The following is a 55,457-nucleotide window of genomic DNA, read 5'->3' as shown; positions in this document are numbered from 1 at the left end:
CGAAGTGCCCATCCCTACCGATGTGGTGACCGCCAAGACCTTTGCCGCCGACGCACCCGCCACCGTGAAGAAGGCCTCCGAAGTCGAAGACGACGACATGATTCTCGACATCGGCCCCGAAACCGCAGCCAAGCTGGCGGCCCAGCTCAAGCAGGCCGGCACCATCGTCTGGAACGGCCCCGTAGGCGTTTTCGAGTTCGACCAGTTCGCGGGCGGCACCAGGACCATTGCGGCCGCCATTGCCGAATCGCCAGCCTTCAGCATCGCCGGCGGCGGCGACACTCTGGCCGCCATCGCCAAGTACGGCATTGAAGACAAGGTTGGTTACATCTCCACGGGCGGCGGTGCTTTCCTCGAAGTGCTGGAAGGCAAGACCCTGCCGGCCTTTGAGATTCTGCAGCAGCGCGCCAACGGCTGATTTGGTCACATCCGCGTTTGCCTTTATCTGGCAAACGTAGTTAGCTATCAAAAAAGGATCGGTTCGCCGATCCTTTTTTATTCCCGGTTGGAGCCGGCCCACGGTATTTTTCCTGCAGAGGCGCTGCCGCGGGCCGCGCAGATGATTGGCGAGACGCTCGGAGTCGCTTAGCATGCTGCGTCGCAGCGATGCGTATCGCTGACCTCTGTTCTTCAAATGTTCGGCCTGCAGGGCTGGGACTCCGACAGATTCGGTGCCCCAGACCGCGGCTGCGTCTCTTTAGCTGCTTATGTCTGCTTCAACACCTCAGGATTTGTCGGCGCTGATCCAGGCGATGACCTCGTCCGTTGCCTCCGATACCGCGCAAAACGTGCTTTCCGCCGCTCAGTGGGAGCTGCTCGCGCCTTATCTGGTGCAGGTCAATCTGGCCAGCAGCGAGGTGCTGTTTGCCGAAGGTGCGCTGGACCGCAATCTGTACATGGTCGAGACCGGTTCCTTGAGCGTGCATTATCAGGATGCCAAGGAACGCATCCGTCTGGCGCTGGTGGGGCCTGGCTCCATCGTGGGCGAAGGGGCTTTCTTTGCCCACCGCCCGCGCCGGGCCACGGTACAGGCGGCCGCTTCCAGCCGCCTCTGGTGCCTGACCGCGCTGCGTTTTTCGGAGCTGGCCAATCGCCAGCCCGCTCTGGGCCTGGCCCTGGTCACCATGGCCGGACAGGTGCTGGCGCGCCGCTCCAGCGACAGCCGCCGCCGCGTCGCCAGCACCTGAGGTGTTGTAACACGGGGCAAAACATGTGGTGTTTTTGCTCACATTTGCCTTTGCTATCTGCCCTGGGAGCGGCGATTTTTTTGGCAAAACCGGCGCGGCGCGTCGGTTGAAGGGCAGAATGTGTCGTGTTGTAAATTTCGCTTAACAGAGTGTGTCCATGTCCCTGCTCCGATGGTTTTCTCGCTCACCGCGTCACAACGGCGGTCCGGAAACGACAGGAAGTCACCGGAATGCCCGTCACGAGGAAGATGCAGGCACTGCACGCCAGTCGCTGCGTGAGCAGCGCTCGGGTCGGCGTGAGCAGCTCTACGCCATCGTGCGGGAAATCATGGTCCGGGTCGGCATTCTGTCGGCTGGCTACAAGTTCAAGGTGCTGTCGCTGGACAGCAGCGGCCAGCGCTTTGTCGTGATGGTGGACCTGGCGCCGGCCTATGCGGCAGATGCCGCACAGCAAAGAAATATAGAAGCGCTGATCGCCGAGCTGGCGCGTGCACGCATGGGTGCCGCGGTCCATGCGGTGTACTGGCGCGTCAACGGGCAGATCCATGCGGCAGCGGCCGTGCCCGCCCAGGCCTTTGTGGCACCGGCCGCCGTGGCCCATCCTCAGGCCCGGCCCACGGCGCCCGGCGGCAAGGAGTTTGAGCCCATAGACGCTCTGGAAATGGATGCTTTCAAGCAGGCCGTGGCTGCCGCGGCGCATGGCGGGAGTGCGGCTCAGGGGGCGGTCCGGACCGGCAAAGGCCCGCTGCTGGGCCCGGGTTCCGGCACCGAGGAAAGTGGCGATTTCGCAGTTTCGGGCCTGGGCTCGCTGGGCGTGACCCAGTATGGCGAGCTGCGTTAGGCCGCTCGCCATCTTGCGGGCTTAATGCCCGGCAAAGTCCACCAGGGTGAACAGGGGCAGGCCGCTGTCCTTGAGATGCTTGGAGCCGCCCAGTTCGGGCAGGTCCACGATGGCGGCGCCTTCCACCACGGTGGCGCCCAGCTTTTCCAGCAGCTTTTTGCCCGCCATCATGGTGCCACCGGTGGCTATCAGGTCATCGATCAGCAGCACGCGGTCGCCGGGTTTGACGGCATCGGTGTGCAGCTCCACCGTGGCGCTGCCGTATTCGAGTTCATAGGTTTCCTCCACCGTGGTGAAGGGGAGCTTGCCTTTTTTGCGGATCGGTACAAATCCGATGTTCAGTTCGTGGGCGATCACGGCGCCCAGAATGAAGCCGCGCGCATCTAGGCCGGCGACCACATCGGGGCGCAGATCACGGCCCATATAGCGGTGGACAAACGCGTCGGTCATCACGCGAAAGACCTTTGGGTCCTGCAGCAGCGGAGTGATGTCCCGAAACTGCACGCCGGGCGCGGGCCAGTCGGGCACGGTGCGGATATGAGCGCGCAGATAGTCATTGACGCTGGTGGTGCTGTGCATGTGTGGGGCTTGAATCTCGGGATGGAGTCTCAGTGTATTAGCTCGCACCGGATATGGGGGCAAAAGGGATGTTGCCCGCGAGGCGGCAAGCGCGGGCTGGCTAAAATCAGGGAATGAATTCTGATGCCGCCATTTCGCCCTCGATAGACGCAAACCGGGCCTTGCGCCTGGCCCGTGAGGCCCTGGATATCGAGGCAGATGCCTTGCGCTCCATGTCTGGGCGGCTCAATGGCGCGTTTACCGAGGTCGTGGGGCGCATTCTGCAGCTGCCGGGGCGCGTGGTGGTGATGGGCATGGGCAAAAGCGGGCATGTGGGGCGCAAGGTGGCGGCCACGCTGGCATCGACCGGCACCCCCGCATTTTTTGTGCATCCGGCCGAGGCCAGCCATGGGGACTTGGGCATGCTTACGGCCAATGATCTGGTGCTGGCCTTGTCCAACAGCGGCGAAACGGATGAGCTCACGGGCGTGCTGCCGGCGATCAAGCGCATGGGCGTGCCCCTGGTGGCCGTGACGGGCGGTCTGCAATCCACGCTGGCCAAGCATGCGGACTGGGTGCTGGACACCCGCGTGGACAAGGAAGCCTGCCCGCTGAACCTGGCACCGACGGCCAGCACCACGGCCCAGCTGGCCATGGGCGATGCGCTGGCCGTGGCGCTGCTGGATGCGCGCGGGTTCGGTGCCGAGGACTTCGCGCGTTCCCACCCTGGCGGCGCCCTGGGGCGCCGGCTGCTGACCCATGTGAGGGACGTGATGCGCCGCGGCGCCGATGTGCCGCAGGTGGCGCAGGAGGTGAGCTGCGTGGACCTGATGCGCGAGATGAGCGCCAAGGGCCTGGGCTGCTCGGCGGTGGTCGATGCCTCCGGGGCCCTGGTGGGCATCTTTACCGATGGCGACCTGCGCCGCTGCGTGGAGGCCGGCGTGGATTTGCGTGAGCGCAGCGCGCAGGAGGTGATGCACAAGCGCCCGCTCACCATCAGGGCGGACCTGCTGGCCGTCGCGGCGGCACGCATGATGGAAGAACATGGCATTACTGCGGTGCTGGTGGCCGATGAGCAGCAGCATCTGCAAGGGGTGGTGCATATCCGCGACCTGATGCGCGCCAAGGTGATCTGATGGCTAGACCTGCTCTGACACCTAGCCAGCAATGGGATCCGCAGCTTTTGCTCAAGGCCCAGGGCGTGCGCGTGGTCTTCTTGGACGTGGATGGCGTGCTGACCGACGGCGGCCTGCTTTTTTCTGCCGATGGCGAGTCGCTCAAGCGCTTCAACACGCTGGATGGACACGGCCTGAAAATGCTGCAAAAAGCCGGTATCACGCCGGCCGTGGTCACGGGGCGCGATTCCGCGCCGCTGCGCTTGCGCCTGAAGCAGCTGGGCATAGAACATGCGCGCTATGGCACCGAGGACAAGGTACCGGCGGCCGAGGCCATCCTGGCGGAGCTGGGCCTGTCGTGGGCGCAGGCCGCGGCCATGGGCGACGACTGGCCAGATCTGCCCATGCTGCGCCGCAGCTGCTTTGCGGCCGCGCCGGCCAACGCGCACGAGGAAGTGCTGCAGGCAGCCGACTGGGTCAGCCGCAAATGTGGCGGCGAGGGTGCGGTGCGGCAGCTGTGCGACCTGCTGCTGGCCGCCAACGGCGCTTATGCGGCATTGCTTGCGGGGTATGGATCATGAGTGCGCAATGGCGTCGCATGGGTGACAAGGCTTCGCTGTATCTGCCCGTGCTGATCATGGGGCTGCTGGCCCTGGGCACCTGGTGGCTGGTGCGCAATGCGCCCAAGCCCATAGTTTCCGGGCCGCAAAAAGTGCTGCAGCATGATCCGGACTACTTCCTCAAGGACTTCGTGATCAAGAACTTTGAAGCCTCCGGCCGACTCAAGACCCGGTTGGCGGGCATCACGGGCCAGCATTTCCCCGATACGGATACGCTGGAAATCGACGAGCCGCGCATGCTTAGCATCACGCCCGATGGCCGCAGAACCGTGGGACATTCCCGGCGCGCCCTGAGCAATGCGGATGGCTCCGAGGTCCAGATGTTCGGCCAGGCGGTCATCACCCGCGAGCCGGTGGCGGCAAGCGCCAATCAGAAGGCTTTGCCGGCCATGCAGATCGAAAGCGAGTTTCTGCAGATCTGGCCCAACGATGAGCGGGTCAGTACCAACCAGCCGGTGGTCATGACGCGCGGCGATGACCGCTTTACCGGCGACAGCATGCAGTACCAGCATCTTGACCAGATCCTGCAAATGCAGGGGCGGGTCAAGGGGTTGATACAGCCGAGCAAGCCTCGCTAAGCCGTGGCCGAGCTTCGCGCAGCGTCCAAGGCGCCTCTGGTCTACATCACCGGAGCTTCCAGCGGCATAGGCCAGGCGATGGCCTGGCACTATTACCAGCAGGGCTGGTCGCTGGCCCTGGTGGCAAGGCGTACGCAGGTCATGGAGCAATGGGCGCAAGCGTTGCAGCTCGATGCGCAGCGCTATGCGGTATACGAGGCAGACGTGACCTCGATCGACAGCGCCTGCAATGCGGCCAGGGCCTGTATCGAGCGCCAGAGTCTGCCGGACGTCGTGATCGCCAATGCCGGCATCAGCTGGGGCGTGGATACCTCGCGGCGAGAAGACCTGGATGCCATGCAGCAGGTGCTGGCCAGCAACACCATGGGTCTGGCGGCCAGTTTTCAAGCCTTTATTGCCCCCATGAGCGCAAGGGGTTCGGGACGTTTGGTCGGTATATGCAGCGTGGCCGGTATTCGTGGCTTGCCTGGACATGCCGCATATTGCGCCAGCAAGGCCGGCGCGATTGCTTATTGCGAAAGTCTGCGCATTGAATTGCAGAACACCGGAGTGGCCGTGGTCAGTTTATTACCAGGTTATGTTGATACTCCGCTGACCCAAAATAATCCCTATGCCATGCCGTTTCTGCTAAGCGCAGATGAATTCGCGCGGCGTGCATATCGCGCGATTGAACGCAAGGCGCGCTATGCGATTATTCCGTGGCAGATGGCAATTGCCGGACGCCTTATGCGCGGCCTGCCCGGCTTTGTCTGGGATAGGCTGGTCGCGGGACGTACGAGAAAACCGCGGCATTTGGGGAAGGGCTGAATCTGCCGGCCATCCCAGGGATGGATTGGGATTCTGAACATATCAAGAAAATAAAGGCGCCTTGGGGCGCCTTTATTGACTGCGGCATCGAAGCCGAGGGAGCGGTTTATTCTCCGCGGTTATTGCCGCCGCCATAACCGCCACGGCCGCCATGGCGGGGGCCGGAGCCATAGGGGCTGCGAAAGCCGCCCTCGCCACGGCCATAGCCGCCACCGCTGCTTTCGCGATCATCACGGCCGTAACCGCCTTCGCGATTGCCGCCACCGTAGCCGCCTTCACTGCGGAAACCGCCGCCATAGCCGCCGGAGCGGGGCGGGCGGGGCTCCATGGGGCGTGCCTCATTCACCACCAGGCTGCGGCCTCCCAGGGGTTGGCCATTCATGCCCTCAATGGCGGCCTGGGCTTCGGCCTCGCTGGCCATTTCCACAAAGCCGAAACCCTTGGAACGGCCGGTATCGCGCTCCATCATGACGCGCGCACTGGCGACAGTGCCGAACTGACTGAATGCCTGTTCCAGATCGTTGTCACGCACACCGTAAGGAAGGTTGCCGACATACAGCTTATTGCCCATCAATAACTCCTAGCTCCTCAATGTTTTCAATATGGCGGCCGACTTCAGGCTGTCAGCAGCAAATCCCTTGCGCAATAACATGCACAAACCCCAAACACCTGTTAGCGGATGAACGGGAATGCCCGAATGCGGGATTATGAGGCAGATCAATGGAAAAAATAAATGCTCCAAAACCGGAGCTGACAACGTTTAGCAACAAAAAAAGGATCCGAAGATCCTTTTTTGCTATTAGTAATAACTAATTAATAGCTGTTGCGACGGCCATAGCCGCCGTCGCCGCCGCGGCCACCGCCGAAGCCACCTTCACGGCCGCCGCCGAAGCCGCCGCCAAAACCGCCGGAGCGGGGAGGGCGGGGCTCCATGGGGCGTGCTTCGTTGACCACGAGGTCGCGGCCACCGTGGTTTTTACCGTGCAGGCCTTGGATTGCGGCCTGGGCTTCGGCATCGCTGCCCATTTCCACAAAGCCGAAACCCTTGGAGCGGCCGGTGTCGCGCTCCATCATCACCTTGGCGCTGTTCACAGTGCCGAATTCGCTGAAGGCTTGCTCCAGATCGTTGTCACGGAAAGAGTACGGCAGATTGCCGACGTAAAGCTTGTTGCCCATGCTGGACTCCTGAAAAAACTTGAAAACGCGATGGAGCCCTAGGGAGTCAGCCTTGGATGACAACATTAGAGACGCAAACGCACTTGCCTCCGTTCGGGAATGACTTCCCAAACAAAGACTCAACCATTATGAGTCACAAGCGGCTTGTCCGTATTACGAAAACCTCAAATTTCGTGTTTGTAACAACATGGCCAGGATGGGAGTTACCCTGAAATGCAGCATTTGGAATATCCAAATATCCTTTTGTCTTACTGGGGTTAAATGCTAGAATGGCGGCCTACTGTCTTTGGGGAGTAGACCGTTCGGCAGCCAGCTGCCGGATGCATGCGTCAACAGACTTGGATCCTCGCGATCTATGGCGTATGCGGCCAGCGGTGCAATACCGCGGGACGACCGGTCGAGACCATTGACTGCGTACCGAGCAAACCTATGAACAGATAGGCCGGAGCGGTGCGTGGTCAATGCGTTCTGGCAACTCCGGCCTCTCCCTGCATCATGGAATCTTTTTTCATTTCCACCTCCATCGTCGCGCTGGCCGAGATGGGGGACAAAACCCAGCTCCTGTCCCTGGTCCTGGCGGCCAAGTTCCGCAAGCCCTGGCCCATCGTGGCCGGCATTTTTGCGGCCACGCTGGTCAACCACGCGCTCGCGGGTGCGGTGGGCAACTGGATCACCACGGTGCTGGGGCCGGATGTGCTGCGCTGGATTCTGGGCATCTCCTTCATCCTCATGGCCGGCTGGATGCTGATTCCCGACAAGCTCAATGAGGACGAGGCCGGCGCCGATGCCGGCCGCTGGGGCGTGCTCGGCACGACGCTGGTGCTGTTCTTCCTGGCCGAGATGGGCGACAAGACGCAGCTGGCCACCGTGGGTCTGGCGGCCAAGTATCCCCTGTCGTATTACTGGGTGGTGGCCGGCACCACGCTGGGCATGATGCTGGCCAATGCTCCCGTGGTGTGGTTCGGCGAGAAGATCACACAGAAGCTGCCCATCAAGACCATCCACCGCGTGTGCGCACTTGTTTTCCTGGTGCTGGGCATCGCGGCATTGCTGACCAAGGTCTGAGCTTTCAGGGCATGATTGCTTCACTGCCGTGGCTGGAGGTCGCGCGCAGTGGATGCAGTACACTGCACTTTTCAACGCGCCGATTTGCTTCTGCTTGCGGGCGCTTTATAAATCCAGCTAAAGACGAAACCAGAGAACCCGGCCTCGTTTTTAGCGATGCCGGGTTTTTTCGTATGTCCTTCATCGCCACACCGCAATCCATGCATTTCGATGAAGCGCTGCCCTTGCAGGGCGGTGGCTCCATCGCCGATTACGACCTTGCCTTCGAGACCTATGGCCAGCTCAATGCCGACAAGAGCAATGCCATCGTGGTCTGTCATGCGCTCAATGCCTCCCACCATGTGGCTGGCTGTTACGAGGGCCAGCCCAAAAGCGAGGGCTGGTGGGACAACATGATCGGTCCCGGCAAGCCCGTGGATACCAACAAGTTCTTCGTCATCGGCATCAACAATCTGGGCTCGTGCTTCGGCTCTACCGGCCCCATGCACACCAACTCTGCTACGGGCAAGCCCTATGGCGCGGATTTCCCCGTGGTGACGGTGGAAGACTGGGTGGATGCGCAGGCGCGGCTGCTCGATAGGCTGGGCATTCACAAGCTTGCCGCCGTGCTGGGCGGCAGCCTGGGCGGCATGCAGGCCCTGTCCTGGTCGCTGCGTTATCCGCAGCGCATGGGCCATGCCGTGGTGGTGGCCAGCGCCCCCAATCTGAACGCCGAAAACATTGCCTTCAACGAAGTGGCGCGCCGTGCCATCGTGACTGATCCGGACTTCAACGGCGGCCATTTCTACGAGCATGGCGTGGTGCCCGCGCGCGGCCTGCGCATCGCGCGCATGGTCGGCCACATCACCTATCTCTCCGATGATGTGATGAACCAGAAGTTCGGCCGCCAGCTGCGCGACGGCCTGGATCTCAAGTACAGCACGCAGGAGGTGGAGTTCCAGATCGAGAGCTATCTGCGTTATCAGGGCGAGAAGTTCAGCAGCTACTTCGATGCCAACACCTATCTGCTGATCACGCGCGCGCTAGACTACTTCGACCCGGCCCGCATGCATGGCGGTGATCTGACCCAGGCACTGGCCGGGGCCCAGGCCAAGTTTCTGCTGGTCAGCTTTACGACGGACTGGCGCTTTGCGCCGGCGCGCAGTCGCGAGATCGTCAAGTCGCTGCTGGAGAACAACCGCGACGTGAGCTACGCCGAGATCGATGCGCCCCATGGTCACGATGCGTTTTTGCTCGAAGACCCCCGCTATATGGGCGTGATGCGCTCCTATTTTGATGGCATTGCCGAAGAATTGACTGCAGAGAAGGAAGCCGCATGACCGAGCTGACCACCATGAAAGCCATTGCCCAACTGGTGCCCGAGGGCACGCGCGTGCTGGATCTGGGCTGCGGCGACGGCGCGCTGCTGGCGCACCTGATCCGCGAACGCGGCTGTACCGGCTATGGCGTGGAGCTGGACGACGCCAATGTGCTGGCCTGCACGCGCCGTGGCGTCAACGTGCTGCAGCTCAATCTGGAAGACGGTCTGGCCATCTTCGGCGACAACAGCTTCGACGTGGTGCTGCAGATAGACACCCTGCAGCATCTGCGCAATGCCGAGGTGATGCTGCGCGAGACCGCGCGCATCGGCCGCGCCGGCATCGTCGCCTTCCCCAATTTCGCGCACTGGCACAACCGCCTGTCCGTGTTGCGCGGGCGCATGCCGGTCACGCGCCGCCTGCCCTACCAGTGGTATGACACGCCCAATATCCGCGTTGGCACCTACAAGGATTTCGAGGTGCTGGCGACCAAGAACCGGCTGCGCATTCTGGACTCCTTCGGCCTGCAGGACGGAAAGGTGGTGCGCTCCCTGCCCAATCTGCTGGCGACGACGGCGGTGTTCCACTTTGAGCACGCCTGAGAAATGCTTCTAAAAGAGTAGCTGTCAGCGCAAGATTTGCATTGTCTTTGCGTTGAGATTTCGTCAAAGTCCAGGAATTGACAGCGCAAGCAGCTATGAAAACAGAGGCTCAATGGCGCAGCCCGCCGCGTGGCTTCCTCGGCACAGTCTACAAATTTGTAAGTGATTGATACATAATCAATCACTCCCTCTTGTTTGATCTGTATCAAAGGCGCGTGCCCTGCTGCATGCCGCTTCTTGCCCTCCCATGCGCTTTAGCTCTCGTCTGATTCTTTGCACGGCCGTGCCTGCAGTCTTGTTCGTGCTGGCCTTGCTCAGCAGCCAGTGGGGCCTCACGCGCACCCAGTCCGATTTCAACGACTACCTGAACAACAACCAGGCCGTAGTCACCCAGCTGCAGGAGCTGTATGCGCAGGGCCTGCAATCGGGCCAGGCGGTGCGCAACATCGTGCTCGACCCGGCGGACCAGCAGGCCGTGGAGAACCTGCACAAATCCCGGCAGGCCTTCGACGCCGCCTATGACAATGTGCGCCGGCGGGTGCAGGGCACGGCCATGGAGGCCGCGGTCAGCGGCATGCAGGGCTTGCGCCAGGCTCAGTCCGATGCGCAGGACAAGGTGGTGGCGCTGGCCAAGCAGGACCGCGACATGGCGGCCGCTGCGCTCAAGTCCCAGGAAATCCTGGCTTGGCGCAAGCTGCGTTCGGCCCTGCTCGATGAGCTGAAGGCCGCGCGCGAAGCCGCGGCGGCCTCGCACGAAGCCACGCGCCAGGCCGCCTGGCGCATGCAGCTCTGGGCCGCGGGCCTGGCCGTGCTGGCCGTGGTGGTCGCTGCGGCCCTGCTGTGGGTCATGGCGCGCACCATGCGCCGCGAGCTGGGCGGAGACCCCGCCGAGGCCCGCCAGGCCCTGCGCAGCGTGGCCGAAGGGGATCTCAGCGATGGCGCCGGGCCGCAGAACGCAGAGGGGCTGATGGCCGAGCTGCAACGCATGCGCCAGTCCCTGCGCGAACTGGTGCAGCGCGTGCAGGGCGCATCGGTGCAGATGCACCACGCGTCCAGCGAGATCGCCCATGGCAATGCCGATCTCTCCGCGCGCACGGAGAGCCAGGCTTCGGCGCTGGAGGAAACCGCGGCCAGCATGGAGCAACTCAACGCCACGGTACGCCAGAATGCCGACAACGCCCGGACCGCCAACCAGCTGGCGCAAAGCGCGTCCCAGGTGGCGCAGCAGGGCGGTGCGGTGGTGGCGCGCGTGGTGGAGACCATGCAGGGCATCAACGACAGCAGCCACCGCATTGCGGACATCATCGGCGTCATCGACTCCATCGCTTTCCAGACCAATATCCTCGCGCTGAATGCGGCCGTCGAGGCCGCGCGCGCCGGCGAGCAGGGCCGGGGCTTTGCCGTGGTGGCCAGCGAGGTGCGGGCCCTGGCCCAGCGCAGCGCCGATGCCGCCAAGGAAATCAAGAACCTGATCGGCGCCAGCGTGGAGCGCGTGGAAAGCGGCAGCGCTCTCGCCGACCAGGCCGGCAGCACCATGGCCGAAATCGTCGGCGCCATCCGCCGCGTGACGGACATCATGGGCGAGATCAGCGCCGCCAGCGGCGAGCAAAGCGCGGGCGTGGCACAGGTGGGCGAGGCTATCACCCAGATGGACCAGGCCACGCAGCAGAACGCAGCCCTGGTCGAAGAAAGCGCGGCCGCCGCCGAGGGCCTGCGGCAGCAGGCCCAGGGTCTGCTGGAGGCGGTCTCGCGCTTCCAGCTCGAGCGCGGTGCCGTCGCCCTGCGCTGATCGTTCGCCGCGCTCCATGCCAGCGCTTGCGGCATAGCCAATGGCCTTGGCGCAAAATGGCGGGCATGGCGGCGGCCCGATCCGCTGCCCAGCCATCAAGGAGCCGACCATGAACGCACGCCTTCCCGCACAGTCGCTGCAGCCGCAGGCCGCGCTGCAGCACATCAGCGCGCAGTGGGATAGCAGCATAGTCCCCGAGCTGACCCACTACATCACCATCCCCGCCAAATCGCCCATGTTTGCCCCCGACTGGGAGCAGCAAGGCCATATCGCCACCGTGCTGCGCAATGCCGCGGCCTGGGTGGAGGCGCAGAAAGTGGCCGGGCTCAGGCTGGAGGTGATCCAGCAGCCGGGCCGCACGCCGCTGATCTTTTTCGAGGTGGACGGCACGGCCGAGAAAGCCTCGACCAGCCCCACGGTGCTGATGTACGGCCACCTCGACAAGCAGCCCGAGTTCGAAGGCTGGCGCAGTGATCTCGGACCCTGGACGCCCAAGTACGAGGACGGCAAGCTCTATGGCCGCGGCGGTGCCGACGACGGCTATGCGGTCTATGCCAGCGTGGCGGCGATTCAGGAGCTCAAGCGCCAGAACGTGGCCCATCCGCGCATCGTGGGCCTTATCGAGACCTGCGAGGAAAGCGGCTCGGCCGACCTCCTGCCCTATGTGGACGCATTGCGATCGCGTCTGGGCGATGTGGGCCTGGTGATCTGCCTCGACAGCGGGGCCGGCAACTACGACCAGCTGTGGCTGACCACCAGCCTGCGCGGCATGGCCAGCGGCACGCTCAAGGTGCAGATACTGACCGAGGGCGTGCACTCGGGCGATGCCTCGGGCGTGGTGCCCTCGTCGTTCCGCATCCTGCGCCAGGTGCTCGATCGTCTCGAGGACAGCAAGAGCGGCCGCCTGCTGCCCCAGAGCTTTCACTGCGAGGTACCGGCCGATCGTCTGGCGCAGATTCGCGCCACGGCCGGCATTCTGGGCGAGGATGCCTATGCGCGCTTCCCCTGGGCGCACTACGACTGCGGCGGCTCGGCCAGGGTCTCGCTGCCGACCACGACCGACCCGGTCGAGGCGCTGGTGCGCCGCACCTGGGAACCCACGCTCAGCGTGACCGGCGTGGACGGCATGCCCAGCCTGCAGAACGCCGGCAATGTGCTGCGGCCCTATACGGCCTTCAAGCTCAGCCTGCGCCTGCCGCCGCTGGTGGATGCGGCCGCCTGCGTGCAGGAAATGAAGGCGCTGTTGGAAGACAACGCACCCTACGAAGCCAAGGTGACCTGGGAGGGGCTGTCGAGCTCCAGCGGCTGGAATGCGCCGGGCATGGAGAGCTGGTTTGAGAAGGCGCTCAATGGCGCGAGCCAGGCCCACTTCGGCGCGTCCTGCGGCTATATCGGCCAGGGCGGCACGATTCCGCTGATGAATATGCTCAGCAAGGGCTTCCCCAAGGCCCAGATGATGGTCTGCGGCGTGCTCGGCCCCAAGAGCAATGCCCACGGCCCCAACGAGTTCCTCCATGTGCCCTATGCGAAGAAGCTCACGGCCTCGGTGGCCGAGGTGATTGCGTCCATGGCGCGCGCACAGGCCGAGGCAGAGTCGGCCTGAGGCCGCATGAAACCGCTGCCGGCGTTGTCAATGGCGTCCAGCTCCGGTTGACGGACCAGGCCCCTAGCCTGCATGCTCGGGCGGCAACAGGAGTCGCCTATGAATGCTGCCGCTCAGGCCGAAATGCAGATCAGTCACCTCGCCGCCCCGGACGGCGTGTCGCTGTGCGTGCGCGACTGGCCCGTGCCCTCGGGATACCGGGCCCGGGGCATGGTGCTGATCGTCCATGGTCTGGGCGAGCATGGCGGGCGCTACGAGATGCTGGCGCGCCGGCTCAATGCCTGGGGCTTTGCCGTGCGGGCCTATGATCATTACGGCCATGGCCTGTCGGGCGGTCCGCGCGGCGGTTTGAGCAGCGATACAAGACTGCTGGACGATCTGGCCACCGTGCTGGACGCTACCTATGCGGCCCAGTCGAGATCGCAGCCTCTGGTCTTGCTCGGGCACAGCCTGGGGGGGCTGGTGGCGGCCGACTTTGTGGCCGCGGGTTTGCGGCATGTGGACGGACTGGTGCTGTCCTCGCCGGCGCTGGCCCTGTATCTGTCGGGGTTGCAGAAAGCCTTGCTGGGCAGCCTGCCCAGATTGCTGCCCAATCTGCGCGTGCCCAACGGCGTGCGCTCCAGCGATCTCTCGCATGACGCGGCCGTGGCCAAGGCCTATGACGCCGATGTGCTCAACCATGGCCACATCAGCGTGCGGCTGGCGCGCTACATGCTCGACGCGGGCCCGCGTGTGCAGGCCAAGGCGCGCAACTGGTGCGTGCCCACGCTGCTGCTATGGGGCGGCCAGGACAAGCTGGTGGACCCGGCGGGCAGCCGGATGCTGGCCGACCATGCGCCGCAGGCCGTGCTGCAGGCCCAGGCCTTCGATACGGCCTATCACGAAATCTTCAATGAAAGCCCCGAACTGGCGGCGCCGGTGTTCGCCTGCCTGCAGCAATGGCTGGGCCGGCAGTTCCCGGCGCGCTGACACTCAGAACAGCGGCGGAGGTTGCTTGCGGCCTTTTTCCACCGGGTTGGCGCGCAGCTTTTCCGCGGGATAGGGGCGCAGAAACTCCTTGGCCTTGTTGACCTTGGCATTGAGCCAGGCGTCATATGCGCCTTCGTTGAGGATGGCGGGCATGGCCTTGTCGTTGCCGGCATGGCCGTAGCGGTTCATCAGCGCATGGGCATTGGCATTGATGGTGATGAGGGCATAGCTGATGATGACTTCGCCATCCTCGCCAACCCAGCGCGCCCAGACGCCGGCCGCGCCCATGGGCTGGTTGTCCACGCGGGTGATGCGCGTGGGCAGGGGCTTGCCGGGGCGCAGATCATCGACCTGGAAGGACTGCATGGGGATGATGCAGCGCTGGCCATTGAGCCAGGCATCGCGAAACGCCGTGCCCGTGGTCAGATTGTCGATCTTGGCATTGACCAGCTTGAGCGCGCGCAGCCGGCCGTCCGAGGCGGACTTGACCCAGTGCGGCACCAGGCCGAACTGGGCCGGCACCAGCACACGCTCCACGGGAGGCTGGGCTGCTCCTTCTTCGGAAGCGGTAATCTCCCGCCCCAGAAGCGTTGCAGAGGATTCGGCGGCTGCATTGACGATGATGAGACCCATGCGCCTGGGGGTCAGCACGGCCTCGGGCAGAGACTCGGGGGCCTCCACGCGAAAGTTCTGCAGATAAAACTCGGGCTTGGCCAGAGAGAGGTGACAGCTGCTCATTGATTTACTCCAGGGCCAGCAGGGACAGGGCGGCAACAGATGCCGTTTCAGCGCGCAGCACGCGGGAGCCGAGGCTGGCAGGTTTCCAGCCCTGCTCCAGGGCACAGTCTTCTTCCTGGGCGGTCAGACCCCCTTCGGGGCCATGCAACACCCAGACTGCCTGGGCATCGCCGGCGGCGGTACGCAGCGGCTGATTGCCTTCGCGCAGCGACAGCACCAGACGCGCCGCATCGGCCGCTGCCGCCTGCTGGCTGCGCAGCCAGTCGGCCAGCGACTGGGGCGCGTGAATCACGGGCACCTGGTTGCGTCCGCATTGCTCGCAGGCCGAGACGGCAATCGACTGCCAGCGCTCGATTTTTTTGTCAGCACGCTCGCCCTTGAGCTTGAGCACGCTGCGCGCGGCCATCACGGGCTGGATGCTAGCCACGCCCAGCTCGGTGGCTTTTTCCACCAGCCAGTCCATGCGCTCGTTGGCGGGCATGCCGACCACCAGATGCACGGCACACGCCGCTTCGCGCTCCACGGCGCTATGGCTGTCGACGCGCACGCCCACATCGCTGCGGCCCATGCGGGTGATGGTGGCCTGGAACTCGCCGCCGGCAAAGCCGTTGCCGGTCTGGCCTTCGAACAGGGTGATGGTGTCGCCGGGCTGGTGGCGCAGCACTTGCACATGGCGGGCAGCACCTGCAGGCAGGTCCAGCTCGGCGCCGATATGCAGTGGAATGGGGCAGTGATAGCGCGGCATTTGAAATAGATAGCAATAGTCTTTAATGGGGCGTGGCTCAAGCCAGAAACACCGAGCAAGGGCCGCCCCGCCGCAAAGCGGCTCAGGGGGTGTTGCTCACATTCTTCCGTAGGCGTAGCCGACCTGGGCTTGAATGCCTTCGATCTGGTCGACGAGGCGCAGCATGGGCGCCAGCTCGCGGTAGCGGCTGCAGGTGGAGCGGATGTAGTGGATGAAGCGCGGCGTATCGGCCAGATATTTGGGTTTGCCGTCGCGCAGCGTCAGGCGCGCGAAGATGCCGGCCACCTTGAGGTGGCGCTGCAGACCCATCCACTCCACGCCGCGGTAGAACTCGCCGAAATCGTCGCCCCAGCCGCTGGCGCTCTTGGCACCCACCAGGCCCGCCTTGCGGGCCTTTTCCCAGTAGCGCACGGTGATGTCGATGACGAAGTCCTCCTCCCAGCTGATGAAGGCGTCACGCATCAGGCTGGCGATGTCGTAGGTGATGGGGCCGTAGACAGCATCCTGGAAGTCCAGCACGCCCAGCGGCGCTCCGGGCGTGACCGGCTGCATGAGGTTGCGCATCATGAAGTCGCGATGCACGTAGACGCTGGGCGCCTGCAGGTTGTGGGCCACGATCAGGTCGAAGGTCCTGGTCAGCACGGCCTGCTGCTTGTCGTCCAGCACCAGGTTGCGGTGCTTGGCGATATACCAGTCGGGGAACAGCTGCAGCTCGCGGCGCAGCAGGGCCTCGTTGTACGCGGGGAGTTCTCCCGCGTTGCCGGCCTTGGAGGCCAGTTGCCAGTCCAGCAGAACCTCTACCGCAGAGCGGTACCAGGCCTCTGCATCCTGGGGCTTTTCGGGGTGCAGTGCTTCGATCACGGTCTGGCTGCCCAGGTCGCTGAGCAGCATAAAGCCGTTGGCCCTGTCCCAGGCCAGGATTTGCGGCACGCACAGGCCGGCCTGCGCCATCAGGCCCTGTACCTTGGCAAAGGGTACGCAGTCTTCCTTGTCGGGCGGCGCGTCCATGACGATGAGGCTGGAGCCGTCGCTGCGGTCCAGGCGCAGATAGCGACGGAAACTGGCATCGGCCGAGGCGGGGCGCAGGGTGGCGGGAAGCAGCTGGTGCTGGCCGGCCAGCGGAGCCAGCCAGGCGTCAAAAGCGGCATGGCGGGCAGTATCTGCCCAGACAACGCCGACTGTGGGGGGGATAGAAGCGGTCATGGATAATCGGATTTTACAAACCGAAGCCGCCGCATCCGTGGACAGTGGTGCTAGGCTCTCGGTTTTCCTTGTTGACGTTGCCTGCGCACGCGCGCTTTTTGATCACCGTGCTATCTCCATCCCATCTGCGAGAACCTCACCCCGTCAGCTCTTCCCGTCCGGCGCGGGGGGGAAGTGGCCGGCCGGCGATTCGCCCTCTGGCATGGGCCGTGGCTCTGGCTTGGGCCGGGGCTGGCATGCATGCCCAGGCGCAGGAGGCTGTGTCTCAGGCTGCGGCCGAGCAGGCGGTCAAGACTGCGGATGAAAGCTTGCCCGGGCTACAGCTCAAGTCCAGCACCCTGCTGCAGGAGAGCTACCCGCAGGAAGTGCGCGACCAGCAGCCCATCTATATCAAGGGCGACAACCTGTCCGGTCAGCCGGACATCAAGGCCTCGGTCCATGGCGAGGCCGAGCTGCGCCGCGGCGACACCATGATCCGGGCCGACAAGCTGGATTACGCCGTGCCCGACGACAAGGTCCATGCCGTGGGCTCGGTCTATATCAACCAGGCCGGCAATGTGTACAAGGGCACGACGCTCGATCTGCAGCTCGACGCCTTTGTGGGGCAGTTTGACAACGCTAACTATCGCTTCCTGGCCAATGGTGCTTATGGCGATTCGTCGCGCGTCGATTTCATCGACAAGAAGCATGCCGTGGTCCACGATGCCACCTACACCACCTGCCAGCGCGATGACGAGGCCAGCTGGGAGCCGAGCTGGGTGCTCAAGGCCAAGACCATTCGTCTGGACATGGCCGAAGAGGTGGGTGTGGCCGAGGACGCCAAGCTGCAGTTCAAGGGCGTGACCGTGCTGCCCGTGCCCCGCATGAGCTTTCCGCTGTCGGACAAGCGCAAGTCGGGCTTGCTGCCGCCGATGTTCGGCATGGACAATCTGGGCGGTTTTGAATACACGCAGCCCTATTACTGGAATATCGCGCCCAACCGTGACATGACTCTGTGGCCGACCGTCATGACCAGGCGTGGAGTCAATCTGGGGACGCAGTTCCGTTATCTGGAGCCCCGTTATTCGGGCGAGGCCTATGCCAGCTATATGCCCAGCGATAAGTTGCGCGATCGCGAACGCTGGGGCTACTCCTGGCAGCACCGGAGCATCATCGATTCGCCCATTGGTGGGTTGGGACTGAACTTCAATCTGAACCGCGTCAGCGATGATGACTACTGGCGTGATTTCCGTCTGGCGCCCGTGGCGCTGCGTCAGCGCCTGCTGCCCAGCACGGTGAATCTGAGCTGGGCCAAGGGCGACGGGGTGCTTAGTCTGAATATGCTGCGCTACCAGACCTTGCAGGATCCGGCATCGCCGATCGCGCCGCCCTACAGCATCGTGCCGCAGCTGCAGTATCGCTATACGCCGCTGGATCTGCCGCATGGGCTGGACTTCACGGCGGTGGCCGACACCACGCGTTTTGAGCTGATCCGTCCCCTGGCAGGTCAGGTGGGCAACAATGGCCAGCGCAGCTATGTGCAGGCGCAGCTGAGCCGGCCATTTTTGTCGCCCGGCGCGTTCATCACGCCCAAGCTGATGCTGCACTCGGCCATGTATCAGACCGATCAGTTGATGAGCAATGGCAGCAAGAGCGCCAATCGCACCCTACCGACCTTCAGCCTGGACAGCGGTCTAGTCTTCGAGCGCGATACCTCCTGGTTTGGCAAAAATCTGTTGCAGACCTTCGAGCCGCGCGCCTTCTACACCTATACACCCTATCGCGACCAGAGCATGCTGCCGCTGTACGACACGGCGCGCAATGACTTCAATTTCGCCAGCATTTTTTCCGAGAATGACTACGGCGGTCAGGACCGTATTGCCGACAACAATCTGCTGACGCTGGGCGCGACCTCGCGCTTCATCGATCCCAGCACCGGAGCCGAAAAGCTCAAGCTGGCCATCGCCCAGCGCGTGCGTTTCTCGGACCAGAAGGTGCTGCTGCCGGGCGAAGTGCCTGCTACCAGCCGTTTTTCCGATGTCTTACTAGGGGCTGCCGTTAACTGGACCGACAAATGGTCCACAGAAGCCACGACCCAGTACAACCAGGATTTGAACCGTACGGTGCGTACCACGGCAACGGCCCGCTACAGCCCCGGCAACTATCGCACGTTCAACATCGGCTATCGCACCCAATACGACACGGTGGCTCGTACCGATGCCAGCAAGCTGGTCGACGTGGGTTGGCAATGGCCCATCAACGATCTTTGGGGTGACAAGGGTAAGGATCTCGGTCCGGGCCGTGGCCAGGGCGGTGGCCGCTGGTATGCGGTGGGGCGTCTGAACTACAGCATCAAGGATCGGCAGCTCGTCGATACCGTGATTGGTTTCGAATATGACGGCTGCTGCTGGATTGGCCGCGTGGTGCTGGAGCGTCTGCAAAGCTCGATCATCCAGTCCAATCTGCGCCTGTTGTTCCAGCTGGAGTTCGTGGGCTTCTCGCGGCTGAGCTTCGGTGCCGATCCCACCTCCAGCCTCAAGCAGAATGTACCCCGCTACCAATATTTGCGTGAGGCGGTGACTCCGCCCAGCCGCTTCACAAATTACGATTAATCAAGGCATTTTTCATGCGTTTTTTCTCCAAGACATCGAGTGCATGCGCCGTCGCCGTGACCCTGGCCTTGATGGCGGGTGCGCAGGCCCAGGGTCTGAAAACTCCGGACAAGGCCAAGGGTGGCAGCACTTCTTCCATTTCGCGTGCTCTGGATGCCACCGCGCAGCCCTCGGGGCGTCAGCCCACCGCTTCCGCCGCAGCCAGCGGACTGCGCTCGGCCGATTACATCGTGGCCCTGGTCAATTCCGAGCCCATCACCAATAACGAAGTGCTGGCACGCTTGGCTCGTGTGACCCAGAACGTGACCGAGCAGGGCGGTCAGCTGCCGCCCAAGGCCGAGCTGGCCCGCCAGGTGCTGGAGCGCTTGATTGTCGAGAAGGTACAACTGCAGGAAGCCCGGGATTCCGGCATCAACGTCGACGACCTGACCGTCAACCAAGCCATGGCCAATGTGGCGCGCCAGAACAATACGGACAAGGCCGGCCTGCTGGCACGGCTCAAGGCCGATGGCATTTCGGAAGACCAGTTCCGCGCCGAAATCCGCAGCCAGATGCTGATGCAGCGCGTGCGCGAGCGCGATGTCGATGGCAAGGTCAAGGTCACTGAGGCCGATATCGACCGCTATCTCAAGGAACAGAAGCGCCCCGGCGAGGCCGCGGCGGGCGCGATGGCCAATCTGGGCCATATCCTGATCATCGTGCCGGAAAACGCCAGTCCGGCGGTGGTCGCCGAACGCGAAGCCAAGGCCAAGCAGGCCGCCGAGGCGGCCCGCAACAATGCGGACTTCATCGCCGCGGTGCGCCAGTTCTCCGACGTGCCCAACGGCCGGGGCGGCGGCGCCATGGGCTTGCGTCCCATGAGCGAGTATCCAGAACTGTTTGTCAAAGAGGTGGGCTCGGCCGCGACCGGCTCCATCATCGGCCCCTTCCGCTCCGATGCAGGTTTCCACGTGCTCAAGGTGCTGGAAAAGACCCAGGCCGGCGCCGCACCGGCCTATATCACGCAAAACCACGGGCGTCATATTCTGCTCACCGTGGGCAGTGGTGTGACGGAAACCGAGGCCGCCAAGCGGCTGCAGGATTACAAGCGCCGCATTCAGGCCGGTCAGGCCACTTTCCAGCAGTTGGCCGAGGAATTCTCCAAGGACGGCAGCGCGCGCAATGGCGGCGATCTGGGCTGGTCCTCGCCGGGCCAGTTCGTGCCCGAGTTCGAGCGCGTGCTCGATGCGCTGCAGCCCGGCGAAATCAGCGATCCCGTGGTCTCGCGCTTTGGCGTGCACCTGATCCAGCTCATAGAGCGCCGCCAGGAAAAGCTCACCCCGCGCGAGCAGCGCGACATGGTGCGCAACATCGTGCGCGAACGCAAGGCCGAGCAGGACTATGAAACCTGGCTCAAGGAACTTCGCGGCAAGGCCTTTGTCGAGTATCGCGAGCCTCCGCAATAAGAGCCCTGCCTGGGCCTATGCCCATGCAGGCCGCTTGCCGCGCCCGGCAATGTCATGATCGGGCACCGGGCAGCCACCTTCCCATTTACAAGCGGTGCCGAGGCGCCGCTTTCGCATTCATGAAACATATTCCACGCAAGCGCTTCGGGCAGAATTTTCTGACCGACGGCGCCATCATCGACAACATCGTCCAGGCCATAGCTCCCCAGCCCGGTCAGCCCATGGTGGAGATCGGCCCGGGCCTCATGGCGCTGTCCCAGCCTCTGGTCGAGCGCCTGGGCAAGCTTACGGTGATCGAGCTGGACCGCGATCTGGCCGCGCGCTTGCGTCTGCGGGATGATTTGGACGTGGTCGAGTCCGACGTGCTCAAGGTGGACTTCCGTGCGCTTGCTGCGCGACTGGGCGTGGCCAAGCTGCGCGTGGTGGGCAACCTGCCCTACAACATTTCCAGCCCCATTCTTTTCCATCTGCTGGAACAGGTGGATGTGGTGGAAGACCAGCACTTCATGCTGCAAAAAGAGGTGATAGACCGCATGGTGGCCGAGCCCGCTACGGCCGCCTACGGGCGCCTGTCGGTGATGCTGCAGTGGCGCTATGCAATGGAGGATGTGCTGTTCGTTCCGCCCGAGAGCTTCAACCCGCCGCCCAAGGTGGACAGCGCCGTGGTGCGCATGGTTCCGCGCGAGACGCCGGCTGTCCTCAACCCCAAGCTGCTCGAAGAAATGGTGCAGGTGGCTTTCAGCCAGCGCCGCAAGATACTGCGCAACACCCTGGGCAAATGGCTGGACGAAAAAGGCTTTGCGGGTGAGTTCAACCTGCAGCGCCGTGCCGAGGAAGTGCCGGTGGCCGAGTACCAGGCCCTGGCGGCCCAGCTGTCCTGAATTACCGCAAAATCCGCGGCAAGCGCTTGATGGATCAGGATCAGCGCTTGCAGCTTGCTTCAGCAGCTCAATCCGTGGCCTGCAGCGCATCGCTCAGCGCATTGATCAGGCGTTCTATCTCGGCTTTTTCGCTGATGAAGGGCGGTGCCAGCTGAATCGTGTCGCCGCCGTAGCGCACATAAAAACCGGCATCCCAGCACTTCATGGCGATCTCGTAAGGGCGTTTGGCGGGCTCGCCGGGAAGAGGGTCTATGCTCAGCCCCGCGGCCAAGCCGATGTTGCGGATGTCGAGCACATGCTTGTGGCCCTTGAGGCTGTGCACGGCCTGCTCGAAGAAGGTCGCCATGGCCTTGACGCGGCCCGGGCCGTCTTCCCTCTCCAGCAGCTCCAGCGCGGCAATGCCGGCTGCGCAGGCCACGGGATGGGCCGAATAGGTATAGCCATGGGCAAACTCCAGCATGTATTCGGGCCCGCCGGCGGCCATGAAACTATTGTAGATCTCGGGCGTCACCACGCAGGCGCCCAGCGGCTGCGCGCCATTGGTGACCTGCTTGGCAATGTTCAGAATGTCGGGCGTCACGCCAAAGGCCTCGGCCGCCGTCATGGCGCCTAGACGGCCAAAGCCCGTGATGACTTCGTCGAAGATCAGCAGAATGCCGTGCTGGGTGCAGATCTCGCGCAGGCGCTGCAGATAGCCGGCTGGCGGAATCACCACCCCCCCCGAGCCCGACATGGGCTCGACGATCACGGCGGCGATATTGCTGGCATCGTGCAGCGCAATCAGGTCCAGCAGCTTGTCGGCCATGGCCTTTCCATCGGTCTGCGGCAGGCCTTTGCAGAACGAGCCCATGGGCGGCTGGGTATGGGGCATATGATCGGCCTCCACCCCCTGGCCAAAGGCCTTGCGGTTGCCGACCATGCCGCCGACCGAGATGCCGCCGAAGTTCACGCCGTGATAGCCTTTCTCGCGGCCGATCAGTCGCGTCTTCGTGCCCTGGCCCTTGGCGCGCCAGTAGGCGCGCGCCATCTTCAGCGAGGTATCCGCGGCTTCCGAGCCCGAGCCCGTGAAGAACACATGCGAGAGCCCCTCCGGCATCAGACCCACGATGCGATTGGCCAGCTCGAACGAGGCCGGATGGCCGAACTGGAAGGCCGGCGCGTAGTCCAGCTGCAGTGCGGCCCTGGCTATGGCCTCGGCAATCTCGCGCCGACCATGGCCCAGACCCGTGCACCACAGGCCGGAGAGTCCGTCAAAAATCCTGCGTCCATCGGCATCGGTGTAATACGCACCCTGCGCGGCGGTAATGATGCGGGGCCTGGCTTTGAAGTTGCGGTTGCCGGTAAACGGCATCCAGTGCGCTTGCAGCCATGGTTCGTCCTGGCGGGAGGCAAAGGCCTGAGGCTGCGTGTCGGCAAGCTGCATGGGAACTCCTGGCAAACAGAGTGAAGTTCCGTCCATTGTTTGCCGCACGCGGGGTTTGTGAAATAGCCGCAAACCCATGGGTGACGCTTTCAGCGCGTGGATATTGAACAAGCCGCAGATCAGCTATCCACGGATTAAGGCCGGGTTTTCTCTGGCTCCGGAGGAGATTTGAAATCACGCATGGGAATTGCATGGCCATCCATTTCTGGGCACAGAGTTATCAAATTCTTTTCATAAAACTTATGCACAGAATTTCAACAACTCATGCAAGGTGGCCGCCGCAATCTCCGAGGGATGCCAGCGAATCAAGCAGCCAGCGGGCGAAGCCATGGGCCCGGGATTCGTCCTGATTCCTCATGCGGTCACAGCCCCTGTCTCAGCCCGCGGCTCGCGCTTTTGCAGACGGCGCTCCCAGGCCTTTTCGTGAAAGAAAAAAGCGACGGCCTGAATCGTGGGTTCCAGCAGGCTCAGCGTCAGCGATGCCCACAGGTTTCCCGTGACCGCATAGGCCACGCAGGCGGCGACGCTGATGTGAATGCAGTAGTAACTGGCGGTCTTGGCCAGCGTAAGCCGGTTCTGGCGCAGGGTCTGGATCAAACGGGTCATGCAATCTCCTGAAGCGATGGGCCAATGGTAGGCAGGGACGGCACATCTTTCCAATTGAGAATCATTACCATCGCAATAGCGACAAAGTCCGCTGCGAACTCGCCGGTTTGCTAAGCTGGTCGCGCTGGACCTCCATTGACAGCAGGCTATCGCTTTTGTGAAGCAAGCGCAGGTTGCTATTGATTTAAGAGTATCTGATGTTCGAGTTGATGCAGATCGAGCTGCGCCCCTTGGGTGCGGCGGATGTGGATGCCGTGCTGCGCATACAGGAGCAGTGCTATGGCGCGGGCTTCGCGGAGCCGCGCGAGGTGTTTGTGCGCCGGCTGCAGACGGCGGGCCATTGCTCCTGGGCCGCAGTGCAGGGCGGGGAGCTGGTCGCCTATCTGGCTGCCTACTGGTCGCGGCCCGGCGCGATCACGCCGTTCAACGGCGATTTTGCGGACTATGCCGATGCCAGCGTGCTCTATCTGCACGATATGGCGGTCTCGCCGGCCGCGGCCGGCCGGGGGCTGGCGCGGCGCATGGTGGAACAGGTCAAGGCGCAGGCGCGCCAGCGCGGCATAGGGCGCACGGCCCTGGTGTCGGTCCAGGGTTCGCAGGCTTATTGGGAACGTCAAGGCTATGCGGTGGAAATTGTGAAAAATGCTGCACAGCAGCAACACTTGTCCACATATGGCCGAGGAGCCCTCTATATGGTGGGATTAATCTGACACTTTCGCAGGGCTAGGCAAGGATAATGCCGCTCATGCCAAATCGCTGGAAACCCAATGTGACTGTCTCGGCCATTATCGAGCGCGATGGCCGCTTTTTGCTGGTGGAAGAAAACACGGCGGATGGATTGCGTCTGAATACGCCTGCCGGCCACCTGGATCCCGCCGAAACGCCCATCGATGCCTGCATGCGCGAGGTCATGGAAGAGACCGCCTACAGCTTCACGCCCAAGGCTCTGGTCGGCATCTACATGAACCGCTTTGTGCGCACGCGCACGGGCTCGGACATCACCTATCTGCGCTTTGCCTTTACGGGCGATCTTGGCATGCACCATGCACAGCGCCATCTGGACCACGGCATCGTGCGCAGCGTCTGGCTGACGCTGGATGAGCTCCAGGCCACGGCCCATCTGCATCGCAGTCCCATCGTGCTGGAGTCGGTGAGCGACTATCTGGCGGGCCAGCGTTATGACCTGGGCATGCTGCACGCCGATGCCAGCATCTACAAGCGGCCCGTGTCGACCCAGCCGATTCCAGAGGAGGCCGGAGCCACGCTGGACGAGGTGTTGGCCCAGGTCGACTGAAGGGCCCGTGCTGCAGTTTTGATTGCAGCCGGTGCCGGGGTCTGGGCACAATCGTTGCAATGTCCATTGCCAGCCTCATCCGACTGATCTCCCTGGCCGCCCTGTGGGGCGGCAGTTTTTTGTTCATGCGCGTGGCCGTGCCGCAGCTGGGGGCCGTGCCCACGGCCGTGGGGCGCGGACTGCTCTCCTCGCTGGGGCTGGCCGTGGTTCTGGGCTGCATGGGCTATAGGCCGCGCCTGGGCCGCTATCTGTGGCCCTTGCTGTTGCTGGGCGTGATCAATTCCGGCATCCCTTTCCTCATGTACGCGCTGGCGGCCCAGGTCCTGCCTTCGGGCTATAGCGCCATCTTCAACGCCACCACGCCGCTGATGGCCGTCATCGTGGGTACGCTGGCCTTCGGCGAGGCCATCACGGCAGCGCGCATCGCGGGCGTGGTGCTGGGCATAGGCGGTGTTGCGGTGCTGGCGCAGGCCGGTCCGCTGGAGCTGACGCCTGCCGTGCTGGGCGGCATGGCCGCCTGCTTTACCGCCACGGTCTGCTACGCGTTCTCCAGCTTTTTGACCTTGAAGCTGGCCGGCGCCAAGTCGGCCGTGGATACGCGCGCTGCCGTGTTCATCAGCCAATTGGGGGCGCTGCTGGTACTGGTTCCCGGGCTGCTGTTGGCGCTGGTGCTGGAGCCCAAGTTGGTGCCGCAGGTCGTGCAGGCGCCCTGGCTGGCCTGGGGTAATGTGGTGCTGCTGGGTCTGCTGAGCACGGCCCTGGCCTATGTGCTCTATTTCCGCCTGATTGCCGATGAAGGTCCGCACAAGGCGCTGACCGTGACCTTCATCGTGCCCGTATTTGCCGTGCTCTGGGGCTGGGCCTTGCTCGACGAGCCGCTGAGCGCAGCGCATGCCATCGGCGGAGGACTGATTGCGCTGTCGCTATGGATAGTGCTGCGCCGCAAGGCGCATTGAACTTCGTTCACCACGCGGCGGGCAGGCGCAGCTGCAGCAGCTTCAGAAAGGACTGAGCCGCATGCGGCAGCGTGCGGCCGGCCAGGGTCTGTACCTCGATGTCGCGCAGATCCATGCCGCGGTCGCTGAGCGGCACGGCCACGAGAGCCCCTGTGGCCACCATGTCGCGTGCCGCGATTTCGCTGGCCACGGCGACCGCCGCGCCCTGGGCCGCAAAGTTCAGCAGCGTTTTGCCGTGATTGCTCTCCAGGGCCGGCGCCAGCATCAGCCCCTGGCGGCTGCAGGCTGCGTCCAGCAGCTGGCGCACGGCCGTGCTGGGCGGCGTCAGTGCCAGCGGGTAGCGCACCAGCCTGGCCAGCGCCACGCTGCGCTCCTGGGCCAGCTCATGGCCGGGCGCCACCAGCGCCAACACGGGCGCGGCCACGCGGCAGGCGACGGCAATGCCGGGCTCGGGCACCCGGCTGAAGCACAGGCCGATGTCGGCCGTGCCGGTGCGCACGGCATCGGAAACTTCGGGCGTGGGCAATACGTTCACTTCGAAGACGATGCCGGCGTGCTCGCGTTGGAAGGCCGCGCACAGGCGCGGCAGGAATTCGCTGGCGAAGGCATCGGAGCTGGCAATCCGTACCTTGCCGCTGCGCAGGCCTTGCAAGGCCTGGATCTCGTCCAGCGCGCGTTCGGCGTCCAGCCCCGCGCGGCGCGCGTGGTCGGCCAGGATCTCGCCCGCGGCATTGAGCACCATGCCGCGCGGGTGGCGCTCGAACAGCGGCGTGCCCAGCCGCGCCTCCAGCGCCGCAATCTGGCGGCTGATGGCCGAGGCCGCCACATGCAGCCGCGCCGAGGCTTCGGTCAGCGAGCCGCATTGCGCGACTTCGTGGAAGTAGCGCAGCGCAGTGTCTTGCAGCAGCAAATGGCGGGACTCGGGCATGGCAGTCGGTGAAAACAAATCGCCATTGTGCACGGTTTGCCGTTTTGGCAATGATGGCTTGCAAATTTGCCGATGGCGGCAAATGCCTCGGTTTTCTAAGATGGCCCGTTCGATGGTTGCCGGGCAGCGGCAGCCCATACCTACTTCACCGGGAGTTGCCATGCCGGCACGGTTTACTGTTTTAACTTCGCGCCGCCAATGGGTCCAGGCTGCCGCGGTTCTGGCCGGTGGCCTGCTGGTTCTGCCGGCATGGGCGCAGGGTGAAGCCACCTGGCCCAGCCGACCGGTGCGGGTGATCGTGCCGTTTCCGGCCAGCGGCGCAACCGATCTGGTGGCACGCGTGATCGCGCAGCGCGTATCGCAGGAGCTGGGCCAGCAACTGGTCATCGACAACCGGCCGGGCGCCGGCGGCACCATCGGCGCGGCCGAGGCCGCCAAGGCGGCGGCCGATGGCTACACCTTGCTGTTCACCACCAGCAGCACGCATGCGATTTCGCCGCATCTGATGCCCAGGCTGGCCTACAAGGCGGAAAAGGACTTCAGTCCCATTGCCCACACGGCCGACGCGGCCAGCGTGCTGCTGATCACGCCTTCGCTACCGGTCAAGAGCGTGCAGGAGCTGATCGCCTATGCCAAGGCCAACCCCGGCAAGCTCAACTACGCCACCAGCGGCAACGGCACCATCGTGCACCTGAACACCGCTGCCTTTGCTGCGCAGGCCGGCATACAGCTCACCCATGTGCCTTACAAGGGCACGGCGCAGTCGATCACCGATCTGGCGGCCGGCCAGGTGCATTTGCTGTTCGACTCCATCCCGACGGGCATGCCCCATGTGGCCAGCGGCCGCCTGCGCGCCCTGGCCGTCACCGGCGACAAGCGCAGCACGCTGGCTCCGAATCTGCCCACGGTGGCCGAATCGGGTCTGCCCGGTTATTCCTCGGTCACCTGGTTCGGCGTCTACGGTCCGGCCGGCATGAAGCCCGAGCTGGTCGGCAAGATCAACCAGGCTTTCAACCAGGCCCTGCAGAACCCGGAGGTGGTCGCCAGCCTGGCCAAGCAGGGCGTGGAGCCCGCCAAGGCGCAGACGCCCACCCAGTTCGCCGCCATGGTGCAGGCCGACAGCGCACGCTGGGCCAAGGTCATCAGGGACAACCGGATCACATTGGAATGAACATGACAGATACCATCAAGGACTGGACGCTTCCCTATGCCTCGCACCGCTCGCCGGTGCTGGGGCGCAACGTGGTCAGCACTTCGCAGCCGCTGGCCGCTCAGGCCGGCCTCTCCATGCTGCTGGCCGGCGGCAATGCCGTGGATGCGGCGCTGGCCGCGGCGATGACGCTCACGGTGGTCGAGCCCACGGGCTGCGGCATAGGCAGCGACGGCTTTGCCATCGTCTGGGACGGCAAGGAGCTGCACGGCCTCAACGCCTCGGGCCGCTCGCCCGCGGGCTGGACGCCCGAGTACTTTGCCCAGCTGGGCGGCATTCCGGAAAAGGGCTGGAATGCCGTGACCGTGCCCGGCGCCGTATCGGCCTGGGTGGCGCTGTCCAAGCGCTTCGGCAAGCTGCCCTTCGCGCAGCTGGCCCAGCCGGCGATCGACTACGCGCGCAACGGTTTCGCGGTTTCGCCCACCATTGCCACGCTGTGGGAGCTGGGCGGCAAGAAGCTGGGCGACCAGCCCGGCTTTGCCGAATGCTTTCTGCCCGGCGGCCGCGCTCCTCGGGCCGGTGAGGTGTTCAGGAGCGAAGCCCATGCGCGCACGCTGGAGGAGATTGCCGAGACCATGGGCGAGTCCTTCTACCGCGGCGCGCTGGCCAGGAAGATGGCCGAGCATTCGCGGGCCTGCGGCGGAGTGATGAGCGAGGAAGACCTGGCCGCGCACCAGGCCGACTGGGTGGGCACGGTATCGCAGAAGTTCGGCGATTCGGTGATCCACGAGATTCCGCCCAACGGCCAGGGCATTGCGGCGCTGATGGCGCTTGGCATGCTGGACGAGCTGGGTGCGGGTGGCGATCCGATCGGATCGCAGCCGCTGGACGGCGTGGACAGCGTGCATCTGCAGATCGAGGCCATGAAGCTGGCCTTTGCCGACCTGCACCAGTACAACGCCGACCTGGACCATATGCGCGTCACCCCCGCGCAGCTGCTGGACCGCGGCTATCTGCGCGAACGCGCCCAGCTCATCGACCGCGACAGGGCCAGCCTGCCCGACTACGGCGCGCCCCGGCCCGGCGGCACGGTCTACCTGGCGGCGGCCGATGCCAGCGGCATGATGGTCTCCTTCATCCAGTCCAACTACATGGGCTTCGGCTCGGGCGTGGTTGTGCCGGGCACGGGCATCAGCCTGCAGAACCGCGGCCACGGCTTTACCACCGAGGCCGGTCATGCCAACCAGGTCGGCCCGCGCAAGCGCCCCTCGCACACCATCATTCCGGCCTTTGCCATGCATGCCGACGGCACGCCCCAAATGGCGTTCGGCGTCATGGGTGGCCCGATGCAGAGCCAGGGCCATCTGCAGATGGCCCTGCGAGTGCTGCGCTACGGCCAGAACCCGCAGGCCGCGGCCGATGCGCCGCGCTGGCGCGTGACCGGCGGCAAGGGCGTGGCCGTTGAGCCGTCCTTCGATGCTGCCGTGGTCGAGCAGCTGCGCGCACGCGGCCATGAGGTCAGCATCGAGGCCGGCCATGGCGTGTTCGCCTTTGGCGGCGCCCAGCTGGTGCTGCGCAACGGCGAACACTACATTGCGGGTTCCGATCCGCGCAAGGATGGGTGCGCGGTGGGGTATTGATCCCCCTGAGCCGCTGCGCGGCTTCCCCCGAGGGGGACGACGGCCTCGCTGCGGGGCGGCCCTTGCTTGCCGTCCCTGGCTTGGGCTCTGCCTGTTTTGGCTGCGTTGTCACAAAAGCTGCGCGTTCTGCGTCTAAGGCTTAGGGCCTGTCACACTGGGTGGCTGGCCCCTGGCCTATTTGCAGGAGACATCACGTGAGCCCCACTTCCCACACTGCTCCGTCCGCCGATGCGGGACTGCAGGATTTCGAGCGCCATCGTCCGCGTCTGTTCGGGCTGGCCTATCGCATGCTGGGCCAGCGGGCCGAGGCCGAGGATCTGGTGCAGGATGTCTGGCTGCGCTGGCAGGGCATCGATCACGCCGCCGTGGCCCAGCCCGAGGCCTGGCTGGTGACCACGGCCACGCGGCTGGCCATTGACAGGCTGCGGCGCCTGCGTGTGGAGCGCGAGCATTACGCGGGCTTCTGGCTGCCCGAGCCCCTGATTCAGCCCTGGACCGAGGCGGAGCCCTCGGCCGAGGACTTGCTGGAGCGTGCCCACGACGTCTCCACCGCGTTGCTGTTCGTGCTCGAGCAGCTCACTCCCGAGGAGCGCGCGGCCTTTTTGCTGCGCGAGGTCTTTGATGCCGACTATGACGAGCTGGCCCAGGCGCTGGGCCGCAGCGAGGCCGCGTGCCGCCAGCTCGTGCATCGCGCGCGGGCCCATGTGAAGGCCGGGCGGCCGCGCTTCGATGCGCCCGCCCAGGCCCATGCCGAGCTGCTGCGCCGCTTTGCCCAGGCCGTGCAGGGCGGGAATCTGGCGCAGATCCAGGCCTTGTTTGCTCCCGATGCCGCGCTGATCAGCGACGGCGGCGGCAAGGTGGCTTCCTTTGGTCGCGTGCTGGAAACCGGCCGCCGGCTGGCGCTGCTGTACTTCGCCGTGGCCCGGCGCCTGCGCCGCGACGGCCAGGCGCAGACGCTGCACCTGGTGCGAGTGAACGGCCTGCCGGGCCTGGTGCGCTGCGTGGACGGGGTAGTGGAGTCGGTACAGACCTTGCTGGTCGAGAATGGCCTGGTGCGTTGCATCTATACGCTGCGCAATCCCGACAAGCTGACCGGCGTGGTGCTGCCGGATGGCTCCGCTGTCTGAAAGGCCCCGCGGGCGGCGTCGCCGCACGGCTTTCGGACTATTTTCTCGTTTCTTGTCACAAAAGCGGCGGACCGCCCGTCTAGAGAGGTGAGAGCGCGCCATTGGGGCGGGCTCGCATCACTCAAGGAGTATCCGCATGACCGATATCGCCAATCCGATTGCCATCCCCACGCCGCGCCTAGACTTCCGTGCGCTGGCTCCCGAGCTCTACAAGGCGCAGGCCGGCCTCAACGCCCAGATCGCGCGTTCCAGCCTGGGCGTGCAACTGCTGGAGCTGGTCTATCTGCGCGTCTCGCAGATCAACGGCTGCGCCTTCTGCGTGGACATGCATGTGCGTGAGCTGCTGTCGCGCGGCGAGGATCTGCAGCGCATCAACAGCGTGGTGACCTGGCGCGAGGTGGATTTCTTCGAGATGCGCGAGCGCGCTGCCTTGAACTGGGCCGAGCGCTGCACGCAGCTGAGCCAGGCCCACCCCGGGCCGCAGGACTTCGATGCCCTGAGACCGTACTTCAGCGAGCGCGAGGTGGTAGAGCTCAGCTACGCCATCGGTTGCATCAATGTCTGGAACCGACTGTGCGTGGGCTTTGCCGCGCCGGTGGAAAAGAAGCCCATCACTGTCTGAGCACCGGCGCATCACCCTTAGTTCTGGGTGATCTTGCGTTCCTTGACCACCTTGCCCCATTGCTCGTATTCCTTCTTCATGAAGGCTGCGAACTCGGTGCGCGTGGTGGGCTGTGGCGTGAGGCCGTGAACCTTGAGCGCCTCGGCCACGGCGGGGTCCTTGAGCACCTTGACGATCTCGGTGTTCCAGCGGTCCAGCACGGGTGTGGGGGTCTTGCCGGGTGCCACAAACGCATACCAGTTCAGTGCCTCGAAGCCCGGATAGCCGGCCTCGGCCACGGTGGGGATATTGGGCATGTAGGCGGGCCGGGTCAGGCCCGTGGTGGCCAGCGGAATCAGCTTGCCGGTCTCGATATGCGGCAGGGCCGTCGGGGGCGCGGCGAAATAGGAGGTCACGCGCTCGCCCAGCAGGTCCTGCAGCGCCGGCGCACCGCCCTTGTAGGGTACGTGCACCATCTCCACGCCCGCGCGTTGGTTGAACAGCTCGCCCGCCAGATGCGAGGCCGAGCCTGCGCCGGTGGAGGCATAGTCCACGCTGCCGGGCTCCTTCTTGGCCTTGGCCACGAATTCGGCCAGGGTCTTCACGCCCGCGCCCTTGTGCACCACCAGCACGTTGGGGAAGTTCACGCCACCCGAGATCGGTGCCAGATCGGTGAAGGGGTTGTAGCCCACCTTCATGATGTGGGGCGCGATGGTCAGCGGGCCGACCGAGCCGAACAGCAGCACCGAACCATCGGCAGGCGCCTTGGACACATACTGGTGGGCGATGTTGCCGCCCGCGCCGCCGCGGTTGTCCACCACCACGGTCTGGCCGATGTTCTCGCCCAGCTTCTTGGCGATCAGGCGCGCGGCTGCATCGGCGGCGCCACCGGCCGCGAAGCCCACGACCAGGGTCACGGGTTTGTTGGGCGGAAAGCCCTGGGCCTGCGCGGGAGCGCAAAGAGCCAGCGAGGTGGCTGCCAGCACGGCGGCCTGGAGCAGGGTGCGTTTTTGCATGGTGGGTCTCCTTGGTGTGGGAATTGAGCTTGGACGCTTGTCTGGCAAGCGCTGGCAGCTATCTTTTTGGCATCGGGTCAATCGGCGCCCAGGCCTATGGGGCTGGGCTCGCGCTTTTCGGCGTTGTGGCGCAGCAGCGCGGCGGTACGGAAGATGCCATGGGCGAATTTGCCATAGGGCAGGGTGGCAAACAGTGCGATCACGGCTCCCAGGTGCAGGCACAGCAGCAAGGCAAGAGCCGAAGTGCCGCGACCCAGCCACAGCGCCAGACCGCTGGAGGCCACGAGGAACAGCAGGGCGATGAAGCCCAGGTCCATGGGCTTTTGCCTGGCGTCTCCATGCAGCGGGTGGCGGCTGCGGTTCAGCATCCACAGGCCGGCCGTGCCTGTCATCAGGCTCAGGCCGCCCAGGGCGCCCAGGACCTTGGGCAGGCTGGGCAGCTCGTAAGGCGCGGGCAGATCGAAGACATAGTGATAGACCGTGGCCAGGCCCGTGGCGGCAAAGCACAGCATGAAGCCGTAGAAGGTCAGGTGGTGGAAGCGGCGGCGCTTGAGCGTGTACTCGTCGTCCTCGTTGTGGCAGCCGTCACCGTGGCCACCATCCAGGTACTTGAGGCGCAGCACGTCGTGCGTGGCTTCGGCAGCGGCGGGGCCGCTGACATCCACATTGCTGGTGGCGGGCTTGACGTCCTTCCAGAAGCGGCGCACACCCATGAACAGCGCGAAGATCATGAACAGGAACACCGGCGCAAAGATGCCGACCAGCAGGTTGTGCGGGAACAGGTTGTAGAAGTTATTGCCCAGCTGCGCATTCCACAGCTGACCCAAACCACCTTGCGCTGCCACGGCCAGCGCCAGGAACAGAAAGAGCCCGGCGACCAGTGCCAGGGACAGGGTCAGGCCGTTCTTCTGGTAGAGCTTGCCCAGCGCGGGCGGCCAGGCATAGTCGGCATAGGTCTGGCCGCGCACTTCGGCCATGGCCTTGGGGATGTTGATGCCGAATTCGTGCGGCGGTGCGTACTGGCAGGCGTGCAGGCAGGCGCCGCAGTTGTGGCAGAGATTGGCCAGGTAATGCACATCGGCCTTGCCGAACTCCAGACGGCGCGTCATGGCCGGGAACACGGCGCAGAAACCTTCGCAATAGCGGCAGGCATTGCAGATCTGCATCACGCGCGCGACTTCGGATTCGGCCGCGGTTTCCGTAGGCGCAGGTAGGATGGGAATGACCTTGCCGGTAGCCAGGGTCTGGGCTTCCTTGCCCAGTTCTTGCAGGGATTGGATGCTCATGACTCAGACCTCATCTTTCACAGCGCCGTGCACGGCGTCTTTTCCTTGCGCAGCCAGGGCTGCATTGCGTCCGGCGATGCGGCCGAAGGCCGTGCCTATGGACATGCCAACGCCGGCCGTATAGCCCTTGCCCAGCACATTGCCGGCCATCATTTCGCCGGCCACGAACAGGTTCTGGCTGGGCTGGTTGTCAAAGCGCACGGCGGCCGTGTCGTCTACCTTCAGACCCAGATAGGTAAAGGTCACACCCGGGCGCAGCGCATAGCCGTAGTAAGGGCCGGTATCGAGCGGGCGCGCCCAGTGCGTCTTGGCCGGAGCCAGGCCTTCGGTGTGGCAGTCGTCCAGCGCGGTATGGTCGAAATGGCCGACCTTGCAGCTGCCGTTGTAGGCATCGAGGGTGGCCATGAAGGTATCCACGTCCAGACCCAGCTTCTGCGCCAACTCGGGTAGGGAGTCGGCCTTCACGCCGGGGAATACCGGCGGCATGAAGCGGCCAATCGCCTTGCTGTCGATGATCGAATAGGCAATCTGGCCCGGTTGCTGGGCCACCAGACGGCCCCAGATCGCGTAGCGCTTGGGCCAGAAGTCCTCGCCCTCGTCATAGAAGCGCTGGGCATCGCGGTTGACCACCACGCCCAGCGAGACGCAGTCGATGCGCGTGCAGATACCGCCGTCGTACAGCGGTGCGCGCGCATCAATGGCCACCATGTGCGCCTGCGTGGGATCGCCGAGGCCGTCGGCCTGTTGCTCTTCCAGCATATGCTTGAGCAGCACGCCCTGGTTGAAGGCCGTGCCGCGGATGATGAAGTTGTCGGCCGGCCATTCGCCGCGCTCGTTCTGGCCCCAGGCCTCGCGCAGCCATTCGCGGTTGGACTCGAAGCCGCCAGCGGCCAGCACGCAGCTCTTGGCCGTGATGCGCTGGCTCCCATCCTTGGTCTTGACCCAGGCAGCCTGGAACCGGCCGTTCTCGATTTCGAGCTTGTCCACGGGGGACTCGTAGCGGATTTCCACACCCAGCTTTTCGGCGCTGCGGAAATAGGCGTTCACCAGCGCCTTGCCGCCGCCCATGAAGAAGGCATTGGTGCGCGCCACATGCAGCGCGCCCGACAGCGGCGGCTGGAAGTGCACGCCATGCCTGCGCATCCAGTTGCGGCAGGTCGAGGAGGCCCGGATCACCATGCGCGCCAGATGCTCGTTGGTGATGCCGCCCGTGACCTTGAGCAGGTCCTGCCAGTACTCCTCTTCGGAATAGGCTTCGACCAGCACGTCCTGGGGCGCGTCGTGCATGCAGCGCAGATTGCGGGTATGGCCGGAGTTGCCGCCGCGCCAGGCGCGCGGTGCGGATTCGAGCAGCAGCACGCGGGCTCCGGCTTCGCGTGCCATGAGGGCCGCGCAGAGCGCAGCGTTGCCGCCACCGATGATCAGCACATCGGTGTCAAAGGCTTCAGTTTTCATGATGGGCTGCCGCGAGGTGTTGCCTGCAGCGGTTCAACGTGGGTCAATCTTGTCTGCCGCCGAAGTCTCTGGAGCGGGTTTCCAGAGGTTCGGCGTAGGCAGACATGGGTTGAACGCGACTGTAGTGAGCAGGGCCTCACTCGTGCAGCGGGTCAAGGGGATAGGGGTATCACGATTAGTGATAATTCCGTTTCGGCCTTGGCTTGATGTGTCGCAGCGCTGCTATCCGGTCCGGATAGGGCGGCAATTCTTCGGCAATTCCTGTTGCCGCAACTCCGTGCTTCAGTGCACGGGGATGGCAGCATTGAAGATCAGCACCATGATCAGACCCATCACGGCCACGATGGATTGCACCACCGAGATGGTCTTGGTGGCTTCGCCCATGCTCATGCCGAAGGATTCCTTGACCATCCAGAAGCCCGCGTGGTTGGCGTAGTTGAAGAACAAGGAGCCGCAGCCTATGGACAGGGCCAGCAAGGGCAGGTTCAGGCTGGGATCGGCGCCGGCCAGCGGTGCGAGCAGGCCGGCGGCGCCCACGATGCCCACGGTGGCCGAGCCGGTGGAGACCGATAGCAGCATGGCGATCAGCCAGCCCAGAATCAGCGGCGGAAAGGCGAATTGCTGCGTCAGGTGCACGATGGCGTCGCCGACCTTGGCGCTGGTCAGCATCTGCTGAAAGGCGCCGCCTCCGGCGATGATCATGATGATGGAGGCAATCGGCTTGAGGCTCTTGCCCAGTGCGTCACGCAGCTTTTCGGTGTCGCCTCCGCGGGCCATCACCAGGGCCACGATGGCAAACAGCACGCCCAGCAGCATGGCGATCAGGGGATTGCCCAGGAAGCTGGCCACGTGCATGGCCGGGTGGTCCTTGGGCAGCAGCATCTCGGCGACGGCATGGACCAGCATCAGGATGGCGGGCAGCAGAGCCGCCAGCACGCCCAGGGCTATGCTGGGCGGCTGCTGGTTACCAGCCTTCTCGGTGATGGTGAACTGGTCCAGCAGAGCCTGGTCGGGCTTGGTGCTCATGCGCGGCGAGATGAAGGCGCCATAGAGCGGCCCGCCGAGAACCATGGCCGGGATGGCCGCCAGAAAGCCATACAGCATGGTGGGGCCGACCGCGGTCTTGAGGGTGGCGATGGCGGTCAGCGGGCCCGGATGGGGTGGCACCATGCCGTGCATGGCCGCCAGGGCCGAAATCACGGGAACGCCGACGTACACATAGGCCGAGCCTTTGAAGCGGGCATGGCCCTCCAGCTTGCGCGCCACGCTGAAGATCAGCGGCAGCATGACCACCAGGCCCACCTCGAAAAACATGGGTATGCCGACGATGAAGGCGACCAGGGTCATGGCCCATGGAATCATGCGATCCGACGCATGCCGCAGTATGGCTTCGGCAATCTGCTCCGTGATGCCGGCATCGGCAAGAACCTTGCCCAGCATGGCGCCCAGGGCGATCACGACGCCTACGGCGCCCAGTGTCTTGCCGGCGCCATTGGTCAGCTGCTTGACGATGTTTCCCGGCTCCATGCCGGTTGCAAAGCCCACGCCGACCGAGACGACGAGCAGGGCCAGCAGCGGGTGCAGCTTGATGCGCGAGACGATGAGCGCGACCAGCACCAATACGCTGACCAGGGCGGTCAGCAACAGCTGTATATCTAGAGAGGTCATGAGTGAACCTTGGTTTTGGCTGGCTGTCTCGAGCTGCGCTTCGCATCCGGCCATGAGGCAAGGCTCATATTAAGAAGGCGCACTCGCACCCGCTGTAGGCTGTTGCCGCAGGCGCGATGCAAGCTGAATATGTGAAGCGCGGTTCCGCAGACCGCGGCAGCAATGTTGTAATGAAGATCTAGGTTTGCCTCGGGGTTGGAGCTTCTCGCGTGAACAAAGTTGCTGTGGAAATTACGTAAGCCTCGCCTGGCCATGCCGCAGCGCACAACCACCCATGCAGGAAGTGGCCTGCCTTGTCACTCCGTCAGAGTGGCACCCCTCCAGGAGGCCGAACGCACCAGCTGCTTGGCGCAATCCATCAGCACCACGCGCGCTGCCAGCGCCGCGGGTGAGAGTTCGTCATCCGACAGGCTGCACAACGCGGCTTTGCGCCGTACCTGATCGTCGGCGATCTCGGACCACTGGAAGCGCTCTGCCGCATCTCTGTACATGGCCACGGCCGACCAGGGCTGGACCGTGGCGCCCATGCCGGCATCCACGGCCTCCATGAGCAGGGTCAGCGAGTCGATCTCCATGGCCATCTGCGACTGAAAGCCCGCGCTGGTGAACGAGGCCATGACCGAGCTGCGCAGCCCATGGCTGCCCGAGGGCAGGATCAGCGGCACCTGCTGCAGCTGCCCCAGACTGATGGGAGAGTCATGCTTGATCTGTGGTACCACCGGCTGCTGGCGCGACTGGATCAGGAACAGCTGCTCTTCCAGCAGCGGCATCACGCTCCAGCGGCGCGCATTCTGGGTGTCGAAAAGAATCGCCAGATCCAGTTGCCTGGCGTTGAGCAGGCTGGTCAGATGCCCCGAAAGCGCCGACACCATGTGCAGGCGCACATCGGGATAGCGCTCGCGCATGGCGCGCATCAGCGGCAGGCCCAGCACATTGGCGATCGTCGGTGAAAGCCCCATGCTGACGGCGCCCGACAGCCGTGCCTGCTGGGCCGCATGCACGGCCTGCTCGGCATGGCGCAGCGTGAGCTGGGCCTCGTGGAAAAAAGCCTGTCCGGCCTCGGTGGGGATGACGCCGCGCGGCGTGCGCTGCAGCAAACGCGTGGACAGCTCGGACTCCAGGCGGCTGATCTGCTGGCTCAGTGCCGACTGCACCAGGTCCAGGTCCAGCGCGGCACGGCTCATGGAGCCGAGTTCGACAATCCGTACAAAGTAGCGCAGCTGGCGCAGTTCCATAGCCTATCCTCGGGAAATCCTCACGCCCGCAGCAGCAAAGCGGGCGCTGGGATAATCGCACACTATGAGCAACAAGCAGCGTGTCGTGGTGGGTTTGTCGGGCGGTGTGGATTCCGCCGTCACCGCCTATCTTCTCAAACAGCAGGGCCATGAGGTCGTCGGCATCTTCATGAAGAACTGGGAAGACGACGACGATAGCGAGTACTGCTCGTCGAATATCGACTTTGTGGATGCCGCGGCCGTGGCCGATGTGATCGGCATCGAGATCGAGCATGTGAACTTTGCCGCCGACTACAAGGACCGCGTGTTTGCCGAGTTCCTGCGCGAGTACCAGGCCGGCCGCACGCCCAACCCCGATGTGCTGTGCAATGCCGAGATCAAGTTCAAGGCCTTCCTCGACCACGCCATGCGCCTGGGTGCCGAAAAGATCGCCACCGGCCACTATGCGCGGGTGCGCCAGAACCCCGATACCCAGCTGTTCGAACTGCTCAAGGGCCTGGATAACAGCAAGGACCAGAGCTATTTTCTGCACCGTCTGAACCAGGCTCAGCTGTCCAAGAGCATGTTCCCGGTCGGCGAGCTCAAAAAGACCGAGGTGCGCCGCATCGCCGAGGAAATCGGCCTGCCCAACGCCAAGAAGAAGGATTCGACGGGTATCTGCTTCATCGGCGAGCGGCCTTTCCGCGATTTTCTGAACCGCTACATCAGCAAGGAGCCCGGTCCGATTCTCGACGACCGCAACCGCAAGCTGGGCAAGCATGTGGGCCTGAGCTTCTACACCCTGGGCCAGCGTTCGGGCCTGGGCATAGGCGGAGTCAAGGAAAAAGGCGCGGCGCGCGGCGCGGGCGACCATGCGCCCTGGTTTGTGGCGCGCAAGGACCTGGACAAGAACATTCTGCGCGTGGTGCAGGGGCACGATCACCCCTGGCTGCAGTCGCATGCGCTGCTGGCCGACCAGATCAGCTGGGTGGCGGGCCGGGCACCGGCCGAGGGCAAGGCCTACGGCTCCAAGACCCGGTATCGCCAGCCCGATTCGCCGGCCCTGATCTCGCAGGCCACGGCCGACGGCTTTCGCCTGGACTTCCCCGAGGCCCAGTGGGCCGTGACGCCCGGCCAGTCGGCCGTGCTCTACGACGGCGAGGTCTGCCTGGGCGGAGGCATCATCGCCGAGGTCGATCCGGCTTGAGCCGGGGACTGGAAAGCGCTACGCGGCTGAATCGCTGCGGACCGCAGCCGCGGCGTCGCCCAGGCTCAGCAGAGCCGTGAGCACGGTATGGCCGGACCGCGACTGAATCTGCAAGGTGCCGTGCACGCGTTCCAGGCGCGCGAGCATGCTGCGCATGCCGACGCCCATGCCATGGGATTGAATCGTGGGCACATCAAAGCCCAGACCGTCATCGCGTATGTACAGGCATAGCTCGCGCGTGCCGGGCTGGAGCATTTCCACGGTCACGGATCGCGCGCCGCTGTGCTTGATGACATTGGTCAGCGCTTCCTCGAGCACGCGCGTCAAAGTCAGGCACTGTATGGGGCTGGGGGCCGGGCTCCAGCCGGGCGGCAGCCGCCATTCGGCCCTGATCTCCAGCGCCTCGAACAGCCGCGCAAAGCGGTGTCGCAGCGGTGCGATCCACTGCGCCGGTGTTTCCGGCACGTTCAGCGCGGCGCTGGTGCCGCTGTCTATCATCTGCCGCAGGTCGTCGCGCATGAGCTTGAGCATGGATAGCACCTGCGCGTTCTGCAGCGGCTGCTCGGCCTGCTCCACCAGCGCGATGGAGCGCACCAGCGAGCCTCCCAGGCTGTCGTGCAGGTCCTGCGAGATCTGCATGCGCTCCTGCAGCCTGGAGTGGCTCAGGGCCAGGTGGTGCTCGCGCTCCAGGGTGTGGCTGAGGTCATCGCAGGCCTGAGTCACGGTCTGGGTCAGCTCCTGATTGAAGCGCTCGATGCGGCGCACATTCAGCGTGATCTGTCTTCCCAGCACAAATGCCAGGGCCAGCATGGTCAGCGGGGCGGTATAGGGCAGCAGGGGCGCCCGTTCCCGGATGACGCTATGCAGCAGCAGGGTGTCGTGGATGCCGACGGCAACAAAGACCAGCAGGCAGCCGGCATAGACCAGATGGGGCAGTCTGCGCGTGCGCCAGGCATGCAGCGGAAAGAGAAAGCAGTTGCCGAAGGAAACCAGGGTGAAGACCACGGAGACCAGCCAGGCCGTGCGCAGCGCATGGAACCAGGGGGCGGGCAGCAGCAGCATGGCTGCGGCCAGCAGCGACAGCAGGCCCAGCGCCCGCTCCAGCCGGGGCAGGCGCAGTTCGCCAAAACGCCAGCTGAACAGGCAGAAGCTGTAGACAAAGACGATGAACACCAGAGAGGTGGCGCGCGACAGGGCCAGGGTGTCGGGAAAAGGCCAGGTCTCGGTGGCCAGCACGCTGCCGAGCACGCAGACCCAGCACAGGGTATTGAGCGCGTACCAGCCAAAAGCGGTCTCGGCACGGTTTTGCAGCCAGGCGAAGGCAAACAGCACGCAGAGCACCAGCGAGACCGTGGCGCTCATGACGAACAGCGTGCGCTGGTTCCACCAGGCGTTGTCAAACCATGCATGCAAGGCCTGGGGATCGCCGATCTGTACCGAGCCCAGGCCCGGAGTCTGGTCCACGACTCCATGCACACGCACCCAGATGTGGTTGTTGCCGGCGCCCAGCAGGCCGGGCGGCAGAAGCCAGTAGCGCGGCATGTTCCAGCTGCGGCTCAGGGGCTGTTGCAAGGATTTGTCGCGCCAGATCGGCTCGCGGTTCACGAATACCTCGCCGGCCATGACCATGGTGTTCAAGGCCAGGGCCACCTGGTTCTGGGGGCAGGGGTTGTGCCAGTCGATGCGATACCAGACGGCGCCGTCGTGATCGGGCCAGCGCCGCTGCCATTGGTCGGGCAAGGTGACGTCGACCCAGTCGAGCTCGGCGATCGGCGGCGGAGCTCCGGTCGCGGCGGCCTTGGCGGCCTGGGTGGCCAGAATGCGGATGCTGCAGGCCTGATCCTGGGCCCGGGCCGAACCTGGCAGGCCGCAGCCCAGCCACAGCAGCAGAAGGCAGACAAGGTGCAGCATGGGCTGCCAGTCTAGAGTATGAGTCCGCGCGCGCGCGCCTCGCTGACGGCCCGGGTGCGCGAGGGCACGGCCAGCTTGCGGTAGATGTTCTTGATATGGCATTCCACCGTATAGCGGGAGAGAAAAATCGCTTCGGCGATCTCGCGGTTGGTCATGCCGTCGGCCACCAGCTTGAGGATCTGGATTTCCCGCGGGCTCAGCACGCTCTCCGTCGGAGCTTCCTTGCCGCTGGGCGCGGGCAGCAGCTCCGCGATGATGCGCCGCGCGATAAAGGGGTCGATGGGAGCGCCGCCGCGCAGCACGCTGCGGATGGACAGCGTCACCTCCAGATCGTCGCGCTCCTTAAGCACATAGCCGTTGGCGCCCGCGCGCAGGGCCGCAAGAATAGCGTCTTCGGTGCTCCAGGCCGAAATGACCAGAATGCCCATGCCGGGGTCGGCCGCACGCAGCTGATGGATCAGATCGATGCCGCTGCCATCGGGCAGGCCCAGATCCACCAGCGCCATGGCCACGGGGTGCTCCTCGAGGCGGGCGCGCGCCGCGGCCAGGGAGGCCGTGAAGATCAGCGCATCTTCGGTATAGCCCAGGCCGCGCAAAATGCCTGCCAGGCGTTTGCTGATCAAGGGCTCATCCTCCACCACCAGCAGCGGGCCGGGCAGCATGGATTCTGTAGGGAGGTGCATAGGCTCGGCCATGGCTTTTTAGGACCCGCATCAAGAGGTTGCGGTACTGTCCACGAGATTTTGAGTTTTGGGTATCACTGAAAACTGGTAATTTGCAGCCAATCCGGGCCTCCCGGTGAGGAGGCCAGAGTGGGTGGCCGGACATCCGTGGCTCCGGAATTACCATGCTCGCAGCAGCAATACGCAGGCGGTCGCCGGCGCAGGCAGTTGGCTAAACTTTACGGCATCTGCAACGCCCGGCCCGCTGTCGCCGGGCGTTTGTCCGTCCAATGGCCGGCGGACCCATACCTCGGAAGATTTCACCATGGAAGCCTTGCTCGGCGCCGATTTCTGGATCGGGCTGCTCAAAATCGTCTGGATCAACATCATTCTCTCGGGCGACAACGCCGTCGTCATCGCACTGGCCGCGCGCGGTCTGCCCGCCGGACAGCAGAAAAAAGCGGTCCTGTTCGGATCGGGGGCCGCGGTGCTGCTGCGCATCGCGCTGACCCTGGTGGCCGCCAAGCTCATGCAGCTGCCGTTTGTGGAGCTTGTCGGTGGCCTGCTGCTGCTATGGATAGGCGTGGGCCTGCTCAAGGGCGAGGATGAGGCGGAGGAGGCAGGAAATGTCGTCAAACAGAGCATGATGGCGGCGGTTCGCACCATTTTGATGGCCGATCTGGTCATGAGCCTGGATAACGTGATCGCCGTGGCGGCCGCGGCCGGCGGCAATATGCTGCTGCTGATCCTGGGCCTGGCGATCAGCATTCCGCTGGTGGTCTTTGGCTCCACGCTGATGATCAGGCTGATGGAACGCTTTCCCGTCATCGTCACGCTGGGCGCGGCGCTGATAGGCTGGGTGGCCGGCGAGACCATCACCAGCGATCAGCTGCTGCAAGCCTGGGTTCAGGCCAATCCCTGGGCGCAGCTGGCGGCGGCCGCCGCGGGAGCTCTGCTGGTGGTGGGGCTGGGCCGGTGGATGCGGCTCAAGGCCGCGGGCCAGGGCGCGGCGGCCTAGCGCTCGCCGCCCAGAATGCCAAACGCCCGCGGCTCGGGCGGGCGTTTGGCGGGGCTCGGGCTGTGCGCGCGGCTAGAGGAAGGAATAGAAGCAGCGGAAGGGAATCTTGCGCTCGGCCCAGAATTCCGCCGTGTCGCGGAACACGTCCAGCAATTGCTCGCGGATTTCCTTGTCGAATTTGGGCGTGGTGGGGATCTGGTCCAGCACCACCACAAAACCGGGTTGCGGGCCCGCCTTGTGAATGGGGTCGGTCAGGCAGTCGTAGAGCGCATCCCAGTTTTTGCCGAAGTGGGCGGGCAGATGGAACTGGGTGGCCAGCAGTTCGAAAATATCGGCCTTGGTCTGGGCATGGGCCAGATTGGCATAGAGAAAGTGGGCGCCCAGGGTTTCGGCAGCGGCCTGCAGGTCCGGAATGCGATAGGCGCGTATGGACTGCACGATGTTCGTGCGAACATTGCGCAACGGTATCTCGGCAGGCTTACGAAGTGGCGTGTCCATCTCCGTGATTCTTTCTAAAAACATCAAAATTATTGGCAGAGGTGGTGCTGAGTAAGCTGTAGGTCATCTGCGCGACCCGCCGTGGCACGAGTTCGGGCGCTCAAGCAGATCATGGCTCATTCAACGATCTGCTGGAAGCTGTTGTAGTGATCGCCGGTGTAAAAGCAGGCGTCCGGGGTCTGGGGCTGCAGCCCGCCGCAGACTATGCGCCGCGCGCCGCGGTTGCGGGCTCCGGGCGTGCGCACCGTGTATTCGCGGTAATAGCCGCGCGCCTGGCGGGGCAGGATGCGCTCACGGTTGCCGAAGACGGCGCCGTCCTTGTCGCTGGTAAAAGGGCCGCCTTGAAGAATGCGGCCATAGGTCGCACGGCCTTCGCGCGGCAGATCCGCCACGGCGATCGTCTCAAAACCGGGGACGGAAACGCTGGCTTCGGGCGCCTTGCGCGCCAGCGCCACGGGGGATGCCAGCGCAAACGCGGCACCCAACATCAGCGCTAATCCAGTCTGGTAAACCTTGGCAGCAGCGGCCTTGAGCATTCACTAAACCTTTCAGAATCTCAGGTAAGGCCTGAAATTTCGACCCGTAAGTGTGACGGATAGGCACTGAAATTGCAAGTTATGCTTATTTTTTATGCAGTTAGGCCATGTCTGTCTATCGTAGGCGGCACAGCCCTGCCGGACTTCGAGCTGGCAGGGCTGCGGGACCCCCCTTATTCGCCGTGGGCCGCGATTTCGGCTTCGACTGCCTTGTGCGTGGCCGCGACTGCGGGCGACGGGGCCTTGTCCAGCAGGCTGACCACTACGATGGCGATCGCAGACAGCGCAAAGCCGGGCACGATCTCATAGAGCTGGAACCACTGGTAGTGCTGCCAGACCAGCACCGTGACGGCGCCCACGACCATGCCGGCCAGGGCGCCGTTGCGCGTCATGCGGCTCCACAGCAGGGACAGCAGCACCAGTGGACCGAAGGCGGCGCCAAAGCCGGCCCAGGCATTGCTGACCATGCCCAGCACCTTGCTGTCGGGGTCCTGGGCGATCGCGATGGCGATCACGGCAATCCCGAACACCATGGCGCGGCCAAACCAGACCAGCTGCTGCTGGCTGGCGTTGCGGTGCAAAAAGGTCTTGTAGATGTCCTGGGTCAGGGCGCTGGAGCAGACCAGCAGCTGGCAGGACAGGGTGCTCATCACGGCGGCCAGCACCGCGGCCAGCAGGATGCCGCTGATCCAGGGGTTGAACAGCAGCTTGGCCACTTCGAGAAACACGGTTTCGTGGTTGGCGTTCACGCCCGTGGCCAGGTCGGGGCGGCTGCCGAAGAAGGCGATGCCGAAAAAGCCCACGGCCACGGCCCCACCCAGGCACAGCATCATCCAGCCCATGCCGATGCGGCGGGCGCTGGGGATGGTCTTGACCGATTCCGCGGCCATGAAGCGCACCAGGATATGGGGCTGGCCGAAATAGCCCAGGCCCCAGGCCAGCAGCGAGACGATGGCAATCGCACTCTGGCCCTGGAACATGTCGAAGGCGCCGTCGCGGGCGGTGCCGATGATGGCGGTGCTGGCGCCCACGCCGCCGTCGGCGTAGATCACCATCAGCGGGGCCAGCAGCAGTGCCGTGATCATCAGCGAGGCCTGGATGGTGTCGGTCCAGCTCACGGCCAGAAAGCCGCCTATGAACACATAGGCCATGGTGGCGACGGCGCCTACCCACAGCGCGGTCCGGTAGTCCATGCCGAACATGCTCTCGAACAGGCGGGCGCCGGCCACCACGCCCGAGGCGCAGTACAGGGTGAAGAACACCAGGATCACCACGGCGGTGACGATGCGCAGCAGATTGCTGCGGTCCTCGAAGCGGTTGGTGAAGTAGTCGGGCAGGGTCAGCGCATTGCCGACCTTCTCGGTATAGACGCGCAGGCGTGCGGCTACGAAGCGCCAGTTGCACCAGGCTCCCAGGCACAGGCCGATGGCGATCCAGGACGCCGACAGCCCGGTGGCGAACACGGCGCCGGGCAGGCCCATGAGCAGCCAGCCGCTCATGTCCGAGGCGCCGGCCGAAAGCGCCGTGACCACCGAGCCCAGACTGCGCCCGCCGAGGATGTAGTCGGAGAGGTTGGTCGTGGCTTTGTAGCCGGCCCAGCCTATGAGCAGCATGCCCAGCAGATAGATGGCAAAGGTGACGAGGGTTGGCGTGTTGGCAGTCATGAAAGCTCCGGATCGGCGCGGCGCACCATCGGCGGCGAGTGGTGCCGATGGCGCGAAAGCAAATCCGCCAGGTGGCCTCCTGTTGGGAAACCGTCCTGGCGGATGTCAGACTGCAATTGGACCAGTTATTCGACAGCCCAGCGGCGCATATGGCTGAAAACCACGGCTCAGGGCTTGTCCTCGGGCGGGTTCAGCGGCCCCGCAGGGGGCAGGGGCGTGCCTATATCGCTCCAGTTGGAGGGCGTGGGCGTTCTGGCCGGAGCGGGCGAAGCATCGCCGGGGGCCAGTCCCGGGCTGCTGTCCACATCGGGCGGCGGGGCGCTGCGGTCCGGGGCGGCCGGCGTGCCGGGCTGGGCCGGGGGCAGGGCGGGCGTGCTTTCGGTGATGTCGGCATCGCCGCCGTCATTCCTGCCGGGGGCGGCCGCGGGGCCGTGGTCGGGCGCATTCCGGGCAGGAGCCTGATCCCTGCCCTGGTCCTCGTTGGCGGGGCCGCTCCATTGCTGCAGCCTGTCGCGCAGGCGGCCGACGAAATCGCTCCACCAGTGGCTGGTATTGGGTTCGGCAAAGCCGGCCTTGGCGTTGAGCAGCGGGCTGCGCAGCGTGCGCGACATAAAGTCGCCCACCATGGGCAGGGCGCTGCGCGAGCCCTGGCCCCACTGGTCGCTCTTGAGCGTGATGCGCGCATCGTTGAAGCCGGCCCAGGCTCCGGCCACGATCTGCGGATGCATGAGGATGAACCAGCCGTCGGCATTGCCCTGGGTGGTGCCGGTCTTGCCCGCCACGTCGGCGCGTATGCCGTACTGCTTGCGGATGGCGCGGCCCGTGCCCTTGTCGATCACGGCGCGCATCATCGTCAGCAGGCCGTAGTTGTGTTCCTCGCTCCAGACCGGGTCCGGCTTGGGCGGCGTGAATTCGGCCAGGACCTCGCCGTCGGCGTTCTCGATGCGGGTGACCAGCTGGGGCGGGGTATAGCGGCCCGAGTTGGCGATGCTGCCGTAGGCGTTGACCATCTCCAGCAGCGTGACCGGGCTGGAGCCCAGGGCCAGCGAGGGCACGGACTCCAGCGGGCTCTGGCGCACGCCCAGGGCGCGCGCCAGCTTGATCACGCGGTCCATGCCGACTTCCTGGCCCAGTTCGGCGGTGATGGTGTTCTTGGAATAGGCCAGCGCATCGGTCAGCGTCATGGGCACGCCCGTGGGGTCTACCGCATCGGTTGGGCGCCAGACCTCGCCGCCGGACAGCTTGATCTCGACTTCCTCGTCCTTGCGCGTGTCCTCGGGCCTGGCGCCCTGCTGCAGCGCCGCGCCATAGACAAAGGGCTTGAAGGTCGAGCCCGGCTGGCGCCGCGCCTGCGCCACATGGTCGAAGGCATCCTGGGTGTAGTCGCGGCTGCCGACCCAGGCCAGCACGGCCGAGGTGCGCGGGTCCATGGCCAGAAAGCCCGCCTGCACGCGGGTCTTGTCCTCGCGCAAAGCCTTCATGAAGGCCTTGTCGGCCAGCAGCTTCTTCAGCGCCTCGTCCTCGCTCAGCGCATCGGCTCTGCCGCTGCGCGTGAGCTTGCGGAAGTCCTCGCTTTCACGCACCAGCTGCCGCACCAGCGCGCTGTCGGCGGACCAGCCGTCGCGGCGGCTCCAGTTGCTGCTGGCAATGCCCTGCAGGGTACGCATCTGGCGCTCCACCGCCTGCTGGGCCCAGGTCTGCAGTCTTGAATCCAGCGTGGTGCGCACCACCAGGCCGTCGGTGTAGATGTTGTAGTCGTGCTTGTCGGCCCAGGCGATCAGCCATTTGCGCAGCTGCTGGGCAAAATGCGGCGCCATGCCCGTGGGCTCTTCCTGGCGCTCGAAGTCCAGGCGCATGGGCCGCTTCTTCAGGCGCTCGAATTCCTCGGGCTTGAGTTCGCCGCGCTTGACCATCTGGGCCAGCACGGTGTTGCGCCGGGCGATCGCGCGGTCCGGATTGATTACCGGGTTGTAATAGGCATTGCCCTTGAGCATGCCCACCAGGGTGGCGCTCTCCAGCACGCTGAGCTTGGCGGCCGGCTTGTCGAAATAGGTGCGCGCCGCCATCTCTATGCCGTAGGCGTTGTAGAGAAAGGGCACGGTGTTCAGATAGGTCTCGAGGATCTCGTCCTTGGTGTAGAGCGCCTCGATCTTGAAGGCCGTGATGGCTTCCTTGAGCTTGCGGTTGATATTGCGCGCGCGGCCGATCTCGGTCGGGTAGAGATTGCGCGCCAGCTGCTGGGTGATGGTGGAGCCGCCCTGAGGATCTCCGTTCAGCGTGTGGATGGCCGAACCCAGGGTGCGCGTGAAGTCCATGCCATGGTGCTCGTAGAAGCGGTGGTCCTCGGTCGCGACCAGGGCCTTCACGACCGTGGGCGCGATCTGGTCCAGCGGCACCCACTGGCGGTTGCTGCGCTTGAACTCGCCGATCAGCTTGCCGTCGGCGCTCATGATCTGCGCGGGCTGCTCCAGCTTGGCCTTGCGGATATCGCTGATGCTGGGCGTGAACGGAATCAGCAGCAGCACATAGACGAAGAACAGCACCGGCAGGGACGCGACCAGCCACAGCCATTCACGCCGCGTCGGCCAGCGGCGCCACCAGGGCAGGTCCGCCAGGCGCTGGCCCAGGGCGGAGGCGCGCCAGCGCAGCCACAGCGCCGCGGCCAGGGTGAGCCATTTTTCTTTCAATTCGTTCAAGGACAAACGCACGTTGCAGGGCAGCCCGCCAAGGGCTGCAAGAAGGCAAGACTGCGAAGAATGCCCAAAAAACAGGCGTTCTGCTTGCGGGGATCGTTTTTCTATGGTCGCAGCCCCGGTATTGTGTCCGTGACGTGGTCGAGCAGGGTTGTTTCTAGCTGTGAGACAGCTTGCCGACTGCCTTAAGCTTGCGGTTTCGCATTGGCGGGAGAGCAGCATGGCAAACAGTGTTTATGACTTTGAAGCCACCGACATTCAGGGGCGCAGCATCCCCTTGTCGCAGTACCAGGGCAAGGTGCTGCTGATCGTGAACACCGCCAGCGCCTGCGGCTTCACGCCCCAATACAAGGGCCTGCAGCTCCTGCACGAGGAATATGCGGAGCGGGGACTGGTGGTGCTGGGCTTTCCCTGCAACCAGTTCGGCGCGCAGGAAAAAGGCACGGACGAGGAGATCGCGAGCTTTTGCGAGCTGAACTTCGGCGTGAGCTTTCCGCTCATGCACAAGATCGAGGTCAACGGCGACGGCGCCCACCCGCTGTACCGCTGGCTCACGGCCGAAGCTCCGGGCGTGCTGGGCACCAAGTCCATCAAGTGGAACTTCACCAAGTTCCTCGTGGGCCGCGACGGGCAGGTGATCAGCCGCTATGCGCCCCAGGACAAGCCCGAGAAGCTGGGCACCGACATCGAGGCCGCGCTGGCCGCCTAGGTCTTATTCCTCCTGCAGCGCCTTGAACTGCTGGGCCAGATGGTCGAGCAGCGCGCGCACGGCCGGCAGCTGCCCGCGGCGCGAGGCATAGACGGCGTGGATGATCTCGGGCCGCGGCTCCCAGTCCGGCAGCACCGGCACCAGCGCGCCGCTGCGCAGGTCCTCGCGCACGAACATGCTGGGCAGCTGCACCACGCCGGCGCCCAGCAGGGCCGCATCGCGCAGGGCCAGCATGGACTGGGTCACCAGCCGCGGCTGGTGTCTTACCTCGGCGCGCACGGCATCGGGTCCGTACAGCAGCCAGCGGTGGGTTTCCTGCACGCTGCCCATGTCCAGGCTGGGCCAGCCCGACAGGTCCATGGGTCCGCCGGGCCGGCCCAGGCGCTGCAGCAGCTCGGGTGCGGCCACCAGGCATTGCCGGCGCTCGGCCAGCGTGCGCAGCACCAGATCGCTGTCCTGCAACGGCGGCGGGCGTACGCGCAGGGCCAGGTCCAGGCCTTCGCCGATCACGTCCACGCGCCGGTTGGTCTCGTCCACCTGCAGTTCCACGCGCGGGTACAGGCGCATGAACTCGCCCAGCATGCGGCCCACGCGCGAGGCCAGCAGGGCCACGGGGCAGCTCATGCGCACCCTGCCGCAGGGATCGGAATGCGCGAGCGCCACGGACTCCTCGGCAGCCTCGGCCTCGGTCAGCATGGCGCGGCAGTGCTGGTAGTAGCGCTTGCCCACCTCGGTCACGGCAAAGCTGCGCGTGGACCGCAGCAGCAGCTGCGCGCCCAGGCGCTCTTCGAGCAGGGCCACGCGGCGGCTGAGCTTGGACTTGGGCAGGCCCAGGGCGCGGCCCGCGGGCGCGAATCCACCGTGCTCCACCACCTGGGCGAAGTAGTAGAGCTCGTTGAGATCAGGCAGCTTCATCGTTTTAAAAATAGAACTCTGAGGCTGAATATTATGGGCTACTCAATTCATCGTTCCAAATTCATACTTTCTCCATGTTCAACGCCTGCCAGGTCCTCAGGGACCGCAGGCCAGCCGCAAGGAGAAACACCATGCTCAAGAAAATCCTGGGTGTCTACGAAGCCCCGCGCCCCCATTGGGTGGGCAACGGCTTTCCCGTGCGCTCGCTGTTCAGCTACGGCGACCACGGCAAGGCCCTGAGCCCCTTTCTGCTGCTGGACCATGCGGGCCCCCAGAACTTCACGCCCACCACGGCGCGGCGCGGCGTGGGCACGCACCCGCACCGCGGCTTCGAGACCGTGACCATCGTCTACGAGGGCGAAGTGGCCCACCGCGACTCCACGGGCGCCGGCGGCACCATCGGCCCCGGCGACGTGCAGTGGATGACGGCGGCCTCGGGCATCCTGCACGAGGAATACCACTCCGAAGCCTTTGCCAATAGCGGTGGTCCGCTGGAGATGGTGCAGCTGTGGGTCAACCTGCCGGCCAAAGACAAGATGTCCGCCCCCGGCTACCAGAACCTGCTGAATGCCGACATCCCGCAGGTGGCGCTGCCGGGCGGCGCGGGTCATCTGCGTGTCATCGCCGGTGACTACCTTGGCAGCCAAGGCCCGGCCAGGACCTTCACGCCCATCAATGTGTGGGACGTGCGGCTCAATGCCGGTGCCGCCACCGAGCTCCAGGCCCAGGCCGGCCACACGCTGGCGCTGGTGGTGCTGCACGGCACGGTGCTGGTCAACGGACAGGAGATTGCCCGCGCCGGCCAGCTGGTGCACATGGACCGCGCCGCGGACAGCGTGCACCTGGAGGCCAACAACGACGTCACCTTGCTGTGGCTGTCGGGGGAACCGATTGACGAGCCCGTGGTCGGCTACGGCCCGTTCGTCATGAACAGCGACGAGGAAATCCAGCAGGCGCTGGAGGACTTCCGCAGCGGCCAGTTCGGCCGCATTCCGGCGGCCGAGCGCCCTGTGCGCGACGCCGCAGCCAACCGCTGAGCCCGCAGTGCGGCGGGTAGGAACACCGACCCGCCGCCTGCAGCCAGATGTTTTCCGTCACCTTCCGCTTTTCAAGGAGATCGCCATATGAGCCCCAAGCCCTATACCCGCCTCGACAAGGACAACGCCGCCGTGCTGCTGGTGGACCACCAGACCGGCCTGCTGTCCCTGGTGCGCGACATCGACCCCGACAAGTTCAAGAACAATGTGCTGGCCCTGGCCGACATGGCCGAGTACTTCAAGCTGCCGACCATCCTGACCACCAGCTTCGAGAACGGCCCCAACGGCCCGTTGGTGCCCGAGCTCAAGGAAAAATTCCCCACCGCCCCCTATATCGCCCGCCCCGGCCAGATCAACGCCTGGGACAACGAGGACTTCGTCAAGGCCGTCAAGGCCACGGGCAAGAAGCAGCTCATCGTCGCCGGCGTGGTGACCGAGGTCTGCGTGGCCTTCCCCGTGCTGTCGGCCCTGGCCGAAGGCTTCGAGGTGTTCGTGATCGCCGACGCCTCGGGCACTTTCAACTCCATGACCCAGCAGGCCGCCTGGAGCCGCATGGAGCAGGCCGGCGCCCAGCTCATGACCTGGTTCGGCGCGGCCTGCGAGCTGCACCGCGACTGGCGCAACGACATCGAGGGCCTGGCTGCGCTGTTCTCCAACCATATCCCCGACTACCGCAACCTCATCAACAGCTACAACACGCTGACCGCGGCCCAGAAGTAAGCCGCCGCTGAAACCGCAAAGCCCGCAGGCCGTCCAGGTCTGCGGGCTTTTTCATAAGGCAATCTGATAGCTGCCAGCGCTTATGCGGCCTGGGCTTCAGCCGGTTTTCCATCGCTTTCCTGCGCGCAGCTGGCAGGCACGGCATCGGCGTGCAGATGGCTGCGCGCGTATTCCACGCCCCAGTTGCGCATGGCGATCAGCACGGGCTTGAGCGACAGGCCCAGCTCGGTCAGCGCGTAGTCCACGCGCGGCGGCACCTCGGCATGGACGGTGCGTTCCACGATGCCCGCCTCTTCGAGCTCGCGCAGCTGCAGGGTCAGCATGCGCTGGGTGATGCCGCCGATATTGCGGCCCAGCTCGCTGAAACGCTTTTTGCCGTGCAGCAGCTGGAACAGGATGATGGGCTTCCAGGTGCCGCCCATGACGGACAGCGTCACCTCCACGGCGCAGCCGCTCTTGCTGTTCAAACGTTTCATAGGCCAGCCTCTCCATCAACGCGCATGCGCCGCATTGTGGCCCGGGGCCTGCATTGGCGCATTACTTACATTTTTAATACTACCCCACAAATATGTTGGTTCTGGCGCCAGGGGGCCTAAGCCAGCAAGATGCACTGCATACGCATTTTTCACCAAGGACTGCCATGAAAGCCATGCAACTTGCCGCCCCCGGCGGACTGGACCAGCTGCAACTCGTTGACCTGCCCGCGCCGGCCGCACCCGCCGCCGGGGAAATCCAGGTGCGCATCCACGCCAGCTCCCTCAACTACCACGACCTCGGCGTGGTCCTGGGCCGCGCCGGCGCCGCCGACGGCCGCATCCCCATGGCCGACGGCGCCGGCGTCGTCACCGCCGTGGGCGCGGGCGTGAGCGAATTCGCCGTGGGCGACGCCGTAGTCTCCTGCTTCTTCCCGCAGTGGCAGTCGGGGGCCGAAGTGCCGTTCGACTTCAAGCTCGTGCCCGGCGACGGCGTTGACGGTTTTGCGCGCGAATTCGTGAACCTGCCCACCACGGCCTTCACCCATGCACCCAAGGGCTGGAGCCATGCCGAGGCCGCCACGCTGACCACGGCGGGCCTCACGGCCTGGCGCGCGCTGGTGGTGGACGGCCATCTGCAGGCCGGCGACACGGTGCTGGTGCTGGGCACGGGCGGCGTCTCCATCCTGGCGCTGCAGATGGCCAAGTCCATGGGCGCCAGGGTGATCGCCACCACCTCGAGCAGCGCCAAGGCCGAGAGGCTGCGCGCCCTGGGCGCCGACGAGGTCATCAACTACAAGGACCTGCCGGCCTGGGGCGATGCGGTGCTGGCCGCCACGGGCGGGCGCGGCGCCGACATCGTGGTCGAGGTCGGCGGCCCCGGCACCCTGCCGCAGTCCATACGCGCCTGCACCCCCGGCGGCCATATCGCGCTGATCGGCGTGCTCACGGGCTTTGCGGGCGATGTGCCCACGGTGGAGATGATGCGCAAGCAGCAGACCCTCAAGGGCCTGATCGTCGGCAACCGCGAGCAGCAGCAGGACATGGTGCGTGCGCTGGAGCAGTTCGCCTGGCGCCCCGTGATCGACAGCCGCTACCCGCTGCAGCAGATGGCCGAGGCCTTTGCGCGCCAGAAGGCGGGCCAGCATTTCGGCAAGATCTGCCTCGAATACTGATAGCGGCCGGCATGGGCGGGAATCTCTGTGTGAGCCGAATTTCCGCCCGGCTTTCCGTGCCTGGGCCGGGCCGGCGCTGCAGAAAGTTTTGATAGCTGCCAGCGCTTGGCATATCTAGGCCAGAGCCCGATCTGGCGTGGGTATCCGAACTGGCTCCGGCCTATTCAAAGCGATTCAAAGTGGCAATCGCCAGATACGGACCTGGACGCCAAATCCAAATCGCCCATTCGATGGGAATATTCGTCTCGCAAAAATCACATCCGTATATTCCTGACCCGGATTTGCCGGATTTTGAAAGCCTGGCGCAGGCCGCATCGGCTATAAACCCTTGATTCTTGAAACACAAAGATACAAGTAAAAGGGGAGACGATGGCGGTGCTAATACCCGCGCTCGGCAGCTGCGCGGGGCGGATGACCCATGGCGAAAGGCGTCTCGCAGAGCGTTTGCAGCAGAAACTCGAAGACGATTATCTGCTGTGGTGGGATGTGCCCATAGGCCCCAAACAGACGCGGCCCGATTTTGTGGTGGTGCATCCGCGCCGCGGTGCGCTGATTCTGGAAACCAAGGACTGGCATCTGGAAACCATTCGCAGGGCCACGCGCGAATATTTCGAGATTCTCGACAGCGGCAGCGGCCAGCCCAAGGTGGTCATGAGCCCGCTGCAGCAGGCGCGTCACTGCGCGATTCAGGTCATTAACGCTTTGGAGCGCGACCAGCAACTGGTCGATGGTGACGGTCCGCACCAAGGCAAGCTGGCTTTTCCCTGGGGCCATGGCGTGGTCTTCACACGCATCACGCGCAAGCAGTTTATGGAAGCGGGGCTGGATGCTGCAATTCCAGAGCACCTAGTCATCTGCCAGGACGAGATGGTCGAAACGGTGGATGCCGAGGCCTTCCAGCAGCGCCTGTGGCATATGTTCCCGCACAGCTTTGGCCGCGCCATGACCCTGCCCCAGCTGGACCGCATACGCTGGATTCTGTTCCCCGAGGTCCGCGTGCCCCAGCAGCAAAACCTGTTTGGCGAGGGTGCCAGCCAGGACGAGGACGAGCTGCCCGACCTCATGCGCGTGATGGACCTGCAGCAGGAGCAGCTGGCGCGCAGCCTGGGCGACGGCCACCGCGTCATCCACGGCGTGGCGGGCTCGGGCAAGACCATGATCCTCGGCTACCGTGCCGAGCATCTGGCCCAGACCCAGGGGCCGGGCAGCAAGCCGATTCTGGTGCTCTGCTACAACGAGCCGCTGGCCGTCAAGCTCGCGGCCGGCATGGAGGCCAAGGGCCTGCAGGAGCGCGTCCATGTGCGCCACTTCCACAAATGGTGCCGCGACCAGTTGGTCGCCTACCATCTGCTGCCCGAGGGCGCCAACAACTGGCACCCGAACAAGGCCATGGAAGAGTTCGTGCAGCGCGTCATCAAGGGCGTGGACGACAAACATATCCCCGCGGGCCAGTACCACGCCGTGCTCATCGACGAAGGCCATGACTTTGCACCCGAATGGCTGAAGCTGGTCACGCAGATGGTGGACCCCAATACCAACAGCCTGCTGCTGCTCTACGACGACGCGCAAAGCATTTACGACCGCGGCCAGAAGCGCAACTTCAGCCTCAAGAGCGTGGGCATACAGGCTTCGGGCCGCACCACCATTCTCAAGATCAACTACCGCAACACGCGCCAGATTCTGCAACTGGCCCACCGCGTGGCCGGCGACATGCTCACGCCCGAGGACGCCAAGGACGAAGACGGCATCCCCCTGCTCAAACCGCTGAGCTGTGGCCGCGAAGGCCCGGAACCCATCGTCATCGACCTGCCCACCCTGCCCGAACGCGCGGCCCGCGTGGCCGAGCTGCTGGCCGACCAGCATGCGCAAGGTCATGCCTGGGGCGAAATGGCGGTGCTCTGCCGCCATCACGACGAAATGGAGCTATGTGCCGATGCCTTGAAGCGCAGGAGGCTGCCTTATCGCATGCGCAAGCGTGCAGGCGATTTCCGGCCCGAGGAGGACTCCATCAAGCTCATGACCATGCATGCGAGCAAGGGGTTGGAGTGGCCTGTTGTTGCCGTC

The 55,457-nt window shown here is 64.7% G+C and carries 52 protein-coding genes (2 of these 52 cut by a window edge); 30 read left to right on the top strand and 22 right to left on the bottom strand.

Annotated features, from left to right (window positions below):
- From AB6724_RS09305 to AB6724_RS09295, 3 genes are all read left to right on the top strand, one after another.
- On the top strand, positions 1 to 418 hold the 3' portion of the coding sequence (locus tag AB6724_RS09305) for a phosphoglycerate kinase (RefSeq protein ID WP_369338238.1). 776 nt of this gene lie to the left of the window's left edge; only the last 418 of its 1,194 coding nucleotides appear in the window; its start codon lies beyond the left edge, outside the window; it ends in the stop codon at positions 416 to 418.
- A gap of 289 nt (positions 419 to 707) precedes the next feature.
- Complete coding sequence (locus AB6724_RS09300) at positions 708 to 1,187, top strand: Crp/Fnr family transcriptional regulator (protein WP_369338237.1); 480 nt, start codon at positions 708 to 710, stop codon at positions 1,185 to 1,187.
- A gap of 157 nt (positions 1,188 to 1,344) precedes the next feature.
- A complete protein-coding gene (locus AB6724_RS09295) occupies positions 1,345 to 2,028 on the top strand; it encodes a hypothetical protein (protein ID WP_369338236.1) in 684 nt (227 codons plus the stop codon).
- 21 nt (positions 2,029 to 2,049) lie between these two features.
- Here AB6724_RS09295 and AB6724_RS09290 read toward each other — a convergent pair whose 3' ends face one another.
- On the bottom strand, positions 2,050 to 2,607 hold the full coding sequence (locus AB6724_RS09290; protein ID WP_369338235.1) for an adenine phosphoribosyltransferase: 558 nt from the start codon (positions 2,605 to 2,607) through the stop codon (positions 2,050 to 2,052).
- Positions 2,608 to 2,720: 113 nt separating this feature from the next.
- Here AB6724_RS09290 and AB6724_RS09285 point away from each other — a divergent pair, with 113 nt between their 5' ends.
- Genes AB6724_RS09285 through AB6724_RS09270 form a run of 4 tightly spaced genes read left to right on the top strand, consistent with a single transcriptional unit; the run spans position 2,721 to position 5,706 of the window.
- Positions 2,721 to 3,722 carry a KpsF/GutQ family sugar-phosphate isomerase gene (locus AB6724_RS09285; RefSeq protein WP_369338234.1) on the top strand — a complete coding sequence of 334 codons (1,002 nt, stop codon included), beginning with the start codon at positions 2,721 to 2,723 and terminating at the stop codon, positions 3,720 to 3,722.
- Complete coding sequence (locus AB6724_RS09280) at positions 3,722 to 4,282, top strand: KdsC family phosphatase (protein WP_369338233.1); 561 nt, start codon at positions 3,722 to 3,724, stop codon at positions 4,280 to 4,282. Before AB6724_RS09285 ends, AB6724_RS09280 begins: the two co-directional genes overlap by 1 nt.
- Positions 4,279 to 4,899, top strand: coding sequence for an LPS export ABC transporter periplasmic protein LptC (gene lptC / locus AB6724_RS09275; protein ID WP_369338232.1), 621 nt, complete (start codon positions 4,279 to 4,281; stop codon positions 4,897 to 4,899). Before AB6724_RS09280 ends, lptC begins: the two co-directional genes overlap by 4 nt.
- Before the next feature lie 3 nt (positions 4,900 to 4,902).
- Entirely contained in the window at positions 4,903 to 5,706 is an 804-nt protein-coding gene (locus AB6724_RS09270) for an SDR family oxidoreductase (protein WP_369338231.1), read from the top strand.
- A gap of 106 nt (positions 5,707 to 5,812) precedes the next feature.
- Here the strand turns inward: AB6724_RS09270 and rbp (AB6724_RS09265) are convergent, their stop codons facing one another.
- Both rbp (AB6724_RS09265) and rbp (AB6724_RS09260) read right to left on the bottom strand, forming a co-directional pair.
- Positions 5,813 to 6,277: an RNA-binding regulator gene (gene rbp / locus AB6724_RS09265; protein WP_369338230.1), complete on the bottom strand. Its 465-nt coding sequence runs from the start codon at positions 6,275 to 6,277 to the stop codon at positions 5,813 to 5,815.
- A 242-nt stretch (positions 6,278 to 6,519) separates the two neighbouring features.
- Positions 6,520 to 6,882, bottom strand: a complete 363-nt coding sequence (gene rbp / locus AB6724_RS09260; RefSeq protein ID WP_369338229.1) for an RNA-binding regulator — start codon at positions 6,880 to 6,882, stop codon at positions 6,520 to 6,522.
- A gap of 495 nt (positions 6,883 to 7,377) precedes the next feature.
- Between rbp (AB6724_RS09260) and AB6724_RS09255 the strand changes: the two genes are divergently transcribed.
- The 6 genes from AB6724_RS09255 (at position 7,378) to AB6724_RS09230 (ending at position 14,208) form a co-directional block, all read left to right on the top strand.
- Positions 7,378 to 7,947: a TMEM165/GDT1 family protein gene (locus AB6724_RS09255; protein ID WP_369338228.1), complete on the top strand. Its 570-nt coding sequence runs from the start codon at positions 7,378 to 7,380 to the stop codon at positions 7,945 to 7,947.
- Between the two features lie 173 nt (positions 7,948 to 8,120).
- Complete coding sequence (gene metX / locus AB6724_RS09250) at positions 8,121 to 9,266, top strand: homoserine O-succinyltransferase MetX (protein ID WP_369338227.1); 1,146 nt, start codon at positions 8,121 to 8,123, stop codon at positions 9,264 to 9,266.
- Positions 9,263 to 9,847, top strand: a complete 585-nt coding sequence (gene metW, locus AB6724_RS09245) for a methionine biosynthesis protein MetW (RefSeq protein ID WP_369338226.1) — start codon at positions 9,263 to 9,265, stop codon at positions 9,845 to 9,847. Before metX ends, metW begins: the two co-directional genes overlap by 4 nt.
- Positions 9,848 to 10,094: 247 nt before the next feature.
- Positions 10,095 to 11,636, top strand: a complete 1,542-nt coding sequence (locus AB6724_RS09240) for a methyl-accepting chemotaxis protein (protein ID WP_439329844.1) — start codon at positions 10,095 to 10,097, stop codon at positions 11,634 to 11,636.
- 109 nt (positions 11,637 to 11,745) lie between these two features.
- Positions 11,746 to 13,239, top strand: coding sequence for a M20 family metallopeptidase (locus AB6724_RS09235; protein WP_369338224.1), 1,494 nt, complete (start codon positions 11,746 to 11,748; stop codon positions 13,237 to 13,239).
- A 99-nt stretch (positions 13,240 to 13,338) separates the two neighbouring features.
- Entirely contained in the window at positions 13,339 to 14,208 is an 870-nt protein-coding gene (locus AB6724_RS09230; RefSeq protein ID WP_369338223.1) for an alpha/beta hydrolase, read from the top strand.
- Between the two features lie 3 nt (positions 14,209 to 14,211).
- On the opposite strand, the gene AB6724_RS09225 is transcribed toward AB6724_RS09230, so the two are convergent.
- From AB6724_RS09225 to AB6724_RS09215, 3 genes are all read right to left on the bottom strand, one after another.
- Positions 14,212 to 14,946 carry an SOS response-associated peptidase gene (locus AB6724_RS09225; protein ID WP_369338222.1) on the bottom strand — a complete coding sequence of 245 codons (735 nt, stop codon included), beginning with the start codon at positions 14,944 to 14,946 and terminating at the stop codon, positions 14,212 to 14,214.
- Between the two features lie 4 nt (positions 14,947 to 14,950).
- Positions 14,951 to 15,691, bottom strand: a complete 741-nt coding sequence (locus tag AB6724_RS09220; protein WP_369338221.1) for a 16S rRNA (uracil(1498)-N(3))-methyltransferase — start codon at positions 15,689 to 15,691, stop codon at positions 14,951 to 14,953.
- 96 nt (positions 15,692 to 15,787) lie between these two features.
- On the bottom strand, positions 15,788 to 16,894 hold the full coding sequence (locus tag AB6724_RS09215; protein ID WP_369338220.1) for an aminoglycoside phosphotransferase family protein: 1,107 nt from the start codon (positions 16,892 to 16,894) through the stop codon (positions 15,788 to 15,790).
- A 236-nt stretch (positions 16,895 to 17,130) separates the two neighbouring features.
- On the opposite strand from AB6724_RS09215, the gene AB6724_RS09210 reads away from it, so the two are divergent.
- From AB6724_RS09210 to rsmA, 3 genes are all read left to right on the top strand, one after another.
- Positions 17,131 to 19,485 (top strand): LPS-assembly protein LptD, encoded by a 2,355-nt coding sequence (locus AB6724_RS09210; protein WP_369338325.1) that lies wholly within the window; start codon positions 17,131 to 17,133, stop codon positions 19,483 to 19,485.
- Between the two features lie 14 nt (positions 19,486 to 19,499).
- Entirely contained in the window at positions 19,500 to 20,930 is a 1,431-nt protein-coding gene (locus AB6724_RS09205; protein ID WP_369338219.1) for a peptidylprolyl isomerase, read from the top strand.
- A 119-nt stretch (positions 20,931 to 21,049) separates the two neighbouring features.
- Entirely contained in the window at positions 21,050 to 21,811 is a 762-nt protein-coding gene (gene rsmA / locus AB6724_RS09200) for a 16S rRNA (adenine(1518)-N(6)/adenine(1519)-N(6))-dimethyltransferase RsmA (protein ID WP_369338218.1), read from the top strand.
- Positions 21,812 to 21,878: 67 nt separating this feature from the next.
- Here rsmA and aptA read toward each other — a convergent pair whose 3' ends face one another.
- Together aptA and AB6724_RS09190 are read right to left on the bottom strand one after the other, a co-directional pair.
- On the bottom strand, positions 21,879 to 23,234 hold the full coding sequence (gene aptA, locus AB6724_RS09195) for an omega-aminotransferase AptA (RefSeq protein WP_369338217.1): 1,356 nt from the start codon (positions 23,232 to 23,234) through the stop codon (positions 21,879 to 21,881).
- A 354-nt stretch (positions 23,235 to 23,588) separates the two neighbouring features.
- Positions 23,589 to 23,840, bottom strand: coding sequence for a DUF2061 domain-containing protein (locus AB6724_RS09190; protein ID WP_369338216.1), 252 nt, complete (start codon positions 23,838 to 23,840; stop codon positions 23,589 to 23,591).
- A gap of 197 nt (positions 23,841 to 24,037) precedes the next feature.
- On the opposite strand from AB6724_RS09190, the gene AB6724_RS09185 reads away from it, so the two are divergent.
- From AB6724_RS09185 to AB6724_RS09175, 3 genes are read left to right on the top strand one after another with little or no spacing between them, the layout of a single operon-like run.
- Positions 24,038 to 24,550: a GNAT family N-acetyltransferase gene (locus AB6724_RS09185; RefSeq protein ID WP_369338215.1), complete on the top strand. Its 513-nt coding sequence runs from the start codon at positions 24,038 to 24,040 to the stop codon at positions 24,548 to 24,550.
- A 26-nt stretch (positions 24,551 to 24,576) separates the two neighbouring features.
- A complete protein-coding gene (locus AB6724_RS09180) occupies positions 24,577 to 25,134 on the top strand; it encodes an NUDIX hydrolase (protein ID WP_369338214.1) in 558 nt (185 codons plus the stop codon).
- A gap of 59 nt (positions 25,135 to 25,193) precedes the next feature.
- Positions 25,194 to 26,090 carry a DMT family transporter gene (locus AB6724_RS09175; RefSeq protein WP_369338213.1) on the top strand — a complete coding sequence of 299 codons (897 nt, stop codon included), beginning with the start codon at positions 25,194 to 25,196 and terminating at the stop codon, positions 26,088 to 26,090.
- A 7-nt stretch (positions 26,091 to 26,097) separates the two neighbouring features.
- Here the strand turns inward: AB6724_RS09175 and AB6724_RS09170 are convergent, their stop codons facing one another.
- On the bottom strand, positions 26,098 to 27,018 hold the full coding sequence (locus AB6724_RS09170) for a LysR family transcriptional regulator (RefSeq protein ID WP_369338212.1): 921 nt from the start codon (positions 27,016 to 27,018) through the stop codon (positions 26,098 to 26,100).
- Positions 27,019 to 27,178: 160 nt separating this feature from the next.
- Between AB6724_RS09170 and AB6724_RS09165 the strand changes: the two genes are divergently transcribed.
- The 4 genes from AB6724_RS09165 (at position 27,179) to AB6724_RS09150 (ending at position 31,557) form a co-directional block, all read left to right on the top strand.
- Positions 27,179 to 28,189 carry a Bug family tripartite tricarboxylate transporter substrate binding protein gene (locus tag AB6724_RS09165; protein WP_369338211.1) on the top strand — a complete coding sequence of 337 codons (1,011 nt, stop codon included), beginning with the start codon at positions 27,179 to 27,181 and terminating at the stop codon, positions 28,187 to 28,189.
- A 2-nt stretch (positions 28,190 to 28,191) separates the two neighbouring features.
- Complete coding sequence (locus AB6724_RS09160; protein ID WP_369338210.1) at positions 28,192 to 29,808, top strand: gamma-glutamyltransferase family protein; 1,617 nt, start codon at positions 28,192 to 28,194, stop codon at positions 29,806 to 29,808.
- Positions 29,809 to 30,002: 194 nt separating this feature from the next.
- Positions 30,003 to 30,935 (top strand): RNA polymerase sigma factor SigJ, encoded by a 933-nt coding sequence (sigJ, locus tag AB6724_RS09155; protein ID WP_369338209.1) that lies wholly within the window; start codon positions 30,003 to 30,005, stop codon positions 30,933 to 30,935.
- A gap of 136 nt (positions 30,936 to 31,071) precedes the next feature.
- Complete coding sequence (locus tag AB6724_RS09150) at positions 31,072 to 31,557, top strand: carboxymuconolactone decarboxylase family protein (RefSeq protein WP_369338208.1); 486 nt, start codon at positions 31,072 to 31,074, stop codon at positions 31,555 to 31,557.
- Between the two features lie 17 nt (positions 31,558 to 31,574).
- Here AB6724_RS09150 and AB6724_RS09145 read toward each other — a convergent pair whose 3' ends face one another.
- From AB6724_RS09145 to AB6724_RS09125, 5 genes are all read right to left on the bottom strand, one after another.
- Positions 31,575 to 32,552 carry a Bug family tripartite tricarboxylate transporter substrate binding protein gene (locus tag AB6724_RS09145; protein ID WP_369338207.1) on the bottom strand — a complete coding sequence of 326 codons (978 nt, stop codon included), beginning with the start codon at positions 32,550 to 32,552 and terminating at the stop codon, positions 31,575 to 31,577.
- Between the two features lie 77 nt (positions 32,553 to 32,629).
- Positions 32,630 to 33,838, bottom strand: a complete 1,209-nt coding sequence (gene tcuB / locus AB6724_RS09140; protein WP_369338206.1) for a tricarballylate utilization 4Fe-4S protein TcuB — start codon at positions 33,836 to 33,838, stop codon at positions 32,630 to 32,632.
- 3 nt (positions 33,839 to 33,841) lie between these two features.
- Entirely contained in the window at positions 33,842 to 35,293 is a 1,452-nt protein-coding gene (gene tcuA, locus AB6724_RS09135; protein ID WP_369338205.1) for an FAD-dependent tricarballylate dehydrogenase TcuA, read from the bottom strand.
- Between the two features lie 282 nt (positions 35,294 to 35,575).
- Positions 35,576 to 36,961, bottom strand: a complete 1,386-nt coding sequence (locus AB6724_RS09130; RefSeq protein WP_369338204.1) for a GntP family permease — start codon at positions 36,959 to 36,961, stop codon at positions 35,576 to 35,578.
- 296 nt (positions 36,962 to 37,257) lie between these two features.
- Entirely contained in the window at positions 37,258 to 38,196 is a 939-nt protein-coding gene (locus AB6724_RS09125) for a LysR family transcriptional regulator (protein WP_369338203.1), read from the bottom strand.
- A gap of 64 nt (positions 38,197 to 38,260) precedes the next feature.
- On the opposite strand from AB6724_RS09125, the gene mnmA reads away from it, so the two are divergent.
- On the top strand, positions 38,261 to 39,382 hold the full coding sequence (mnmA, locus tag AB6724_RS09120; protein ID WP_369338202.1) for a tRNA 2-thiouridine(34) synthase MnmA: 1,122 nt from the start codon (positions 38,261 to 38,263) through the stop codon (positions 39,380 to 39,382).
- Positions 39,383 to 39,400: 18 nt separating this feature from the next.
- Here the strand turns inward: mnmA and AB6724_RS09115 are convergent, their stop codons facing one another.
- Complete coding sequence (locus tag AB6724_RS09115) at positions 39,401 to 41,293, bottom strand: sensor histidine kinase (protein WP_369338201.1); 1,893 nt, start codon at positions 41,291 to 41,293, stop codon at positions 39,401 to 39,403.
- Positions 41,294 to 41,304: 11 nt separating this feature from the next.
- Positions 41,305 to 41,988 carry a LuxR C-terminal-related transcriptional regulator gene (locus tag AB6724_RS09110; RefSeq protein WP_369338200.1) on the bottom strand — a complete coding sequence of 228 codons (684 nt, stop codon included), beginning with the start codon at positions 41,986 to 41,988 and terminating at the stop codon, positions 41,305 to 41,307.
- A gap of 292 nt (positions 41,989 to 42,280) precedes the next feature.
- Between AB6724_RS09110 and AB6724_RS09105 the strand changes: the two genes are divergently transcribed.
- Entirely contained in the window at positions 42,281 to 42,973 is a 693-nt protein-coding gene (locus AB6724_RS09105; protein ID WP_369338199.1) for a TerC family protein, read from the top strand.
- Between the two features lie 72 nt (positions 42,974 to 43,045).
- Here the strand turns inward: AB6724_RS09105 and AB6724_RS09100 are convergent, their stop codons facing one another.
- The 4 genes from AB6724_RS09100 to AB6724_RS09085 all read right to left on the bottom strand — a co-directional run bounded on the left by AB6724_RS09100 (position 43,046) and on the right by AB6724_RS09085 (position 48,379).
- On the bottom strand, positions 43,046 to 43,471 hold the full coding sequence (locus AB6724_RS09100) for a barstar family protein (protein ID WP_369338198.1): 426 nt from the start codon (positions 43,469 to 43,471) through the stop codon (positions 43,046 to 43,048).
- A gap of 116 nt (positions 43,472 to 43,587) precedes the next feature.
- The gene (locus AB6724_RS09095) at positions 43,588 to 44,007 is read right to left on the bottom strand and encodes a guanyl-specific ribonuclease (protein WP_369338197.1); all 420 of its coding nucleotides are present in this window, start codon (positions 44,005 to 44,007) and stop codon (positions 43,588 to 43,590) included.
- A gap of 173 nt (positions 44,008 to 44,180) precedes the next feature.
- On the bottom strand, positions 44,181 to 45,671 hold the full coding sequence (putP, locus tag AB6724_RS09090) for a sodium/proline symporter PutP (protein WP_369338196.1): 1,491 nt from the start codon (positions 45,669 to 45,671) through the stop codon (positions 44,181 to 44,183).
- Positions 45,672 to 45,838: 167 nt separating this feature from the next.
- Positions 45,839 to 48,379, bottom strand: a complete 2,541-nt coding sequence (locus AB6724_RS09085; protein ID WP_369338195.1) for a transglycosylase domain-containing protein — start codon at positions 48,377 to 48,379, stop codon at positions 45,839 to 45,841.
- A 205-nt stretch (positions 48,380 to 48,584) separates the two neighbouring features.
- Between AB6724_RS09085 and AB6724_RS09080 the strand changes: the two genes are divergently transcribed.
- Positions 48,585 to 49,073: a glutathione peroxidase gene (locus AB6724_RS09080; RefSeq protein ID WP_369338194.1), complete on the top strand. Its 489-nt coding sequence runs from the start codon at positions 48,585 to 48,587 to the stop codon at positions 49,071 to 49,073.
- 3 nt (positions 49,074 to 49,076) lie between these two features.
- Here the strand turns inward: AB6724_RS09080 and AB6724_RS09075 are convergent, their stop codons facing one another.
- Positions 49,077 to 49,988: a LysR family transcriptional regulator gene (locus AB6724_RS09075; protein ID WP_369338193.1), complete on the bottom strand. Its 912-nt coding sequence runs from the start codon at positions 49,986 to 49,988 to the stop codon at positions 49,077 to 49,079.
- A gap of 131 nt (positions 49,989 to 50,119) precedes the next feature.
- On the opposite strand from AB6724_RS09075, the gene AB6724_RS09070 reads away from it, so the two are divergent.
- Both AB6724_RS09070 and ycaC read left to right on the top strand, forming a co-directional pair.
- The gene (locus AB6724_RS09070) at positions 50,120 to 51,025 is read left to right on the top strand and encodes a pirin family protein (RefSeq protein ID WP_369338192.1); all 906 of its coding nucleotides are present in this window, start codon (positions 50,120 to 50,122) and stop codon (positions 51,023 to 51,025) included.
- 87 nt (positions 51,026 to 51,112) lie between these two features.
- Entirely contained in the window at positions 51,113 to 51,745 is a 633-nt protein-coding gene (gene ycaC, locus AB6724_RS09065) for an isochorismate family cysteine hydrolase YcaC (RefSeq protein WP_369338191.1), read from the top strand.
- A gap of 80 nt (positions 51,746 to 51,825) precedes the next feature.
- Here ycaC and AB6724_RS09060 read toward each other — a convergent pair whose 3' ends face one another.
- The gene (locus tag AB6724_RS09060; RefSeq protein WP_369338190.1) at positions 51,826 to 52,221 is read right to left on the bottom strand and encodes a winged helix-turn-helix transcriptional regulator; all 396 of its coding nucleotides are present in this window, start codon (positions 52,219 to 52,221) and stop codon (positions 51,826 to 51,828) included.
- Positions 52,222 to 52,385: 164 nt separating this feature from the next.
- Here AB6724_RS09060 and AB6724_RS09055 point away from each other — a divergent pair, with 164 nt between their 5' ends.
- Entirely contained in the window at positions 52,386 to 53,393 is a 1,008-nt protein-coding gene (locus tag AB6724_RS09055; protein ID WP_369338189.1) for a zinc-dependent alcohol dehydrogenase family protein, read from the top strand.
- Between the two features lie 369 nt (positions 53,394 to 53,762).
- Positions 53,763 to 55,457: the 5' portion of a DEAD/DEAH box helicase gene (locus tag AB6724_RS09050; RefSeq protein ID WP_369338188.1), read on the top strand. 114 nt of this gene lie beyond the right edge of the window; the window shows 1,695 of its 1,809 coding nt (coding positions 1-1,695); its start codon is at positions 53,763 to 53,765; its stop codon lies beyond the right edge, outside the window.

The organism is Comamonas guangdongensis (assembly GCF_041079535.1).
GTDB classification, from domain to species: Bacteria; Pseudomonadota; Gammaproteobacteria; order Burkholderiales; family Burkholderiaceae_C; genus Comamonas; species Comamonas guangdongensis.
Note: the sequence above shows the minus strand (reverse complement) of the source record. Positions and strands in the feature narration are given on the sequence as shown.

Excerpts from the sequence above, each read along its gene's own strand:
- AB6724_RS09300 (WP_369338237.1), top strand. The coding sequence starts at position 708 with ATGTCTGCTTCAACACCTCAGGATTTGTCGGCGCTGATCCAGGCGATG.
- AB6724_RS09295 (WP_369338236.1), top strand. The coding sequence starts at position 1,345 with ATGTCCCTGCTCCGATGGTTTTCTCGCTCACCGCGTCACAACGGCGGT.
- AB6724_RS09290 (WP_369338235.1), bottom strand. The coding sequence starts at position 2,607 with ATGCACAGCACCACCAGCGTCAATGACTATCTGCGCGCTCATATCCGC.
- AB6724_RS09285 (WP_369338234.1), top strand. The coding sequence starts at position 2,721 with ATGAATTCTGATGCCGCCATTTCGCCCTCGATAGACGCAAACCGGGCC.
- AB6724_RS09280 (WP_369338233.1), top strand. The coding sequence starts at position 3,722 with ATGGCTAGACCTGCTCTGACACCTAGCCAGCAATGGGATCCGCAGCTT.
- lptC (WP_369338232.1), top strand. The coding sequence starts at position 4,279 with ATGAGTGCGCAATGGCGTCGCATGGGTGACAAGGCTTCGCTGTATCTG.
- rbp (WP_369338230.1), bottom strand. The coding sequence starts at position 6,277 with ATGGGCAATAAGCTGTATGTCGGCAACCTTCCTTACGGTGTGCGTGAC.
- rbp (WP_369338229.1), bottom strand. The coding sequence starts at position 6,882 with ATGGGCAACAAGCTTTACGTCGGCAATCTGCCGTACTCTTTCCGTGAC.
- AB6724_RS09255 (WP_369338228.1), top strand. The coding sequence starts at position 7,378 with ATGGAATCTTTTTTCATTTCCACCTCCATCGTCGCGCTGGCCGAGATG.
- metX (WP_369338227.1), top strand. The coding sequence starts at position 8,121 with ATGTCCTTCATCGCCACACCGCAATCCATGCATTTCGATGAAGCGCTG.
- metW (WP_369338226.1), top strand. The coding sequence starts at position 9,263 with ATGACCGAGCTGACCACCATGAAAGCCATTGCCCAACTGGTGCCCGAG.
- AB6724_RS09240 (WP_439329844.1), top strand. The coding sequence starts at position 10,095 with ATGCGCTTTAGCTCTCGTCTGATTCTTTGCACGGCCGTGCCTGCAGTC.
- AB6724_RS09235 (WP_369338224.1), top strand. The coding sequence starts at position 11,746 with ATGAACGCACGCCTTCCCGCACAGTCGCTGCAGCCGCAGGCCGCGCTG.
- AB6724_RS09230 (WP_369338223.1), top strand. The coding sequence starts at position 13,339 with ATGAATGCTGCCGCTCAGGCCGAAATGCAGATCAGTCACCTCGCCGCC.
- AB6724_RS09225 (WP_369338222.1), bottom strand. The coding sequence starts at position 14,946 with ATGAGCAGCTGTCACCTCTCTCTGGCCAAGCCCGAGTTTTATCTGCAG.
- AB6724_RS09220 (WP_369338221.1), bottom strand. The coding sequence starts at position 15,691 with ATGCCGCGCTATCACTGCCCCATTCCACTGCATATCGGCGCCGAGCTG.
- AB6724_RS09215 (WP_369338220.1), bottom strand. The coding sequence starts at position 16,894 with ATGACCGCTTCTATCCCCCCCACAGTCGGCGTTGTCTGGGCAGATACT.
- AB6724_RS09210 (WP_369338325.1), top strand. The coding sequence starts at position 17,131 with ATGCATGCCCAGGCGCAGGAGGCTGTGTCTCAGGCTGCGGCCGAGCAG.
- AB6724_RS09205 (WP_369338219.1), top strand. The coding sequence starts at position 19,500 with ATGCGTTTTTTCTCCAAGACATCGAGTGCATGCGCCGTCGCCGTGACC.
- rsmA (WP_369338218.1), top strand. The coding sequence starts at position 21,050 with ATGAAACATATTCCACGCAAGCGCTTCGGGCAGAATTTTCTGACCGAC.
- aptA (WP_369338217.1), bottom strand. The coding sequence starts at position 23,234 with ATGCAGCTTGCCGACACGCAGCCTCAGGCCTTTGCCTCCCGCCAGGAC.
- AB6724_RS09190 (WP_369338216.1), bottom strand. The coding sequence starts at position 23,840 with ATGACCCGTTTGATCCAGACCCTGCGCCAGAACCGGCTTACGCTGGCC.
- AB6724_RS09185 (WP_369338215.1), top strand. The coding sequence starts at position 24,038 with ATGTTCGAGTTGATGCAGATCGAGCTGCGCCCCTTGGGTGCGGCGGAT.
- AB6724_RS09180 (WP_369338214.1), top strand. The coding sequence starts at position 24,577 with ATGCCGCTCATGCCAAATCGCTGGAAACCCAATGTGACTGTCTCGGCC.
- AB6724_RS09175 (WP_369338213.1), top strand. The coding sequence starts at position 25,194 with ATGTCCATTGCCAGCCTCATCCGACTGATCTCCCTGGCCGCCCTGTGG.
- AB6724_RS09170 (WP_369338212.1), bottom strand. The coding sequence starts at position 27,018 with ATGCCCGAGTCCCGCCATTTGCTGCTGCAAGACACTGCGCTGCGCTAC.
- AB6724_RS09165 (WP_369338211.1), top strand. The coding sequence starts at position 27,179 with ATGCCGGCACGGTTTACTGTTTTAACTTCGCGCCGCCAATGGGTCCAG.
- AB6724_RS09160 (WP_369338210.1), top strand. The coding sequence starts at position 28,192 with ATGACAGATACCATCAAGGACTGGACGCTTCCCTATGCCTCGCACCGC.
- AB6724_RS09150 (WP_369338208.1), top strand. The coding sequence starts at position 31,072 with ATGACCGATATCGCCAATCCGATTGCCATCCCCACGCCGCGCCTAGAC.
- AB6724_RS09145 (WP_369338207.1), bottom strand. The coding sequence starts at position 32,552 with ATGCAAAAACGCACCCTGCTCCAGGCCGCCGTGCTGGCAGCCACCTCG.
- tcuB (WP_369338206.1), bottom strand. The coding sequence starts at position 33,838 with ATGAGCATCCAATCCCTGCAAGAACTGGGCAAGGAAGCCCAGACCCTG.
- tcuA (WP_369338205.1), bottom strand. The coding sequence starts at position 35,293 with ATGAAAACTGAAGCCTTTGACACCGATGTGCTGATCATCGGTGGCGGC.
- AB6724_RS09130 (WP_369338204.1), bottom strand. The coding sequence starts at position 36,961 with ATGACCTCTCTAGATATACAGCTGTTGCTGACCGCCCTGGTCAGCGTA.
- AB6724_RS09125 (WP_369338203.1), bottom strand. The coding sequence starts at position 38,196 with ATGGAACTGCGCCAGCTGCGCTACTTTGTACGGATTGTCGAACTCGGC.
- mnmA (WP_369338202.1), top strand. The coding sequence starts at position 38,261 with ATGAGCAACAAGCAGCGTGTCGTGGTGGGTTTGTCGGGCGGTGTGGAT.
- AB6724_RS09115 (WP_369338201.1), bottom strand. The coding sequence starts at position 41,293 with ATGCTGCACCTTGTCTGCCTTCTGCTGCTGTGGCTGGGCTGCGGCCTG.
- AB6724_RS09110 (WP_369338200.1), bottom strand. The coding sequence starts at position 41,988 with ATGGCCGAGCCTATGCACCTCCCTACAGAATCCATGCTGCCCGGCCCG.
- AB6724_RS09105 (WP_369338199.1), top strand. The coding sequence starts at position 42,281 with ATGGAAGCCTTGCTCGGCGCCGATTTCTGGATCGGGCTGCTCAAAATC.
- AB6724_RS09100 (WP_369338198.1), bottom strand. The coding sequence starts at position 43,471 with ATGGACACGCCACTTCGTAAGCCTGCCGAGATACCGTTGCGCAATGTT.
- AB6724_RS09095 (WP_369338197.1), bottom strand. The coding sequence starts at position 44,007 with ATGCTCAAGGCCGCTGCTGCCAAGGTTTACCAGACTGGATTAGCGCTG.
- putP (WP_369338196.1), bottom strand. The coding sequence starts at position 45,671 with ATGACTGCCAACACGCCAACCCTCGTCACCTTTGCCATCTATCTGCTG.
- AB6724_RS09080 (WP_369338194.1), top strand. The coding sequence starts at position 48,585 with ATGGCAAACAGTGTTTATGACTTTGAAGCCACCGACATTCAGGGGCGC.
- AB6724_RS09075 (WP_369338193.1), bottom strand. The coding sequence starts at position 49,988 with ATGAAGCTGCCTGATCTCAACGAGCTCTACTACTTCGCCCAGGTGGTG.
- AB6724_RS09070 (WP_369338192.1), top strand. The coding sequence starts at position 50,120 with ATGCTCAAGAAAATCCTGGGTGTCTACGAAGCCCCGCGCCCCCATTGG.
- ycaC (WP_369338191.1), top strand. The coding sequence starts at position 51,113 with ATGAGCCCCAAGCCCTATACCCGCCTCGACAAGGACAACGCCGCCGTG.
- AB6724_RS09060 (WP_369338190.1), bottom strand. The coding sequence starts at position 52,221 with ATGAAACGTTTGAACAGCAAGAGCGGCTGCGCCGTGGAGGTGACGCTG.
- AB6724_RS09055 (WP_369338189.1), top strand. The coding sequence starts at position 52,386 with ATGAAAGCCATGCAACTTGCCGCCCCCGGCGGACTGGACCAGCTGCAA.